Raw genomic sequence first — 48,946 nt, 5'->3', positions numbered from 1 at the left:
CGAGCGCGAGGCGCGCTGCTTCGTGTTCGAGAACTTCGGGATCGCGACGGCAGCCAGGATGCCGATGATCACGACCACGATCAGAAGTTCGATCAGGGTGAAGCCCTTCTTCATGCTGCGTCGCATGGTGCAACTCCATAGTGGGGGACCGGTCACCGAGCGGCACGCTTGCCGACCGGTTCGGGCTCCTCTAAGGCAAACTTATGGCCGCGCCCGCTGCTCTTTGCAAGTCGTTGATTGACAACTACTTAGAAAGTACATCCTGCGGAATGCCGGCTCCGCCGCCACTGCTTTTCGCCACGTTCAGTGCGTTCTGCGATGTGCCGAACTCGTGCATTGCACCGGACGCGGGTGTGTGCCACCACGCCGCGGCGGCTGCCTACCAGCAGACGGGCACGCCATCCGGGGTGCCAGCGGGCATGCCGGCCGGCGCGGCCGCCGTCCCGACGAAGATGCCGCAGCTGCTCCCACCGGCGGCGGTGAGGCTGGCGTTCCACCCGGCGGTGCCGGCGGGGACACCGGTGAGGGCGATGGCCAGCGCCGTGTTGCCGCGACTGAGTGCGAAGCGCATGAGGGCGGTGTCGGCAAGGGCCCCGTAGCGGTCGCTGTCGGCGTAGAACCCTTCCTGGGCGGTGGCCAGGTTGCGCAGGTCGGCGATCCCGGCCGACCGGTTCGCGCGGCGCTTGGTGTTGGTGAACTTCGGGATCGCGATCGCGGCGAGCACGCCGATGATGACGACGACCATGAGCAGTTCGATGAGCGTGAAGCCCGCGCGGCGGCGCGCGGTGACGGGGTGGGCCATGGGCCCCTCCAGGCCTGGGGTGACTGGCGCCCGCGCGGAGTGCGAGGCGCACGGCCCCACTGTCACACCGGCGTCACACAGGCACCTAGGCGAACCGGCGCAAATCGCATCATTCGCGTGCCGCGCCTGCCAGCCGGTGTGCTCACCACCGGTTCGCGTGTCCCCTGGCGCACCAACGCGAACGGCGCCCGCAGGCGCCGTTCCGTCACCACGTCACGCGCCCACCGTCACGCGTCGGTGTCGTAGCGCGCGAGCTTGCGGTAGAGCGTGGATGCGTCGATGCCCAGGGTGGAGGCCGCCCGACTCTTGTTGCCGCCTTCCGACTGCAGCACCCACATGATGTAGGCGCGCTCGATGGCGTCCAGCGTGGGGTTCACGATCGCACGCTCCGCCACCAGCGGCTCCACGCGCCGCGCCGTCACGCGCTCCGGCAACGCCTCGACCCCGATGCTGTCACCGGTGCTCAGGATCACGGCGCGCTCCATCGCGTTCTCCAGCTCGCGCACGTTGCCGGGCCAGTCGTATGCCTGCATGGCATCGAGCGCCTCGTCGGTGAGGCGGAGCGGCACGTCGGTGCGCGTGCCGGCCACCCGCGACAGGAACTTCGTGGCCAGCACCGGGATGTCGTCGCGGCGCTCGCGCAGCGGCGGGAGGTGGATCGCGATCACGTTCAGGCGATAGAACAGGTCACCACGGAAGCTGCCGCGCTTGATCTCCTCCTCGAGGTCGCGGTTGGTGGCCGCGATCATGCGCACGTCGATCGGCTGCGACTCGGTGCCGCCGACGGGAATCACCTCGCGCTGCTGCAGCACGCGCAGGAGCTTGACCTGCGTGGCCGGCGTGGTCTCGCCGATCTCGTCGAGGAAGAAGGTGCCGCGGTTCGCCGCCGTGAACAGGCCGGCGCGGTCCTTCACGGCGCCGGTGAACGCCCCCTTCACGTGCCCGAAGAGCTCACTCTCCAGCAGCGACTCGGGGAGCGCGCCGCAGTTGATCGAGAGGAAGCTGTTGTCGCTGCGCGGCGAGAGGTCGTGCAGGTAGCGCGCGATGACTTCCTTGCCGGTGCCCGACTCGCCGGTGATCAGCACCGTGGAATCGGTGGGGGCCACGGTCTCCACCATCTCCAGCACCTTGAGCCAGCTCCGGCTGTTGCCGGTGGGCTTCTGGCCGGCGCTGCTCCGGTCGCGCCGCTGGATCTCCTGCTTCAGCGTCACGTTCTCGAGCTTGAGCTGCCGGTGCTCCGCCGCCCGCCGCAGGATCGCCACCAGCTCGTCGTTCCGGAACGGCTTCTGGATGTAGTAGAACGCCCCTTCGTTCACGGCCTGGATGGCGCTCTGCATGGACGCCTGGGCCGTCATCAGCACCACCGGGAGCTGCGGATCCTTCGCCTTCACCGCCGCCAGCACCTCGATCCCCGAGACGGTGGGCATGCGGATGTCGCTGAGCACGATGTCGGGGCTGCCCGATTCCAGGGCATCGAGGCCCGCCTTCCCACCCAGCGCGGTGATGGGGGTGAACCCCTCGTTCTTGAGCAGGATGCGGAGCGTCTCGAGGATGCCGGCCTCGTCGTCGACGACCAGGACGGTGGGCGAGGTTCGGTGGGTCACGCGGGCGCTCCGGGATCGGACTGGGTGCGGGGCAGGATGATCGTGAATCGGGTACCGCTGCCGGGTGACGAATCAACCAGCACGACGCCACGGTGCGCCTCGATGGCGCGGTGCACGACCGGAAGGCCGAGTCCGCTTCCGCGCGGCTTGGTGGTGAAGAACGGGGTGAAGATCTTCTCCCGCACTTCGTCCGTCATGCCCGGACCGTCGTCCTCGATCATGAGGCGCAGCGCGCCCCCGTCGGGCAGCACGCCCCCCGGCACAGTGTCGACCGTCGCCGCCTGCAGCACCACCCGCACGGTGCCGGCGCCGTCGACGGCCTGTGCCGCATTCAGCACGAGGTTGAAGATCGCCCGGTGCAGCAGGTCGGAGTCGCCATCCATGCGCTGCTCGTCGGCGTCCGACTCGAACACGAGCTGCGTGCGCACGCTCCGGTCGGGATGGGCCGCGACGAGGTTCACGATGTCGCGCACGAGCGCCGCGAGGTCCACCGGCTCGACCTGCGTGACGCGGACCCGTGCGAAGTCCAGGAACTCGGTGAGCAGGCGTGCCAGCCGGTCGCTCTCGCGCACCACCAGCCGCGTCAGCGCGCCGGTGTCCTCGTCCGCACTCGGCATGCGCCCGAGCTGCTCCACCGCGCTCCGGATCGAGGCAAGGGGATTCTTGATCTCGTGCGCCAGGCTCGCCGCCAGCTCGGACACCGCCTCGAGCTGGCCGGCGCGCAGGTGCAGGTCCTCGAGCTTCTTCTGGTCGGAGATGTCGCTGAAGATCGCCGTGGCACTCCCGGCATCCTCACCATCGTCGCGTCGCAGGAAGGTGACGGTGATGCCGAGCAGCAGCTCCCGTTCCTCCCCCTGCACCACCGCCTCGGCGCGCGAGGTGCGGGTCCGGGTGCGGATCGCGCGCTCGAGGGCGAGGAGCAGGCCGGGCGCCGCACGGTCGAGCTCGTCACGCGCCGGCCGGCCCACGAAGGCGAAGAGGTCCACCCCCAGCAACGCACTTGCCGCCTGGTTCGCATACCGCAACCGGCCCCGGCCATCCAGCGTCACCACGCCGCTGCGGATGTTGTCGAGCACGTCGGAGGCCTGCAGCCGCTCGCGCCGCAGCGTCTCCGCCAGCACCTCGGAACCCGACCCCACCTCCCGGAGCCGCGCCGAGACGTAACCCGTGCCCACCGCCACCGTGGCGAAGTTCGCCATCTGCAGCCACGCCGTGGGATCGAGGATGAAGTCGCGGGTGACGACGATGTCGGTGAAGTAGAAGGCGCAGACCAGCAGGGCCGCGATCAGCCCGCCGCTGCGGGGGATCAGCAGCGCGGAGTAGGCGATCACCAGGATGTAGAGGGCCGCGAACTGCGACTCGCTGCCGTTGGTCACGTGGACCAGCGCCGTGATCAGGGCGATGTCGGTGACGGCCTGCGCCAGCAGGAACCCGCGACTGGCCGGCGCGCGGTACATTTCGACCGCAATGAGCGAGATCCCCGTCACCGCGAACGCCATGATGGCTGCGGCCTGCACCAGAGTCACCGCCGTCGGGGTCTGCCCCACGGCCAGCTGGGGCAGTGCCACGATCAGCGCCACCGCCAGCACGGTCCGGATGGCGTACACCCAGAGCAGCGCGCGCCGCGGATCGAGGATGGCGCGCAGCCGCGTGATCGGCGTCAGGGCCTGCGCGGTGATGCGGTGCGGGGTCTCGCGGTGCGGGGTGTCCATGCGTGACGACAATGTGTCACCGGCATCACCGGCGCGGGGAGTGGCGGCATGAACCTGCCCGAGGCGGGCGTGGGCCTGCGACTGCTGGCGGTGCTGGTCCTCGTGCTCCTGAACGCGTTCTTCGTGGCCGCGGAATTCGCGCTGGTGGGGTCGCGGCGCAGCCGCATCGACCAGCTCGCGGCGGAGGGGGAGCGCGGCGCCAGGGCGGTGCAGGAAGCACTGTCGGAGCTGGACCGCTACATCTCCGGCACGCAGCTCGGGATCACGCTCGCGTCGCTGGCGCTGGGCTGGATCGGCGAGCCGGCACTGGCCACCCTGGTGGACGCCGGGCTGGCGAAGCTGGGGATCCATGCGCATGCCGGCGTGGCGCACACCACCGCCGGCGTGGCGACGGCGTTCCTCGTCATCACGTTCCTCCACATCGTGCTCGGCGAGCTGGCCCCGAAGTCGATCGCGCTGGTGGCGCCGGAGCGCGTGAGCATGTATCTGGCGCGCCCGCTGATGCTCTTCTCGCGGGTGATGAGCCCCTTCATCACGCTGCTGAACTCGGTCGCCAACGCGCTCCTGCGCCTGCTGGGGGTGGACCCGGCCGGCGGCGGGCACCACAGCATGCACAGCGCCGAGGAACTCCGCCTGCTGGTGATGCAGGCCGGCGCGCAGGGCACGCTGAACGAGACCGACAGCATGATGCTGGCCGGCGTCTTCGACTTCCACGAGAAGAAGGCGCGCGACGTGATGCGCCCGCGCACGGAGGTGGCGGCGATCCCGCTCGACTCCACCGAGGCCGAGGTCTGGGCCATCCTGCGCAGCGAGCGCTACTCGCGCTACCCGGTGATCGGCGACTCGCTCGACGACATCGTGGGCGTCTTCCTGGCGAAGGACCTGTGGCTGCACCAGGGCAGCTTCACGCTGCAGCAGTTCGTGCGCGCCCCGCTCTTCATTCCCGATTCGCGGCCGGCCGAACGGGTGCTCGACGACCTGCGCAAGACGCGCGCGCACATGGCGGTGGTGCTGGACGAGTACGGCGGAACGGCCGGCATCATCACCATGGAGGACCTGGTAGAGGAGGTGGTGGGTGACATCGCCGACGAGTACGACGCCGCCGCCCGTGAGGCGCTGGAGACGGACGGTGTGCTGGAGCTGGCGGGGTCCCTCTCGCTGATCGACGTGCGCTCGGACTACAAGGTCGCCGTGCCGGACGGCGACTGGACGACGCTTGGCGGGTACGTGTTCAACGCCCTCGGCCGGCTGCCGCGGGTGGGTGACCGGGTGACGATCACCGGCGCCGAGCTGGAGGTGGTGGCGATGGACGGCCGGCGCGTGGCCGCGGTGCGGGTGAACCGGACCCCGGCCGCAGGACGGTGAGACACGTCGCTCCCCCCGCGGCCGCCCTCCCTGTGCAGCCGCCCGCTCGCCGCCGTTATTTCGGCATGCGCCTCGCGACGATCGTCCTGCTCTCCGCCGCCGTCGCGTGTGCCCGCGACGAGCGCCTGGGCGACACGCGCGACGTCGCCGACAGCACACCGCGCACCTCGACCGTCGCGCGCTGGCCGCGTGACACCGGCGCGGTCCGTGCGCTGGCGCCGCCGGGCCTGCCGGCGTCGCAGTTCCCGGCCCCGCGCCGGCCGATCTCGAGCATCGTCTCCCCGCAATGGAGCGACGAGGCCGCCCGCGACGCCGCCCACGAAGCCGACACCGTGATGGCGCTGCTGGGCATGCGGCCGGGCATGGTCGTGGCCGACATCGGCGCCGGCAGCGGCTACTACGTGGCACGCATGGCGCGCCGGGTGGGGCCGCAGGGCCTCGTCTACGGGCAGGACATCATGCCGCGTTACCTGCGCTACCTGCGCGAGCGGGTGGACCGCGACGAGCTCACCAACGTCAGGCTGGCCCTCGGCGACCCGCACGACCCGCGGCTGCCACGCGCCGCGCTCGACTTCGTGACGATGATCCACATGTACCACGAGATCGAGCAGCCGTTCGGGCTGCTCGCGAACCTGGTGCCGTCGCTGAAGCCGGGAGCGCGCATCGCGATCCTCGACATGAACCGGCGCACCGACCAGCATGGCACGCCCCCCGCCCTGCTGCGCTGCGAGATGGAGGCGGTGGGGTACCGCCAGCAGGGCTTCCATGACCTGGGCGTGGATGGCTACGTGGCCATCTTCTCGGCGCCGGCCACCGTGAACCTCCCCCAGCTGGCCACCGCGGTGCGCCAGTGTGACGCCGTGGCCGAACGTGGCACGTAGCGACGACGAGGCACCACGCGACGTGCTGGTGGTGAACGCGCACGTGCACATCCCGCGCGCGGAGCTCGAGGTGCGGGCGTCACGCAGCGGCGGGCCCGGCGGGCAGCACGTGAACACCAGCTCCACGAAGATCGAGCTGCGGTGGCAGCCCGGCACTTCCGTCGCGCTGACCGACGCGCAGCGCGAGCGCCTGGCGGTGCAGCTCGTCTCGAAGCTGGACACCGAGGGCTGGCTGCGCCTGACGGCCAGCGAATACCGCAGCCAGCTGCAGAACCGCGAGGCCGCCGAGGCCCGGCTGGTGGCGATGGTCAGGGCGGCGCTGGTGGTGCCCAAGGCCCGGCGCGCCACCAAGCCGACGTTCACGTCGAAGGTGAAGCGGCTGGAGTCGAAGTCGCAGCGCAGCGAGGTGAAGCAGCAGCGCAAGCGGATCCGGCACGACGACTAGTCGCCCGTCAGCGGCCGAACGAGACCCCGATCGAGTAGGTCCACATGTCCACGTCGCTCTCGCGGACCAGCGGCGTGGTCAGCGTGCCGTCACCGAAGCTGTCTCGCGTGAGGTAGCGCGCCCGCCCGTTGAAGTGCCGCTGCGCGCCGACGTCGATGAGGACCATGCCGGCCACGGCGATGCGCACCCCGGCCCCCGCCGTCCGCGTGAACAGGTTGTCGCGCAGGTTCGTGGTCGAGAAGACGTTCTCGTTGCTGTTGTCCCGTCCATCGGCACTCGACTGCGTCCAGAAGCTGGTGAGGCCGGCGAGGGCGTTCACGTAGGGCCGGATGGGCCCCGACGGGAGTTGCAGCTCAGGCCCCGCGACGCCGGTGAAAATGTTGTTCGACGTGGTGATGTCGATCACGATCCGGCAGCCAGTGCCGAAGCACTCGCGCGTCTTGGCGCGGCCATACGTCACGAACTGCAGGTCGCCGCGGAGCGCCAGCGCCTTCTGGTGGCCGGGGAACCACCGGCCGTCGCCCCCGATGCCCCACCCGCTGTTCACGTAGCGCTTGAACTCGCCGGCAGGCTGGGCGTTCACGCCACGGATGCCGAAGCCAGCCTGTTCGGGCATCTGACGTGACTGCTGCGCGGCCAGTGGCACGGTCGGCAGGAGGACGAGGAGCAGGCTCGGCGCCAGCGCACGGCGCAGGCGAACGATGTCGGGACCGGTCATGGGAGTGCCCTCACGGGAGAGAACGCGACACACCAGAAGGTACGCCTCCCGAGCGCCACTGTTTCACCACCCCCAGTCCTGCCGGGTCAGCGCAGCTCAGGCAGCCGCCCCGGCTCACCCGCCGCCACCGCCAGCGCGGCCCGCGCCGCGAGGTACTTGGCCTGCAGCGCGACGTACTTCAGCTCCTCGTCCAGCACCTGCCGCTCGCGGGTGTTCAGCAGGAAGAGCGTGCTCTCGCCGGCCTCGAAGCGCACACGCTCGCCGGCGCTGAGGATGCGGTAGAGGCGCACGGCATCGCGCTGCAGGGCCAGCTGCGCATCGAACTGCGCAAGATCGTTGATGGCGGTGCGCACCAGCAGCACCACCTCGCGCCGGATCTCGCGCACGTCGAGCTCGGCGCGGTCGAACTTGGCGTCGGTGCTGGCGAACTTGCCCCGTTCCTTGAAGAAGAGCAGCGGCGACGAGAGGTTGAGCGCGCCCTTGAAGTTCCCGTCGCGGACGAGCGCCTCCCGCGGCTCGAAGCTCCCGCCACTGCGGCGCAGTGCGTAGAGGTCGGCGCTCGCCAGCGGGATCATCGCCTGCCGCGCGAGCGCCCGCTCGGCGCTGGCCTGGTCGGCCTTGCCCTCGGCCTTCAGCACGTCGGGGTGACGCGCCAGCACACGCGAGAGCAGCGCTGGCACCGCCGCAGAATCGAGCGTCACCCGGCCCAGCCCCGCAGCACTCGGCACCGTGCCCGGCGGGAGGTCGGCGGGCTGGGTGCGTTCGTCCCACAGATACGAGGTGAGGTCCAGCGTGGCCGCGAAGTACGCCTGCTCGGCGCCCGCGAGCTGCGCCCGCCGCCGGTTCAGCTCCGCCGCCGCCTCGATGCTGTCGATGCCCGCCGCGTCACCGGCGCGCACGCGGCGGGTGATCGCCACGAACCGCGTGTCGGCGAGCTGCACCCCCTCCCGCACCACCTGCAGCTGCAGCGCCGACGAATACCACTCGGCATACGACTTCGCGGCCGAGAAGAGCAGCTTCGCCGTGAGGCCGGTCCGCTCCGCCTCGGCCACGTCGCGCAGGGCACGGGCCACGCGCAAGGCGGTGCGCCGCTCGTCGGTCAGGATGCGCTGGCCGAGCGGGATCGAGAAGCCGGCGGAGAAGAGCCCGTTGGTCGGCGTGGTGAGCTGGGGATTGATGTAGCGCCCCGACGCCCGCTCGTACCCCAGCTTGAAGTCCGCACCGAACGGCGTCGGGACCTTGAGTGCGATGTCCGCGTAGTTGTAGTAGAGCGTCTGCGAGCCCGGTGTGGCTCCCTCGAACCGCTTCGCCTGCCACGACGCCTCGACCTTCGGCTCGAAGCTGCCGAAGGCCGCCGTCACGTCGGCGCTCGCCCCCTCCGCGATCAGGCGCGCCTGGCGCACGACCGGATGGTTGCGGCGCACGGCGTCGAAGAAGGCATCGAACGTCAGCGGCGTGCCGGCGAGCATGCGCACACTGTCGGTCACCACCGGCAACCCGCGCCGCGGCGCCGGCTGCGCGCCGGCCACCACCGACGCGCAGGCCAGCAACGTCACGGCGCGCCGCAGTGCTGTCACTTCGTCCCCGATTTCGCACCGCCGAACGCATCGTCGCTCGGCTGGCGCAGCGACGGCGGGAACCCGTTCACACGACGCCACAGTTCGAAGCCCACCCGCACCTGGTCGAGCATCGCCCAGCCCAGCACCCCCGAGCCCAGTCGGAGCTGCCGCGGCCAGGCCTCCTCGGTGGAATCGGGCACCACCAGCACGCGGAACTGGCCGGCGGCATCGGGCACCCGGTCGATCACCGCCACCGTGCCGCCAAAGGTGCCCACGCTCACGCTCGGCCAGCCGGCGAACTGCAGCGCCGGCCAGCCATCGAACTGCAGGCGCACCTTGCGGCCCACGCTGAGCAGCGGCACGTCCATCGGCTTCACCAGCAGCGCCACCGCCTGCTGCGCCGCCGCCGGCATGATCGTCACCACCGTCTCCCCTTCCTTCAGCTGCTCGCCGATGCCCGCGCGCGCGGCGCGCACGATGGTGCCGGCCTGCGGCGCGCGGACCACGTAGAACCCGTTGCGGATCTCGAGGTTGCGCACGTTCTGCCGCAGTTTCGCCACGTCCGCCGAGCCCTCGCCCACCTCGGCCATCGTCGCGGCGGCCTCGGAGCGCGCCTTCGCGATCTTCTCGCCATAGTCCACTGCCACGCCATCCAGCTCGATCTGCGCGGCCTGCAGCGCCTGGCGCTTCTCCTGCAGCTTCGCCACCGCGTTCTGGTACTTGACGCGCGCGTTCTCCACGTCGGTGAGGCGCACCAGCTCCTGGTCGAGCAGGGCCTGCTGGCGCTGCCACTGGGCCAGCGCAGTGGCGGAGTCGATCACCGCGGCCCGCACGTCGGCCTCGTACTGCGCCACCTTGGTGCGCGCCTTCTGCTCACCCAGGCGCAGGTTCCGCTCCAGCAGCCCGATCTGCAGCTCGAGCTGGCGCACCTTCTCCCGCTTCGACGTCACGGCCGACGACTTGCCGGTGAGCTGCTCGTTGTAGCGGTCGATGGTCTGCGGGTCGAGGTAGTCGTCCTTCACCTCGGTGATGCGCAGCAGCGGGTCCCCCGCCTTCACCACCTGCCCCTCCTGCACGTACCACTCGACGATCCGTCCCCCGATGGTCGACGGCACCACCTGCGGGCGATCCGCCGGCGAGAAGGCCGTGACCTCACCCTTGCCCTCGACGAACTGCTGCCAGGGCAGGAACATCGACGCGACGAACACGACGAGCGTGCCGATCACGATGCGGTAGAAGAGCCGGTGCGACGCGGGCGTGACGAGGAGCTTCGCCGACTCGAGGTGCTCGTGGTCGCTGAGGATGTCGCGCGGCACCTCGGCCGGCGCGGCGCGGCGGGATGGTGTGGTGGCCATGCTCAGCGCCCCTGCGCAGGGAACCCCTGCGCCTGTGTCCGGCCGAGCGTGTGCCCCAGCTCCGCCCACGTGCCCTGTTCGCGGATGCGCCCGCCCTCCATCACCAGGATCAGGTCACACGCCACCAGGAACTCCGGGTCGTGCGAGACCGCCACCACCGTGTGCGGCACCGCCCGGTCGGTGAGCAGCCGGATCAGGCGCGTGCGGTACTCCTCGTCCAGGTTCTGGAAGAAGTCGTCCAGCAGCAGCAGCCGCGGCGCACCGACGATGCCCTGTGCCACCAGCAGCTTGCTCGCCACCGCGGCCGAGAGGTTGGTGCCGCCGTTGGTGATGCGCGTCTGCACGCCATTCGGCATGCCCTGCACCACCTCGTCCACGTCCACGTCGCGCAGCGCCTTCAGCACGGCGGCGCGGTCCACGAAGCGCCGGCCGACGCTGATGTTCTCCTCGATGGTGCCGTCGAACAGGTCGGTGGTGGAGAGCACCTGGCCGATCTGCTCCCGGAGCGCCGCGCGGTTCATGCTGCGCAGCGTCACGCCGTCATAGGTGAGCGTGCCGTCGAAGCGGTCGTGCAGCGCCCCGAGCAGACGCAGCAGCGTGGTCTGCCCGCTGCCGTCCACGCCGGTGACGGCGATCCGCTCGCCGGGCCGGATGTCGAGGTTGATGTCCGAGAGCGTGGGCGACGACTGGTCGGGGTACGTGAACGTCAGCCCGCGGGCCTGGATCGCCAGTCCGGCCGTGGACGCGGCGATCTGCAGTCCGTGGATCTCCTCTACCGGCAGGTCCATCACGTGGCCGACCTTGTCCACCGAGGTGAGCACGTCGTAGATCGTGGCCAGCGACCGCACCAGCTTCTCCACGCCGGCGAGCACGGTCACGATCACCAGCTCCGCCGCCACGAACTGGCCCAGCGTGAGTGAGCGGCCCACCACCAGCGTTGTGCCGAGGATCAGCAGCGCGCCGGTGAGCAGCGTCTTGAAGACGATCATGCTCATCGACTGCGTGATCAGTACCTTGAAGTGCTTCCGCCGGTACTTGAGGTAGTTGGCCACGTGCTCGTCCATGTTCTCCATGGGCAGCGTGGAGCGCGTGGCGAACTTGAAGGCCGAGATGGAGCGGGCCATCGCCTGCAGCCACTCCAGCACGTTGTACTTGAACTTCGACTCCATGATGCTCGTCTCGAGCCCGCGCGGGAACGTGAGCCGGAAGATCACGTAGACGCCGAGGATCAGGACCACCGCGAAGATGATGAAGCTCGGGTTGTAGAACGAGAGCAGCCCCACCCCGAACAGCACCTGGAGGGTGGCCGTCGGCACGTCCAGCAGCAGCTTCGCCAGCGCCTTCTGGATCAGCACCGCCTCGAAGAAGCGGTTCATCTGCAGCGGCAGGTTGGCCTTCTGCGCCGCCTCGAAGCGCACGCGCGGCACCAGGTACGCGAACTCGAAGGCGAGGCGCGCGAAGATCCGCTGCTGGATGTTCTCGACCACCGACTCCTGCAGCAGCTGGATCGCGCCCGTCACCAGCGTGCCGACGATGGCGAAGATGATGAGCAGCACCACCGGCTGCAGCACCAGGCCACCCTGCACCAGCTGCGTGAGCCCCTGCACCGCCAGCGGCACCGTGAGGCTGAAGAGGCCGACGAGCACCGCGTAGAGGTAGATCAGCTCGATGTCGCGCCGCTCCGAGTGCAGGAGCTGGCGCAGGCGCTGGAACGGCGTGAGGTGCTCGTGCGGGGTGTCGTGGATCAGGCCGTCACCGCGATCGCTCAGCACCGGGGTGAGCCGCACCGGGACCAGGGCGGCCACCACCCGCGACGAGAGGCGCGCCCACGCCGACTCCAGGGACAGCGTGCTCTCGGCGCCGGCACCTCGTGCCGTCACCGGCACGATCGTGAGTGCGCGCCCTGTCGAGGCCACCACCACCAGCGCCTCGAGTGCGTCCTCGCCACGTTCCGGCAGCAGCACCACCGGCACCGCACCATCGCGCACCAGTTGCTCGAACTCCGCGCGGCCCAGTGTGCGCCGCAGGTAGCTCAGCTCACCCTGCTTGCCGATCGCCTCGATCGCATTGGCGAGCTCGGACACGGTCGCGACACGTGGCGGCGTGCCGATGAAGCCCGGATCCCAGCGCCGCGGCTCGATCTCGAGCGCGAGGGTGCGGGCCACGAGTTCATTCACGGCGCGGCTGATCACGAATGGCATGACACGTCTGATGCGGGGTCTGAGTGGTGCGCACCTGAAATGTCACTGCACCGGATCGCTACATCAACGCGCCAGCATGTGGTGGCACGTGATGTTACGGTCTGCCTGCATTCAGCGGCGGTCGCGCACCCTGTCGATGGCGCGACGCTCCTTCTTGCTTGGCTTTCCTTCCTGGTGCGCGAACATCGTCGCGGCGGCGCGGTACTGCTCCGACAGGTGCGCCCGGGCGGCGATGCTCCCGGGTGTCTCCTCATACAACCCCTGGGCGATCGCGGCGGATCCCCGGCGCGCGCTCACGTCGCGCACCAGCACGATATGGAGGTACGGCCCCAGACGCACGGCGACCTCGTCGCCCGCTTGGATCAGTCGCGCCCGTTTTGGCCGCTCGTCGTTCACCGACACCTTGCCGCCGTCGACCGCCTCGGCTGCCAGCGCCCGGGTCTTGAAGAAGCGCGCAGCCCAGAGCCACTTGTCGAGGCGCACGCGCCCCGGCGGAGTCGCCTCGTCGTCGCCGTCGTCGTCCCTTGCAGCACCACGGGCCATCAGCACACCTCCGGAGTCGGGAGCACTGACGCGTTCCTAGCGGGCCGGCAGCGGCGCCACCCGACGGCGCAGCAGCGGCCGCTGTGCCGGCAGTGCGGCCCCGCGCGCCCGCGCCGCCGCGGTGGCATATGCAACGTCCGACGGTGGATCACCCTTCGGCCAGTCCCCCGCCTTCCCCGGATGGTCCTGGCGCGGCTGGCGCAGCATCCACGCCGCGATGTCGGCCGCCAGCTGCGGCTCCAGGGTGCCGGGGCGGTCCTGCGGCATGTTCCAGCGCAGGAAGGTGGCCAGCACGTTCTGGCGCGCGAGGCCGGCACCGATCGAGTAGCTCCGCGCGCCCGCCACCGCCGGCGCCACGCCACCCCGTCCGGTGGCGCCGTGGCAGCGCGCACAGCTGGCCACGAACCCCGCAGCCCCGCGCACCGTGTCACCCACCAGCCGCACGGTGTCCGGCCGGGCCGGCACCGCCATCGTGCGCAGCGACTCGAAGTACGCCACCATGTCGCCCATCGCGCGCGAATCCTCCGGCAGCATCCGCCCCGCCAGGCTGCGCGCAATGCACTCGTTCACCCGCTGCGCGATTGTCTCCACGCTGCCGCGCCGCGACCGGTACTTCGGAAAGCGCGACGTGGCACCGATCCACGACATCGCCGTGCCGCGGGTGCCATCGTCCAGGTGACAGCTGGTGCACCGCAACGCATTGCCGCCGTTGCGCGGCAGGCTGTCGTTGAAGTGCTGCAGCAGCGCCAGGCCACGGCGCGCGTCGGGCACCGGGGGGCTGGACGGCGGCGACGGCAGGCGCACGGCACGCACGACGGCGCCGGCGGCGACGGTCACGGTGAGCAGGGCGAGGGGACGCAGGAGGTGCACACCACAACATACGTCACGCCCCCGGACGCCAGTACGAGCCGCCGCTACCGCGTCGCGGCCAGCCAGTCGCGCGTCACCACCACGTCCGCCTGCGTCAGCCCGTGTGCAGCCGGCTCCCAGTGCAGCGTGACCGCCGCGCCCGATGCCTGCAACATCGCCGCCAGCCGCTCGGCGTTGGCAGGCGGGATGATCGGGTCGAACCGCCCCTCCGCGAGCAGCACCGGCGTGCCGGCCAGGGCGGGCAGCACGGCCGGCTCCAGCGGCACCATGCTCCGCAGCAACGCGGCAGCCGCCAGCGCCCCCGGATGCAGCAGCAGCATCGCGGCCGCGATGTTCGCCCCATTCGAGAATCCGAGCGCCACCACGCCGCGCGCATCGAAGCCGTAGTGCGCCGCCGCCACCGGCACGTAGGCCGCCAGGTCCGCGGCACGTCGCGTCACGTCAGCCTCGTCGAACACCCCTTCCGACAGCCGCCGGAAGAACCGCGGCATGCCTCCTTCCAGCACCTGCCCGCGCACGCCCAGCAGCCGCGCACCCGGCGCGACCATGCCGCCGAGTTGCAGCAGGTCGCGCTCGTCGCCGCCGGTGCCGTGCAGCAGCAGGATCGTGCGCGTCTCCGCACTCTCCGGCGCTGGCGGCACATGCACGTGCACGAAGTCCGTCACGGCCGTGACGTCACTCATCGCTCCACCGCGCCGGGTCGGTGCAGCACCGGCAGGCGCTCGCGCAGCGCGTCACGCAGGTGCTCGTGCTGGGTCGGAAGCTGCAGCACCTCACCCAGGCGCGAGACATCCTCGTCCACCGCGAAGCCGGGGCTGTCGGTGGCCAGCTCGAACAGCACGTGCCCCAGCTCGCGGAAGTACATCGAGCGGAAGTAGGTGCGGTCGATCTGCTCGGTGATCGGCAGGAACGCCGCCATCACCTGCGTGCGGCTCGCGAACTCGGTGTCGTCATCCGCGGCGCGGAAGGCGACGTGGTGCACCGTCCCCGCGCCACCGGTGCCGCCGGGCCCCGTGGGCAGGGCCCGCACGTCGAGCAGCGCGCCGGGTTCCGCGTCACCCACCGCAAACCGCACGACATCGCCGTCGCGCGCCAGCTCGCGATAGCCGAGCGCCGACGTGAGCACGCCGGCCGTCGGCGCCAGCTGGTGCACCCAGAGTGTCACCGCGTGCATGCCGCGGATGCTCATCGCCGCGGGCACACCCTCGGCATCGTCCCACCCAGGCTGCGTCGCCGCGGCGTCGGTGGCGACGAGTGCGAGCGGCAGGCCGTCGTGATCGGTGAAGGTCAGCACGCTCTCGTGGCCGAACCGCCGCACCGGGCCGGTGAACGGCACCTGCCGTGCGGTGAGGCGCTGGATCCAGAACGCCAGCGCCCCGGTGGGAATCGCGAGCTGCGTCTCCGCCACCTGCCCGGCACCCACGCGCCCGCGACGCGCGCCCGGCCACGGGAAGAACGTGAGGATGCTGCCGGGACGGCCCGTGGCATCGCCGTAGTACAGGTGGTAGGTGCCAGGGTCGTCGAAGTTCACGGTCTGCTTCACGAAGCGCAGCCCGAGCGTGCCGGCGTAGAAGTCCAGGTTCCGCTGCGGGTCGCTGGCGATGGCCGTGAGGTGATGCAGGCCGGTGGTGCGATGCATGTGACACTCCTCCGTGTGGCGCGACATGGGCGCCGGTGAAACGAGCGCGGGGCGGCGAGACCTGTCGCCGCCCCGCACCCACGACCGGCCCGACGACAGGTCAGGCGTAGCGTACGATCCGCGACAGCGGATGACGGTGGTGCGGGAACCCTTCCTCGGCACCGATGCCGATGGCGACCAGCGCAGGGATGCGCGCGTCGGCCGGGAGGCCGAGCAGCGACTTCACCGCGTCCGGCATGAAGCCGAGCATCGGGCTGGTGCTGTACCCGTGGGCCTGTGCGCTGAGCAGCAGGTATCCGAGGGCGATGTTCGCCTCCGCGTTGCCCCACGCATCGCGATCGGCCGCACTCATGCCGCCGAGGATGCCGCGGACGTCGGCGGCCATCTTGTCACCGGCCGGCCCCTTCATGCCCGGGTGCACCACTTCCTCGATCGTCTCGAGCGCGTCGGTCATGTCGGAGTACAGCACGATCACAGCCGGCGCGGCGCCCACCTGCGGCTGGCCATACGCCGCTTCCTGCAGCTTCGCCTTGGTGGCGGCATCCTCCACCACCACGAAGCGCCACGGCTGCACGTTCCACGGCGACGGCGCGAGACCCGTGACACGGAGGATCTCCTCGAGATCCGCGCGCGGAATCGGCGTCGGCTCGTACTTGCGGATGGACCGGCGGGTCTCGGCGGCCTGCGTGACGGTCAGGACCTGCGGGGATGCGGACGTACTCATGAGTGCACCTGCGTGGAAGTGTTGGACGATGCGGAGGAACCTTCAGGGCTCACCCGCGGCGGCGAGTCGCGCGACGTGGCGGAGAGACCCAGCTTGCGGCACAGCCGGCCCAGCTCCGCCTGTTCAGCCTCATCGAGGCCGGACATGGCGCGCACCAGGCGCTGGACGTGCTGAGGGAAGAACGACGCGAGGCGTGCCTCGCCGGCGGCGGTGAGCGAGATGATCGAGACGCGGCGGTCGCCGGCGTCGCGGTCACGGCGCACCAGGCCATCGCGCTCGAGGTTGTCGAGCACGGTGGTGAGGTTGCTGGCGCTGACGAGCAGCTTCCCGGCCAGCGCGCAATGCGGCATCGGGCCGAGGTGCGAGAGCGCCTCGAGCACACCGAGCTGGCTCGCCGTCACGCCGAACTCGGCCTGCAACGGCGGGAAAAGCTGTGCGTTCACGGCCACGGTCGAACGCATGAGCTTGATATACGCGTCCAGGGCCCGTCGCTCGATGTCGGTGCCGCGGAAGTGAGTCGCCATTTCTTCGATGTCCGTATTTTCTATATCGATTATTTCGATATCAAATGAAATCCGTACGTCGGCCGTCGTCAACCCCCCGCCCGTCCCCCCCTGCGGCGAACACGACATATTCCCGCCAGATGCCGACCGACCCAGACTCCGCGCTCAGCGCCCAACCCGGCCGCACCGCGACGCTGCTTCCGGACGCCGACCACCTGCTGGCGCTCCCGGCAGCGCAGGCTGCCCGACTGGTGCTCCGCGCCGCCGTCACCGCCGCGGACGAGGCTGTCACAGCCGTCACCGCCGCCGAAGCGCCTGACGACGCGCCGACGTCGCTCCACGCGGCCCTCGACCGCCTCCGCGTCCTTCTCGATGCCTGGGAACCGGTCCTGCGCGACACCGTGCCCGCCACCGTCCGCCCGCGCGTCAGCGCGTTCGCGCGGCTGGTCGGGACCGACGCCGCACGGCACGCGCTCCGGACCATGCTAGAGGCGCTCCAGCCCGCCGATGCCGACCCGGCCACCGCCACCCTCGTACCGCCGCCAGCCCACGGTGACGCTCAGGGCACACGCGTGATCCGGGAGCGGTGGGCGCGCATCCACGGCCCGCTGCTGAAGGGCATCGCGACGTGGCACGAGCGTCATCGCATCGACGCGCGCCGGGCGGAAACACCGTTCGCCACGCTGGCGGCCGAGGCGCTGTCGCGCGCCATCGATCGCTTCGAGCGGAAGTGGGCCGCTCTCGTCTCACCCGACGACCTGCCGGCGCTTCACGCGGCGCACTCGGCAGCGCGCTCCCTCGTCCACACCCTCGAGCCGCTGGCGGCGGCCACGCCGGATGGCGCGATCGCACTCGCCGGCGTGACGTCGCTCGCCGCACACCTGGACGACGTGCGCACCGCGTCCGCCCTGCGCCTGCGGCTGGCCGGTGACCGCGACCACAGCGCCGCGCCGGACGACGATCCGCACGCGCTGCTGCAGCGCCACCTCGTCAAGCGCATCGCGGGCCACATCCGCTCACTTGGCGCGTGGACGGTGCCGCGCCATCGCGAGCACGAGATCGCGCGCCTGCGCGGGATCGCCGCCGCGTGGCGCACGGCCGGCACCCCCGCGATGGAGATCGAGCGCAAGTGGCTGCTCTCCGCCCTCCCGCCACGGGCGGCGGAGGAAGTGCCGGTCGTGCTCGCGCAGGGATACCTCGAGGGCACCGCACTGGTGGAGCGCATCCGGTGCCTCACGCGGGGTGATGACGTGCAGTGGCGCCGCACCGTGAAGCTGGGCGCCGGCATGGCACGCATCGAGGTGGAGGAGCCCGTGTCGCCCGCACTCGCCGGGGCGCTCTACGCCCTCACCGAGGGACGACGTGTGACCAAGCGGCGGCACACCGTGCACGACGGCACCGCGGCGTGGGAGATCGATGACTTCACCGACCGCGCGCTCGTGCTGGCCGAGCTCGAGCTGCCGGCCGTGGATGCACCGTTCACGATTCCCGGGTGGCTCGCCCCCTACATCGTGCGCGAGGTGACCGGGGAGTCAGGGTTCACGAACTGGCAGCTCGCGCACTGATCACGCGGCGGTACTCGCCGAAGAGGCCGTTCCACACGTTGCGCCAGGTGCGTTCCGCCGCCCACGCGCGCGCCGCGGTGCGGATCGCCGCGTGCCGCGTGCGGTCTGCCGCCAGCCCTTGCAGCGCCGCACCGATCGCGCCCGGTGCATCGGCTTGCACGATCACGCCGCGCGACTCGCCGACGAGTTCGCGGGTGTTGCCGGCATCCGCCGCCACCACCACCAGCCCCGACGCCATCGCCTCCAGCAGCACGTTGCCGAACGTGTCGGTGACGCTCGGGAAGAGGAACACGTCGCTGGACGCGTAGGCCGTGCTCAGCTCCACCCCCGACAGCCGTCCGGTGAAGATCACGTCCGCCGGCGCTGCCGCCCGCATCTCCGCCTCGTACGGCCCGTCACCGACGCAGACGAACCGGATGTCGCGTGCCGTGCCGTGGAGCGCCTGCATCGCGGCCAGTGCGTGCTCCAGCCCCTTCTCGCGGGCGATGCGACCCACGTAGAGCACCACCATCGCCCCGTCGTCGATGCCGAGGGTCCGTCGCCAGGCGGGTGAGCGGAACGCGGGGTCGAAGCGCTCGCCATCCACGCCCCGTCCCCACACGGCCACGTGGCGGAACCCGTGCGCCTGCACCTCGTCACGGATCGCCTCGGTGGGCGTGAAGGTCCGCGCCGCCGCCGCATGGAACCACCGGAAGTACTTCCACCCCGCCGCGGCCAGCGCCCCGAGGCGGTAGAACTCGGCGTAGGCGCTGAAGCTGGTGTGGTAGCTCGTGACGAGCGGCACGCGCAGCGCACGGGCTGCGGCACGCCCCGCCAGACCCACGCCGAATTCCGTCGCGACGTGCACGATGGTCGGCTGCCACGCCTGCAGCGCCGCACGGGCCGCGAAGGCACGCGGCGCCGAGAGGCGCACCTGCGGATAGGCCCAGAACGGGATGGATGCCCAGCGGATCACGTCCGGGTCCGCTGCCGTGACCTGCGGGTCGTCACTGGTGAAGACGCGCACCTCGGCACCGCGCTCGCGGGCGGCCTGCACCAGCCGCTCCAGCGTGCGCGACACGCCGTTCATCTGCGGCGGGTAGGTGTCGCTGAAGAGCGCGAGCCGCACGCCATCCAGCCGGACCTCCGGCTCCGGTGTCATGCGGCGTCCGCGAGCAGCGACGCGTACGGGCGCGCCGGCCGCGCGGCGAGCCAGCGGTCCAGCTCATCGATGACCGACTGGCGCGTGACCGGGTGCTCCAGGTCCATCGGGTGCAGCGCGATGCGGAAGTGCGGCGCGTCACGCTGCGTGCGCCAGCGCAGCGCGGCCTGCAGCGCCGACCCGCGCGCGCGCAGCGGGGTGCGCCCGCTCCAGCGCAGCACCGGGCTCCGGAGCGTCATGCCGCGCTGCAGCAGGTGCACTGCACCGTCATCCTCCAGCACCTGCAGGCCGTGCGCGCGGCAGGCGGTGTGCGTGCCGACGCGGCAAAGCCACGCCGGCGGCACGAACCCGATCGGCGCGAGGCCGAGATGCTGGAAGAGTTGCAGGCCGCGGCCGATGCGCGCATGCGCAGCGGGGTGGTCGAGCGTGAGGAACTCCCCTTCCCGTGCGGTGCGCCCGAGCGCCACCACCGAATCACGGAGCGTGCGTGGCAGTCCCACCTCGTCGTGCCGTTCACCGTGCAGGAAGACCTCCGCGCCGTCGGCCACCCGCGCGTGGATCCACGACACGTAGGCCGGCGCGTCGGCCAGCGGCCAGGCGCCGTGCCACTGCGGCACGACCAGCAGGGCCGGTGTCGCACCACGCTGTCGGCAGAGCGCCCAGAGCGCCTCCACCTGCGGCGCCCACGCCGGCGTCACGTCGTGAATGGAGAGGAGCACACTCACCGGCGTACCCGCTCGTAGAGCGCGAAGATCCGGTCGAACACAGACGGCCATGCATGCTCCGAGACGGCGAAGGCCCTGGCACGGGCGCCGTGGGCCGGCAGGTCACCGTTGAGGAGCTGGACGGCCTGCTCCGCGAAGTCGGCGGGATCGCCGGGCACGAAGACCGCACCGGCGCCGGAGGACCGCACGTGCTCGCGCACACCGCCGCCGTCCGCCGCGAGCACGGGGGTGCCGCAGGCCATCGCCTCCAGCGGCGACAGGCCGAAGGTCTCGTGCGGGCTGCTCGCGAGGTAGACGCTGGACGCCGCCTGCAGGTCGGCGAGGTGGCCCTGGTCGGCGATGAACGGCAGCCAGTGCACGCCGGTGCCGTCCTTCAGGCGCGCCAGCAGCGCCCCCTTCTCCGGCCCGTCGCCGGCCATCACCAGCGCCGCCCCGGTGCGACGCCGGATCTCGGGCCACGCATCCACCAGCACGTCCAGCTCCTTCTCGTGCGCGAAACGCCCGATGAACGTGAGCAGCGGCCCGTCCGCCGGCAGCTGCCATCGCGCGCGGGTCTCGGCGGCGTTCGCGCGGCGATCGGGCGTGAAGAGCTCGAGGTCGACGCCGAGGGGGATGCGCGTCACGTTCCGCACGCCGGCGGCCTCGAGGTCATCGGCCACGAATCGCGAGGCGGCGATGGTGGCGCTGATCCGTCGGTCCATGCGGCGCGCGTACCACCACGCGGCATCCCGCGCCGCATCACGCCACGCCGGCGCCGGCCGGCGGCTGCCGCCGAGCAGGGCCGGGAAGTGGCTGTGGAAGAAGTTCACCACCGGCACGTCGCGCCGGCCGAGCGCACGGAAGAGCACCCACGGCACCAGTGCTGGGCTCCCCAGCTCGATCACGTCGGGGTGCTCGTGGTCCAGCACGCGGCGCATGCGCGACACCGAGAGCAGCAGGCGATACGGCGCGTTGCGCGGCACCCGCGGGCCGCGGCATTCGTACCAGCGCGCGCCCTCGCGCTCCACGATGCCGTCGGCAGCCCACGGCACCACCAGCGCGTGGCGCAGCGATGGCCGCGCCGCCACGTACCGCTCCTTCTGCAGCAGGTAGGTACGGATGCCGCCGCTGGTGGGTGCGAACCACTCCGTCGTGTCGAGCACCGCCATCGTGGCCGCCGGGCGCCCGACCTGCGGCAGCGGCGCGTGCGCGAGGTCGAGCGCGGTGCGGGCACTGTCGGCAGGCGCCAGCGCCGCGGGACCGGTCACGGGGCGCGCGACGGCGCCGGTTGCGGCGGCGCCGGTTGCGGCGGCGCCGCGGCCGCGGCCCCCGGGTCGGCGGTGGCCGCCGGCACGGCACGCGGGTGGAGCAGCGACAGCACCACGGCGCCGGTCAGCACGCCCACGATCACCACCAGCGAGACCCAGGTCGGCATGTGGTACCACGGGCTGCTGAGCATCTTCGCGCCCACGAACATGAGCACCAGCGACAGCGCCGGCTTGAGCAGCCAGAACTTGTGCACCACGGCGGCGAGCAGGAAGTACAGCGAGCGCAGGCCGAGGATGGCGAAGACGTTCGAGGTGTAGACCACGAACGGGTCGCGGGTGACGCCGAAGACGGCGGGAATGGAATCCACCGCGAACACCAGGTCGGTGGTCTCCACCAGCACCAGCACCACGAACAGCGGCGTGGCCACGGTGCGGATCGCGCCGTCGTGGCCCCACGGGGCCCGCGTGAAGAAGTGGTCGCCGACGAAGTCGTCGCAGACCGGCACCAGCCGGCGCACGAGCTTCAGCACCGGGTTCTTCTCCGGCTCCATCTCGCCGTCCTGCTGCACCAGCATCTTGACACCGGTGAAGACGAGGAACGCGCCGAAGACGTAGATGATCCAGTGGAAGCGGTCGAGCAGCACCGAGCCGGCGCCGATCATGGCCGCGCGCATCACCAGCGCGCCGATGATGCCCCAGAACAGCACCCGGTGCTGCAGCTGGTCCGGCACCGCGAAGTAGCCGAAGAGCAGCAGGAACACGAAGAGGTTGTCGACGCTGAGCGCCAGCTCCACCACGTAGCCGGTGGCGAACTCGATCGCCGTCTGGTGCCCGTCGAGCTGCCAGAGCGTGGCCGCGAATGCGGCGGCGAGCGCCACCCAGACGAGGCTCCAGATGAGCGCCTCGCGCGGCCGCACGGCGTGCGCCTTCTTGTGGAAGATCCCGAGGTCCAGCGCCAGCATCACCGAGACGACGACGGCGAAGGCTGTCCACATCCACGAATGCTGCATCGGCTCCCTGTGAGACGGGCACCGGGCGTGATGCGCGGCGGCCAGTCGTGGAAGATAACGTCGCCGGCCGCGACTGGCGGGTTCAGCGGGCCGGCTTCACCAGCAGGCGCTGGCCGATCCGGATGGTCGTGCTGGTGAGGTTGTTCAGCGCCGCGATGCGCGCCTCGGTGGTGCCGTAGCGGCTGGCCACCGACGCCAGTGCATCACCCGCGGCCACGACGTGCCAGACGGCCTGCCGGCCCACCACATCCTCATACGAGCGCGTGCGCCGCGCGAGTTCCTCCGACGAGGCCTCGGAACGCACGCCGCGTGTCACGTCGGCCAGGATGCTGTCCACGCCGGCCGCATCGGTGGACGCGAACCGGTACGCGCGCCGGTCGTTGAGGATCCTGACGCCGGTGGCGGTGCCGAAGTCCACCCGCTCGCGCACCGCACGCAGCGAGGCGTCGCGCCCCACCTGCAGCACCACGAACTGCTGTGGACCGCGCTCCGGCGTGACCAGCTCCCGCGGCGGGATGCCGACGAAGAGCATGCGGCGATCGGTCAGTGCGAGGATCCCGTAGGTCTCGCGGAATCCATCCCACCACTCGCGCCGGCGCGCCCACGCCGCCGCATGCACTCGCTCGGTGGGCTCGAGCATCACCTGCAGCTCGGTGCGCGCCAGGCGACGCGCCGCCGGCACGTCGGGGCGCAGCGTCACCAGGTAGGCCAGCACGGCCAGCACCACCACCAGCAAGCCGAGGCTCCCGCCGGTGAGTCGCACCAGGACGCGCACCCACCACCGCCGCGCACGCGCCGGCCCGGTCACGAGCCCGATCAGGCTGGTGGCGGCGGTGGCGGCGGGTGCGCGTGGTGGCATGGCTCGCGGCAGTCGGGGAAATCACGGCGGACTGGTTACAGTTTAGCCACCATGCCGAGCCAAGTGTCCTCCACCGCCATGCCGGCGCGCGTGCCCGTCCTCGTGCGCCCCACCGGCACCGACATGCGCGCGCTGATCCAGCTCGCGCTGCCCGTGATGGCAGTGGAGATGGGGATGATGGCCATGCACGTGGTGGACACGCTGTTCGTGGGCCACCTCTCCGCCACGGCGCTCGCGAGTGTCTCGCTGGCGCTGATCTACTACTTCACGGTGGTGGTGGTGGGCATGGGCACGCTGGTCGGCTTCGATGCCCTGGTGAGCCAGGCCGTCGGCGCAGGTGACGAGGCGGGCGTGCGCCGCGCGCTGCAGCGTGCCCTCATCCTCGCCCTCGCCCTCTGCGTGCCCCTCGCACTGGTGCTCTGGCCCACCGAGCCGGTGCTGCGCGCGCTGCACCAGCCGTCGGAGATCGTGCCGGTCGCCACCCGCGTCGTGCACATCTCCATCCTCGGCCTGCCGGGGGCGCTCACCTTCGTGGTGCTGCGGCAGACCATGCAGGCGATGTCACGACTGCGCCCGATCCTGCTCACGGTGCTCTACGCGAACCTGATCAACGCCGGCTGCAACTGGCTGCTCATCCACGGCCGCCTCGGCTTTCCCGCCCTCGGCGTGGACGGGTCGGCCATTGCCAGCGTGGTCGGGCGCACCGCGCTGCCGCTCATCCTGCTCTGGCTCGGGCGTGATGCCCTCTGGCCACTGCTGCGCACGCGGGACCCGGCGGTCACCGAGCGTGCGCCGCTGGTGCGCATGCTGCGCATCGGTGCCCCCGTCGGCGTGCAGTACCTCCTCGAGGTGGGCGTGTTCAATGCGGTGGCGCTGCTGATGGGCGTGCAGGCCACCGCCACGCTCGCGGCGCACCAGGTGGCGATCAACCTCGCGAGCTTCACCTTCATGATGCCGCTCGGGATCGGGGCAGCGGCCTCGGTGCTGGTGGGCCAGGCCATCGGGCGCGGGGATGCCAATGCCGCGCGCCGCGCGGCCGTGGCGGCCGTGACCGCCGGGCTGGTCGCGTCGACGCTCACGACGATCATCTTCCTCACCGTCCCCGCCCTGCTCGCGAGCGCATACGTCACGGAGCCCGGCGTGGTGGCGCTCGCCGCCACGCTGATTCCGCTGGCCGGTGTCTTCCAGCTCTTCGATGGGCTGCAGGCCGTCGCCGGCGGTGCCCTGCGCGGCGCGGCCGACACGCGCGCCGCGATGATCGCGAACATCCTCGGCTTCTGGGCACTCGGGCTGCCCCTGGGGCTCTGGCTCGCCTTCCGCCGCGGCATGGGGCCGGCCGGGCTCTGGTGGGGACTCGTCGCCGGCCTCGCCGCCGTGGCGGCGGTGCTCGTGGTGCGCCTCTGGCGCCGCTTCGGTGGCCCGCTGCTGCGCGTGCACGTCGACCAGTACGGCGGCACGGCCTGACCATGGCGGAACTCAATTTCCATCACCTGCACCTCTTCCGCACCGTCGCCCGCGCCGGCACCCTCGCGCGCGCCGCGGCGGAACTGCGGCTCACCGAGCCCACCCTCAGCACCCAGATCAAGGCGCTGGAGCAGCACTTCGGGCAGCCGCTCTTCACCCGCACCGCACGCCGGCTGCAGCTCACCGATGCCGGCCAGACCGCACTGCGCTACGCCGACGACATCTTCTCCATCAGCGACGAACTCGGGCAGGCGATGGCCGGCTCGCCGGGCGACCGGCCGCGCCGGTTGCTCGTCGGCATTGCCGACGTGGTCCCGAAGATGATCGCCTATCGCCTGATCGAGCCGGCGCTGCGCACCCCGGAGGGGCTCACGCTGAGCTGCACCGAGGACACGCCGGAGCGGCTCGTCGCCGCGCTCTCGGTGCACGCCCTCGACCTGCTGATCACCGACGCGCCGGTCACGCCCGCCAGCAACGTCCGCGCCTTCAACCACCTGCTTGGCGAGAGCGGCACGTCGATCTTCGGCACGCGCGACCTCGCCGCACGCTACCGCGATGGCTTTCCGGGGTCACTGCACGGCGCGCCGTTCCTGCTGCCGCTGCACGCCTCCACCATCCGCCGCGCCCTCGACAGCTTCTTCCACCAGCACGACCTCCGTCCCGTGGTGGCCGGCGAGTTCGCCGACAGCGCCCTGATGAAGACGTTCGGACAGAACGGCTACGGCCTGCTCGCGGCCCCCACCGTGCTCGAGGCCGAGATCGTGCAACAGCACGGGGTGGAGGTCGTGGGCCGCCTCCCCGGGCTGCGCCAGCAGTTCTACGCCATCTCCGCCGAGCGCCGCATGGAGCATCCCGCCGTCACGGCCATCGCACGCGCGGCGCGCTCCCGCCTGTTCGGCTGAGCCGGCAGCCGGTCATGCACCGGCCCGGCCACCGTCTGCGGTGCACGCTCGGCACGGCGTCGATCGCGCGTCGACGGGGCGAACGGCGCACGCCCCAGGTTCGTCACGACACCCTGCACGAAGGCATCGAACGGCACCCGAAGCGGCACCCCGAGCTCCTCGGCCATCCGGTTTCGTGCACCGCAGGTCATGAGCACGGCGGCCTGCAGCTGCTGCGCCAGCTCACCGCGCCCGCTTCGCTGCAGCAGGCTCACCAGCACCAGCAGCAGTGGCACCGGATCCTCGGTGGCACACGGCACCGGCAGGTCGTAGAACGAGGCACCGCGTCCGTACGAGAGCACCGGCCACGGCACCACCGCACCGAGTGACTCGCCGATCATCGCACTCAGTTCGTCGATCGGGATCACGGACGCCACCAGCCAGCGCTCGCGCCCCGACTCCCCGCTGAGCAGCGCGGTGAGCAGCCCGGCCTTCACGATGCGGGGCGGCGTGAGCCCCGCCGTTGCCGCCTGCTGCTGCAGCGCCTCGACGAAGCCCTGTTGGGCGCGCGTGCCGCGCCCCACGGGCAGCACCACCACCAGCTTGCGGGACTCGCTGGTGCAGAGGCGGTACGCCAGGCCGGCCGCATCACGCGCCCGGGTGCGCGCCTGCGCCACATCCGCCTCGCGCGACCGCGCCACGGCCGGGTGGCGCTCCAGCGTGCGGTGCGAGAAGAGCAGCACGTCGCGCTCCCAGCCCTCCGCAGCCGCCGGCGATCCGGGCAGCGTCAGCATCGGGCGCACGTCCACCACCACGTCGGTGCGCCGCTGCAACCCCCGGACCAGCCGCGCCACCGGCGCGAGCGGGTCGCCACCGAAGTTGGCGCTGATCAGCACCCCCTGCTGGAGCAGGCTGTTCACTGCCTCGCCCGGCAATCCGATCCGCCCGACCTGGCCCGCGCGCGCCAGTGAGGCGGGGATGGTGCGGCTGGTCAGCGGCACCCCGAGCGAGTGCGCGAGCCGCTCGACACTGGCCAGCAGCGGCGGCAGGTGCGTGTCGGCAAAGAGCGCGGCGACCGTGATGACGGGGGTCGCCGGCCGGACCTGCGCCGGCTGCTGGGCTGGGATGGGGCGCACCAGCGGCGTGCCAGCGGCCTGGCGCATCCCGATGGCCGCCGCCGCGGCAGAGGCGCTGGAGGCGGGGAATGCGGTGGAGCGGGACGAAGAGGGCATGGGTGCGATCGCGCGACGAGTCAGTGGCAGCCGGCGGACGTGACGCATCGCCGGACGGTCAATCCCAGCCTAGCTGTCACGCCCGACAGGCACAATTTCAATCGCTCGCGTATTTGCTTCGATTTTCTCTAAGTCAACTCCACAAGAGAGGGCGCCGCGCGGGCGCCCCGTTCCTGCCCTCAGAAGTGGTAGCCGGTCCCACCAGACTCCGGGGCCAGCACCCGCTCCACCAGGGGCGCCACGGCGTCGTAGCTGGCCAGCAACCGCCCCTCCTCGAACCAGCGCACCAGGTTCGCCGGCTCGCCGCGCACCATCGCCAGGTCCAGCCGTTCGGCGATGTACACACATTCCGCGGGCAGGCTCGGTTCCAGCGGCTCGGCGCGGCGATGGTGGTTGGCCACCACGTGGACTGCCGCCTTGCCGAGCCCCCAGCGCAGCGCCGCGGCGCCACCCAGCACTTCGTGCAGCTCACCGAGCACGCGCGGCATGACCTGCGCCGTCATCTTCACCTCGCGTCGCAGTTCGGCGCGCAACGTGCCGAGGCGGTCGAACAGCACCAGCTTGCCCACGTCGTGCAGCAGCGCGAGCGTGAACGCCTCGTCGGGCACCACGCCGAACCCGGGGGCCAGCGTGCGCGCGATCGGGGCCGTGCGCACCATGTGCTCCCACACCTGCTTCACCAGGCCGTCGTAGGCGGTGCCGGTGCGACAGAGTGTCGCCTCGACCATGCTGCTCAGGATCACGCTGCGCAGCCCCTGCGTGCCCACGCGCCGGATGCTCTCCGCCAGTGAGGAGGTGCGCGCGCCGGTCGAATTGGCGGCGGAGTTGGCGAAGCGCAGCAGCGACTGTGCGAGCACCGGGTCCTGCTCCACCAGCTTCACGAGCTGCGAGATCGCCACGTCGCGGCGCAGGAGGTCGAGTGCGCGCTGCGCCGCCGCGGGGGGCTGGCGCACCGTCTTCTCCCCGCTCTTGGAGATGCGCTCGAAGAATGCCGGCGCGTCGCCGCGCAGGTCGATCGGCTCGAGCGAGCCCTCGAGGCGCTCGAGGGCCGTGCGGAGGGCGCGCCGGATGTCGTAGCCGGCCTCCACCTCCTCGTGGATGGAGGGTTCGGTGAGGATCGGGGCGGCCTGCATCACCGGGATGGGCGGCGGCGCGGGGGCGGCGCGCGCCTTCTCGAGCGCCAGGTCGTCGCCCTGCACCACGTCCGGCACGGCGAGCGGCGTGGTCGCGGGCCGGGCAGGCGCCGTGATGGGCGTCTTGTTCGTGAGACGACTCAGGACCTTCGGCAGCATGGGGGGGTGCGACGGAGGAATACCGGGGCCATGGGCGGGCTGCCCGGGCGAGTTCTCCGTTCCAGTCTCGGACGCAGGCCCCGCCGGGATGAGCCACCGTCGCTAGCTTGCCGGCATGACGTCCCCCGCGACCTCCGCACCGGCCGGGTATCTCGGCGCCGTCCTCGAGGCACTGCCGGGCGCCGGGGTGCTGCTCGACTCGGGGGCCGCGCTGGTGGTGGCGAACTCCGCCGCCGGCGCGGCGATGGCGCCCGGCCTCTCGGTCGCGGACGTGGTCGCCCTCGCGCTGCCGGTGCCCCCGACGGTGGCCGCGACCGCGATCGCCGGGATCGGCGCCGTCGTCGACGGCACGCAGCGGTCGTTCGAGCTGGAGCTGCCCGCCAACGGCGGCGACATCGCGACGCTGCTCCGCGCGACGCCTGTGCCTGGCGGCGGCGCGCTGGTGCAGCTCGTCCCGCCGGCCCTCTCGAACGCGGGAAGCGCCGCCGCGCAGGTGCAGGACACCAGCTTCCGCTCGATCTTCACGGCGTCGCTGGATGCCATGGTGATCGCCGATTCGCGCGGCCGCATCGTGGCGAGCAACCCCGCCACGCGCCGCCTGCTGGCGCGCAGCGAGGCCGACGTCGCGGCGATGGAGTTCTCGCAGTTCTTCACCGCCGGCGCGCGCACGGCGACGCCGGCCGAGGCCTGGCAGCGCATGCTGATGGACGGCCAGTGGCGCGGTGAGGGCCGCCTGCTGGTGGGCGAGAGCGTCCGCGTGCTCGACGTGTCCGCCTCGGCGCACATCTCGCCCGGCCGGCACCTCGTCACCATCCGCGACGTGACCGAGTCGCAGCAGATGGAGGCGCAGCTCCGCCAGGCGCAGAAGATGGAGGCGATCGGCATGCTGACGGGTGGCATGGCGCACGACTTCAACAACCTGCTGACGGTGGTGCTGGCCAACGCCGACCTCGTGCTCGAGGCGCTGCCCGAGGGGATGGAGGAGCTGCGCGACGAGGTGATGCAGATGATCCAGGCGGCCACGCGCGGCACCGAGATGGTGCGCAAGCTGCTGGCCTTCAGCCGCCGTGAGTCGCTCGAGCGCCGCCCCGTCTCGCTCGAGGTGGTGCTGGCGGAGACGCAGGCGCTGCTCACCCGCCTGCTGCCGTCGAACATCACGGTGCGGACCGACGCCGCGCCCGAGCTGCCGGGGATCCTGGCCGACCCGGGTGCGGTGCAGCACATGCTCCTCAACCTCGCCACCAATGCGCGCGATGCCATGCCCACCGGCGGCGTGCTGAGCATGCGCGGCGCCTTCGAGCCGCAGCGGGAGCGTCCCGACGGCACCCACGGGCCGATGGTGACGGTGACGGTGGAGGACAGCGGCCGCGGCATGGATGACGAGGTGCTCGCCCACCTGTTCGAGCCGTTCTTCACCACCAAGGCCCCCGGGGAGGGCACCGGTCTGGGCATGGCGATGATCTACGGCCTGGTGCAGCAGCACGAGGGCACGATCGACGTCAAGAGCACACCCGGCCTCGGCACGCGCGTGACGATCGCGCTGCCGCTGGCGGAGCTCACGGTGGCGAACGCCACGCCGCGGTCCTCGCCGATGGTGCGGGAGGGTGCCACCGAGACGATCCTGCTGGTGGAAGACGAGGAGATGGTGCGCCGCGCCGGCCGCCGCATCCTCGAGAAGCACGGCTACCGCGTGATCCAGGCCTCCGACGGCGCCGAGGCGCTGACGCTGCTGCGCGAGCGCGGGAAGGAGATCGCCCTCGTGGTCAGCGACGTGGTGATGCCGCGCATGGGCGGCCGCGAGCTGTACGCCTCGCTGCGGGACGAGGGGTACACGATGCCGTTCCTGTTCACCAGCGGCTACACCGACCGCATGTCGAGTGACACCGTCGCCCTGGACCCGTCAGTGCCGGTGCTGACCAAGCCGTGGACCTGGTCGGAGCTCACGGCTTCCGTGCGCGCTGCCATCGAGGAAGGCTTCACGCCGCGCTGAGTCCCGGTCGCGGGGTTCCACGCCGGTCAGCGTCGTCAACAAGGTTCACGCGGAAAACGCGGAAAGCGCGGAAAGCGCCCACTACCGCAGTGCCAGCCCTGTGACGACTGGACCGGACGAAAAAATGCTGTAGGAACTGCGCGCGCGCTCACGCAGTTCCTGCAGCGTTTTGCTCCCCTGTGAGCCGTCACGGGGGTGGCGTCGGTGTAGTGGGCGCTTTCCGCGTCTTCCGCGTTTTCCGCGTGAACCTTTTCAACGATGCCCCGAGCTTCGCTGAAGCCCGGGGCATCCGGTACCGCGACATCAGTTCGGCGGGCGACCGCCACCGCCACCACCGCCACCGGGACCACCGAAGCCCTGCGGCGTGGTGATGCGGGTGGGGACGCGCTTCCAGGTCTCCTCGCCGAGGATGGCCTTGGCGCCGTTGGTGCCGGCGAAGCGGAGGCGGGTGCCGCGCTCGAAGAACGGGCGCAGGCGCACGCCGAAGAGCACCGCGGGATCGGGGTTGCCCCCTTCCTTCTCGATCACCGCGCGGGCCTGCGCGATGAGCGTGTCGACCTGCACCTGGATCGAGTCGGAGAGCACCTTGAGCTGGGCGACCTGCGCGTCGGTCAGGCCCACCGAGTCACGCGCCTCGATGATCTGCAGCGGGATGTTCGGGAAGAACCGGCCGACACCGTTCGCCATCGCCTCGCCGGTGAGGCGCGTGCCCGGGGCTCCGCCGAAGGCGGCCCGCAGGCGGTCGCGCGTCTGGTCGGGGCCGAGGGTGTAGCGGATGTTGAAGCCGACCTGGAACGGCAGGCGGATGCCGGTCTGGTTGCCGCGCACCGCGCCGAAGCGCTCGTTGACCTCGTAGCGGTAGCGGAGCGTGGTGGCGTCGAAGCCGCGCACGAAGAGCAGCGTGTTGTCGGGCTGCGTGAACGAGCCCCAGCCGCGCAGGTTGTTCGCGCCGTGCAGCACCTGGTCGATGCCGCCGATCAGGTTGGCCGTCACCAGCGAGAAGGTCAGGCGCCGGTCGAGCTTGAAGTAGGTGGGGCGCCAGTTGAGCTGGAGGTCGAAGCCGGGCTGCCAGGGTCCGGTGCACGAGTTGCGCGCCGAGAGCTGGCCGAGCTGCGACCGCAGGCACTGGCTGGCGGTGTTGCCCTTCGAGTCGAGCAGCTTGGTGATGCCGGCCGCGAGGTCCGCATCAGGGGCGGTCGCGGGATCGTAGATGAACGCGCGGTCGTTGCGCGCGCCGTCGCCGTTGATGTCCGCGCTCACCAGTGGCGTGAACGGCGCCCCCGACGTGAGGCGGCCGATGGCCGTGATCTCGAAGCTCGACGTGATCGGGTAGGTGACGGTGCTGATCAGGTTGTGGCGGCGGTTGAAGGCGCTGGCCGCCCACTCCGGCGTGTTCGGGTTGCCGGCCGTGGTGGCCGAGGCGAAGCCGCCACCGGCGCCACCGAAGCCGAAGCCGGTCTGGCTCCGGGCATCCGAGTAGGTGTAGCTGCTGTTGATGATCGCGCCCTTGCTGGTGAAGCCACCGAACGACACGGTGGCCTGCCACTGCTCGGTCCTGTTGCGCGAGTTCACGTCGTACACCGAGCCGAAGCGGGTGTCGATGCGCGAGAGCTGCACCGGCACGGCGCCGGTGGTGCTGATGATCGCGGCCGCTGGCACGAACACCGGGCGGTTGCCTTCCGAGGCGAGCGTGAACTGCGGCGTGGTGTTCAGGTTCAGGTCGCGGTAGCCCGTCTGCGCCTCGCCGCGCGAGCCGCTCAGGTCCACGTTCAGGCTCATGCGGCCGAAGATGCGCTTGGAGGCGCCGATCGAGCCGCGCCACGCGCGGGGATTGCTGTAGTCGCCATCGAAGGTGGTGACGTTGCGTGCGGTGGTGAGCTGCGACGGCGGGCCACCGGCCAGGCACTGCGTGGGCACGGTGGACGGGGTGGCGAAGTAGCCGGTCCAGTCCGGGATCGGCACGCCGGCGCCGACGCAGAAGATGGCCTGCTCACCGGTGCTCAGGCCGGTCGCGGTCTGCGCGCCCGAGAAGAGCTGCGTGTTGGGGGCATCGCGGAAGCGACCCACGCCGCCGCGCACGGTGAGCTGGCCGTTGCCGAACGGGTTGCCGCCGTTGGCGTTCTCGGGCTGGCGGCGCGACCAGCTGAAGCCCACCCGCGGCAGGAACGCCGCGTCACTCGGGATCAGGTCGGTCTTGCGGCCGAAGGCCGAGTCCACGGCCAGGTTGCGCGCCGGCGCGCCGCTGAACGACGACGCCTCGAACCGCGTGCCGAACACCAGCTGGAGGCCGTCGCGCGGACGCCAGGTGTCACCGATGTAGATGCCCGAGTTCAGCGTGCTGCCAGTGCGCTCCGGTGACGCCAGCGTGCGGCTGAACGTGGCCGGCGTGTTGCTGGCGAAGTCGGCCAGCGAGTTGAACGTAAAGGTGCCGAACCGGTTGAACGCCTGGTCCTGGGTGTAGCCGGTGCGGTTGACCAGGCCACCGACCTTCACGCGGTGCTTGCCATCGTCCAGCAGCAGCGAGGTCTCGTTGGTGGCCTCGAACACGGTGTTGTCACTCTGCGAGAGCAGCGACGTGCTGCCGCCGAACTGCAGGGTGCTGAAGCCCTGCGTGCCGTCGCTGAGGTCCGAGAGGACCTGCACGCGGCCCAGCGGCAGGGTGACGAAGGGCGAGCCGGTGCGGTTGTCGATCTGCATGCCGGCGCGCAGCTCGTTGACCACGGCCGTGCCGAAGCGCGACGAGAGCACGACCGAGCCGCCGCCGCCGCGGTTCTCGGTGGTGCCGCCGGTCTGCGGCAGCGCCAGCGAGCCGACGCGCGTGGGCGTCTGGTCATTCAGCCGCCAGTCGCCGCGCAGCGTGAGCGTGTGCGCATCGGCCAGCGAGTAGTCCATGCGGCCGAGCACCGTGAGGTTGTCGGCGTTGCGGTTGTCGTCGATCACCCCGCCGGCGCCGGCCACACCGTAGCCGTTGACCAGCGAGAGGAAGCGGCTGACGGAGTCGGGGGCGGCACCGAGGCGCGCGCGGGTCGCATCGTCGGCGGCCAGCAGCGAGGGCAGCAGGTCCGCGCGGCGGCGGCCCTGCAGTGCGCCGAAGAAGAACAGCTTGTCCTTGATGATCGGGAAGCCGACGCCGGCGCCGAACTGGTTCTGGTTGTAGGCGCCACCGAAGGCACCCGACGTCCCGCCCTGCTCCACCGTGAACTCGCGGTAGCGGCCGATGTACGACAGCGACCCCTGCACGACATTGGTGCCGCTGCGGGTGGTCTGCGAGACCTGGCCGCCGGAGAACTGCCCGCGCGCCACGTCATAGGTGTTGGTCACCACCCGCGTGCCGCGGATGGCGTCCTGGGGCACCGCACCGGCCGAGAACGACAGGCCGTCGAGCGTCACGTTGTTGCTGGCGGCCGACTGGCCGGCCACGCTGAAGTTCGCGGCACCGCCGCCACCCGCGGTGTCGGCCGTCGTCAGCACCACGCCGGGTGCCAGCGAGGCGATCGCGGTGGGATCGGAGGCGTCCACCGGGAGGCGTGCCGCCTGCCCGCCATCCACCACCCGCTCGTTCCCGCCGGGCGACGGCGGACCGCCGCCGGGCCCCTGCTGCTGCGGGCGGCGCGTGCCGCGCACCTCCACCCGCGCCAGCGTCTGCGCCGTGCTCTGGCCGAGGGTGATGTTCCGCACGATGCGGTCGTCGTCGCCATTGCGCGTGACCGTGATCGTCGTGGGCTGGAATCCGATGTAGCGCACCGTGAGGCGGTAGGTGCCGCCGCCGTCGGGGAAGAGGATCGTGTACTTGCCCTGCGCGTTGGTGCGCTGGCGGCGGGTCACCTGCGTCTCGGTGGATTGCGCCTCGATCTGCGCATTCTCGACCGGCACTCCGGCGGGCGACTTCACGACGCCAGTGATGATGTCCGTGGAGGCGCCGACCTGCGCCCGCACCACGGCGGGAACGGCGAGGACGGCGGCGAGCGAAAGGACAAGTCGGCGCAGGCGGCGCGCCAGGACGGTACGTGGCGACATGTGTCTTCGAGCGGAGAGATGCGGACCGCACACGAAGGCTGTGCGGCTCCGGACAGGTATCGGCACCCTGCAGGCGCGCCCCCGTCGGAGGGGTGTACGCCGCGCCGGCGCCGAGCGTTGGCACACCGGACGGACCCGGCGGGTCCATGCAGCGCTCCCCGTATACGCGCCGGGGACGGCGGAGGTGTCCGCACGCCGGCACGGGTCGTGATGTCCCAGGGACGCACCACGGCGTGGGACGACCGCAACGGACGTTCCCTGCCGTCGGCGGCGACCAGCAGACTCTCCCGTCGCCGCGTACCGTTCCCGTCACTTCCGCGCCACCGCTTCCACCCGCCACGGGGACAGCACCATGCGTTCGCGTTCGTCCACCCTCACCGTCGCCGTCGCGACGGGCGCCGTCCTCGCGCTGCACTCGACCGCCGGAGCGCAGGCCACCGCCGCCCCGCCGCCGGCGGTCCGCTACGACCGTGCCGAGCAGCTGCTCACCTGGAACAGCACGCGCCTCATCACCGGGGACGAGGTCCAGCCGCAGTGGCTGAAGGACGGCGCCCGGTTCTGGTACCGCAACAAGGTGCGGCAGGGCGCGGAGTTCGTGCTGGTGGACCCGGTGCGGGGCGCACGCGAGCTCCTGTTCGACAACGCGAAACTGGCGGCGGCCATCAGCGTCGCCGCCGACACCGCCATCGATCCCACGAAACTGCCGTTCCGCACCTTCCGCTTCGCGAAGGACGGCGACGACGAGCGCACCATCGAGTTCCGCTTCGGCAAGCGCCGCGTGAGCTGCGACATCGGCGCCTACCGCTGCCTGAGCGCCGACACGCTGCCGAGCGAGGTGCCGTACGTGCTCAGCCCCGACCGGAAGTGGGAGGCGTTCGTGCGCGGCTACGACGTGTTCGTGCGTCCCCGTGGCGTGGCGGCCGATTCGGTGCGCCTGACGACCGACGGCGCGCCGGGCTGGAGCTACGGCCTTGGCGACCCGACGCCGCAGCAGCGCCTGGCACCGCGCCCCGCCCCGCGACGGCCGCAACTGCGCTGGGCCCCCAATTCACGCCACCTGATCGTCTCCCGGCAGGATGCGCGCGGCGTGGCCACCATGCCCTACATCAGCTACACCTCGCAGCGCCCGCGCGCCTTCTCCCAGCCGTATGCCTTGCCGGGTGATTCGGTGATCCCGAAGCCGGGCTTCGCGATCCTCGACCGGGAGGCGCGGACCAACGTGCGCGTGCAGCTCGACCCGGCACCTGCCCAGGCCTCGTGGAACATCTCGCCGCGGGACTCGGTGTGGAACGCCACCAGCACCCGCGTCTACCTCACGACGCTCTCGCGTGCGGCCAAGGTCGCGACGGTGGTGGAGGTGGACGCAGCGACCGGCGCCGTGAAGCGGCTGGCCGCCGATTCGGCGAAGACCTTCGTCGAGATCGGCAACCCGGTGGACCCGAGCCCCACCTGGGTCACCGAGGACGGCGAGACGCTGCTCTGGTCGGAGCGCGATGGCTGGGGGCACCTCTACCGCTACGCGGCCGACGGCACGCTGAAGAACCGCCTCACCGAGGGGCCCTGGCAGGTCGGCACCATCGTCGCGGTGGACGAGAAGGCGAAGCGCGTCTGGTTCACCGGTCGCGGGCGCGAGACGGATGCCTTCCTGTACTACGCGCAGCTCTACGCGGTGAACTTCGACGGCACCGGCCTCACGCGCCTCACCGGCGAGGACGCTGACCACCGCATCGCGGTGAGCCCGAACGGCCGCTGGATCGTGGACACCTACTCGCGTGTGGAGACGCCACCGCAGACGGTGCTGCGCGATGCACTCTCGGGTCGCATCGTGAAGCGGCTGGAGGCCGCCGACGCCTCGCAGCTCGCGGCCGTGGGGTTCCGCGGCGCCCGTGTCTTCACGGCCAAGGCCCGCGACGGCGTGACGGATCTCTACGGCGTGATGTACGTGCCGTCGACCCTCGACACCACGCGCCGCTACCCGATCATCAGCCATATCTATCCCGGCCCGCAGGTGGGCTCGGTGGGCGGTTGGACCTACAAGGCCGCCGGTGAGCCGGCCGCGATTGCCGAACTGGGCTTCATCGTGGTGCAGATCGACCACCTCGGCACGCCGCTCCGCAGCAAGGCGTTCCACGACAGCTACTACGGCAACTTCGGCGACAACGGGCTCCCCGATCACATCGCGGTCCTGAAGCAGCTCGCGAGCCGGTTCGGCTACATCGACATCGACCGGGTGGGAATCTTCGGCCACTCCGGCGGCGGGTTCGCGAGCACCGATGCCATGCTCCGCTACCCGGACTTCTTCAAGGTGGCGGTGAGCGGCGCCGGCAACCACGACAACCGCAGCTACAACATCTACTGGGCCGAGAAGTACCAGGGACTGATGCGCCGCGACACGCTGCGGCGCACGGACAACTTCGCCGAGTCGGCCAATGCCGCGATGGCGGCGAACCTGAAGGGCCACCTGCTGCTGATGCACGGCGACATGGATGACAACGTGCATCCCGCGATGACCATCCAGCTGGTGGACGCGCTCATCAAGGCGAACCGGTCGTTCGACCTGATCATCGCGCCGAACCGGCCGCACTCGCTGAACGAGCCGTACTTCATCAGGCGCCGCTGGGACTACTTCGTGCAGCACCTGTTGGGTGTCACGCCGCCGTCGAACTATCTCATCGTCCGGCCGGCGGACGCGACCGGCACGGATGGGAACACGCCCGGCACCGAGGACGACGGGGCGATTCCACCGGGCTGATCCACGAGGGTGCAGGCTCGACACCGCCGCGCGTGCGCCGTTACGCTCCCGTCCGGCACACCCTCTCGGGTGACTCTGAGTCACGGGCACTGCCGTGACTCAGACCCCTTTTCGGGGGAAGAACGTCGTCGCGTGTCATCGAATCCACCGCCGCGTTGCATTCCCGTGCACCCTACGCGACATGAGAGTGTCATAATGTGCCAATCCGGCGAGGGGTGCATATTCACGGCTCCTCACGTGAATGCCTCGCGCGGGGTCCATTTCAGGGACCGCTGTTTTGCACCTGTTCGCCGCCGTCACCTCTCTCGCGATCGCAGGCGCACCGGCGCGTGCCGGCGGGACGATTCCTGCCCTCCAGGCCACCAGCATTGCAGCCGGAGAGGCCCTGGCTGTCGCGCGGCCCTGGTACACGGACTGGTGGTGGCTGCCACTCGTGCTCGCTGTGGCGCTCGTCGTCTCCGGCGGGGTGATCGCCGTGGTGCGCCGGCGGAACGCCTCGCTGCTGGACCGCGCGCGCGCCGCCGAGGCGTCGGCGCAGGGCGTGCTGGTCAGCGAGGAGCGGTTCCGCCGGCTCTTCGATCGTGGTGCAGACCCGCAGCTCCTTTCCGACGGCGTCCGGATCGTGGCGGCGAACCCCGCCGCGACGGCCCTCCTCGCCGAGGGGGATGCCGATCGCCTCGTCGGGCTCACCACCGTGCAGGTCACCAGTGACAGTGGGCCCTCCGGCACCGACGACGACATGTCGTACGAGACGGAAGTGCAGACCGTCGACGGCGAGGCCATTCCCGTCGCCCTCCGGCGCACCCGCATCCCGCTCGATGCCGGCCTCCTGCTGCACTACCAGTTCCGCGACCTGCGCGACACCCGCCGGCTGGAGGCGGAGCGGCGCGAGCTCGAGGCGCAGCTCCTCGCGAGCCAGCGCCTCGAGGCGCTCGGCACGCTGGCCGGTGGCGTGGCCCACGACTTCAACAACCTGCTCACCGTCATCCGCGCCAACTCCGAGATCGCGCAGTTCTCGATGGCACAGCGCGACTTCCCCGGGGTGGCGGAGTCGCTGCACGCCGTCATCCAGGCCAGTGACCGTGCCCGCGACATCGTCAAGCAGATCCTGCTCTTCTCGCGCCGCTCCGTGCCCACCCACGACCACATCAACCTCGCGGCGCTGATCACCGACACCCAGACCCTGCTCCGCGCGACCATCCCGTCCACCGTGCAGCTCCTGGTGGAGGTCCGGAACGCCGAGGCGTGGATCAGCGGCGATGCGACGCAGATGCAGCAGCTGCTGCTGAACCTGTGCAGCAATGCGGAGCATGCGATGCGACGCACCGATGGCGGCATGCTGCGCGTCAAGGTGGACGTGATCTCGCTCGACGAGGCCGCCAATGCCGGCCGGCATCCGCAGCTGCGCCCGGGACGGTACGTGCGCCTGATGGTGCACGACACCGGCAGCGGCATGAACGACGATGTGCGCCAGCGCATCTTCGAGCCGTTCTTCACCACCAAGCCGATCGGCGAGGGCACCGGGCTCGGGCTCGCCGTGCTGCACGGGATCGTGATGTCGCACCACGGCTCGGTGCACGTGGAGTCGGTGGAGGGCGAGGGCACCGACTTCGAGCTGCTGTTCGCGCTCGTGCCGGCGCCGCACGAGGCGCCGGCCGGCGTCGCGCTGCCGTCACCGGCCTACACGACGCCGGTGCCCAGCGCCGCGGCCGCGGCGCTGGCGGGTGATGCGCCGCTGATCCTCCTGGTGGACGACGAGCCGGGGATCCTGCGGGCGGCCGAACGTGGCATCATGAGTGCGGGGATGCGCGTGATCACCGCCGGCAGCGGCGGCGCGGCGCTGCAGCTGCTCGGCGATCATCACGACGTCGCGCTGATGATCACCGACCAGACCATGCCCGAGATGACCGGCCTGACGCTGGCCGAGCGGGCGAAGACCCTCCGGCCGTCGATGCCGATCATCCTCAGCACCGGCTACACCGGGCGCGTGACCCCCGATCGCCTGCGCGAGGCGCACATCGAGACGGTGCTCGACAAGCCGTACACGCTCACCCAGCTCACCGACGCCATCCGGGGCACGCTGCAGTCCAGCCGGCGCCGCCGGACCGCGCAACGGGCCTGACCGGGACTATCTTGCCCTGATCTGCCGCGGCACGGGGTCGCGGCGGATCCGGTTCCTCTCCCAGTCCCGATCCCTGTGGCCGTTCCGACCTTCACCTCGCTCTCGCTCGACGCGGCCCTCATGACCGCGGTCAAGGAGCTGGGATTCACGCGTCCCACGCCGATCCAGACCGACTCGATCCCGCCGGCACGCGATGGCCGGGATGTGCTGGCCTGCGCGCAGACGGGCAGCGGCAAGACCGCCGCGTTCCTGCTGCCGATCCTGCACCGCATGCTCGCGGGGAAGCGCGGCACGACGCGGGCGCTGATCGTGGTGCCGACGCGTGAACTGGCCCTGCAGGTGCTGGAGACGGCGCAGGCCCTGTCGGTGCACACCCCGCTCACCAGCGCCGCCATCTACGGTGGCGTGGGCATGGGTCCGCAGGAGCACGCGTTCCGGACCAAGGTGGACCTCATGGTCGCCACCCCGGGACGGCTGCTGGACCACATGACCAAGCCGTATGCCTCGCTGGCCGGTGTGCAGCACCTGGTGCTGGACGAAGCCGATCGCATGCTCGACATGGGCTTCCTCCCGGACATCAAGCGCATCCTTGGCCACCTGCCGGTGAAGAAGCAGGTCCTGCTGTTCAGCGCCACCATGCCCGACGCCATCATCCGGCTGTCGAAGGAGCTGCTGAAGGACGCCGCCCAGATCAACCTCGAGCGGAAGTCGGCGCCGGCCAGCGGCATCACGCAGGCCCTCTACCCGGTGTCGCAGGACCTGAAGCCGCTGCTGTTCGTGAAGCTGCTGGAGCGCGGTGACATGAAGGAGGCGCTGGTGTTCACCCGCACCAAGCACCGCGCCAACCGCCTCTTCGAGCTGCTCGAGAAACATGGCGTGAAGGCCGCTCGCATCCACGGCAACCGCTCGCAGGCCGCCCGCGTCGCGGCACTCGACGGCTTCAAGAACGGCAGTATCCGCGTGCTGGTCGCCACCGACGTCGCCGCCCGCGGCATCGACGTGGCCGACCTGGGGCACGTGGTGAATTTCGACGTGCCGGCCCAGCCCGAGGACTACATCCACCGCGTGGGCCGCACGGGGCGCGCCGAGGCCACCGGTGATGCGTTCACCTTCGTCTCGCCCGAGGAGGAGAACGACGTCCGCGCGATCGAGAAGGCGGTGGGACGCCGCCTGCCGCGCGTGACGCTGCCCGACTTCGACTACGCCGCCAAGACGGCACAGCAGTTCGAGGTGCCGATCGCGGAGCGCATCAAGGAGATCCGCGCCCGGAAGGCGGCCGACCGCCAGCGCGCGGCCGAAAAGGCCGCCCGCAAGGTGGGAGGCGCCGCCCCCGCGCCGCGTGCCGCGGCTGGTGCGCGCGGGTCGGGCGCCAGCGCCGGCAGCAGCCGGCCGGCGCCGTCAGCTCGACCGGCGGGTGAGGGCGCGCGACCGTCGCGCCCCGCCGCCGACGGCACCGCACCGCGCCGACGCCGGCGGGGTGGCGGTGGTGGACGCGGCACCGGCGGCGGATCGCCGTACCGCGAATAGTCACCAGCCGCCCTTTCACCCCGGCCGCTCCTCACGCGAGGGCGCCCACGCCCCCGCGGGCGCAGAGAGATCCCGATGCGACACACACGGATGGCACTGCTGGCCCTGGTCTTCGCCGCCGTCGCGCCACTGGCGCAGGCCCAGGTGGTGGACACCATCGCCGAGCCGCACGATGCGGTGAAGCGCGCACTCGTCTCCGAACTCGTCCAGGTGGCGAACTTCCGCCAGCAGGTGGTGCGCACCATGCGCGAGACGGCCAGGCTGCAGGCCGCCACGATGCCCGCGCCGCCGGGGTTCTGGGACCGCGTGATCGCACGCGCCGAGCAGGATGTCGACACGCTCATCGCGCCGCTGGTGGAGGACTACGCGCGCTACTTCAGCAACGACGACCTGCGCGCCCTGATCGTCTTCTACAAGACGCCGGCCGGCCAGCGTTCGGTGCTGGTGGCGCCGATCATGGGGGCCAACTCGTCCGTTGCCGGTTCACGCTGGGGCCAGCGCGTGGGCATGGAGGTCGGCGCGGAACTGCTGAACGACGGCGCGCAGAAGGGCAAGCCGTCCACCAAGCCCGTGAAGCCCTGAGACCAGCGGGACACGCGCGCGTCGCACGTGTCCCGTCACTCGCCACGCTGCTACTTCAGCAGCGTGGCCAGCTTCACCAGCGAGTCGGGGGCCAGCGCACCCTGCAGCTCGTACGATCTCCCGTCGCGCTGCCAGCGCACGGTGCTGCGCCCGTTGCTGGTGGACACCACGAACTCCGCCGACTCCGATCGCGCCCCCTGCGGCTTCGACGCGGACGGCGCCTGCATGATCTGCAACAGCAACGGTGTGCCCGCCGGTGACACGTAGCGCCGGCGGATGATGGCGGGCTGCGAGGCTTCCTCGGTGGCCGTGTAGCCGGGAATCGCCACCGCCTTCGCCGCGGCAACGCTGGCATTGGCCGCGGTGGCCTGCACCGGCGCCGACATCTTTCGCGCCTGTGACTCCGGCGCTGGCGCGGCCGCGTCCTGCGACGCCACCACACGGCCCTGGCCCGCCTGCGCACGCTGCGACGGCACCGCCTCACCGACCACGGGCTCCGCATGCGCTTCGGCCACGCGCGCCCGTCGCTCGGCGGCCTGGTCCGTACGACCGGCCGCCTGCTGCGCCTGCTCCATCGCCACCTGGCGCGATGCCTCCGGCAGCGCCGCGAGCGCAGGCGTCGGCACGGCCAGCACCGGCGCCGCGGCAGGTGCGGCGTTCCCGGCGCCCGCAGCGACCGCGTCGCGCTCCACCACCTGCTCGGCTTCCGCCCGGGGGCCACCGCGCGTGGCCAGCCGGGACGCCGGCATCGGCACCGCCGACGGATCGGACGGCCCCGACGGCGCCTCCACCAGGCTGGGCGTCGCGACCGCGGCGCCGGTCCGCTTCGGCGCGGGAGGCGCGGATTCCGCCACCGCGCTGACGGCGGCGTCCTTCTGCCGGCCGACCTGGTAACTCACCCCCGCCACCAGCATCACGCTGGCGGCGATCGCCACGCGACGCAGCGTGACCATCCGCGCCCGCAGCGGCGTGACGGCCGTCACAGACGGTGCCGGCACCGACGCCGGTGCCACCACGCGCACCCGCGCCGCGGGCTCCGCGTCCAGCGCACCGAGCAGCGTCATGACCTGGCGTGCCATCGCCGTCGCCTCGGCGAAGCGCCGCGCACAGTCGCCGCACGACGCCAGGTGCGCCTGCACGGCGTCCCGCTCCTCCGGTGGCAGCGCATCGTCCACCAGCGCGTGCAGTGTTCCCTCATCCACGTGCGACATGTGCTCCTCCCTCTCCCTGCGTGTACACGTCGAGCAGGCGCTTCCGTGCCCGCGCGAGTGTCGTGCCGATCGCTCCACGCGCCAGCCCGGTGGCCTGCGCGATCTCGTCGTAGTCGAATCCCTCGGCCTGCAGCAGCAGTACGTCGCGATCCCGTTCGGAGAGCTCCGCGAGGGCGGCGCGCACGCGCAGCCGTGTCTCCTCGCGTTCGTACGCCTCGTCCGGCTGTTCGTACGGCGCGACATGATCCTCGTCGCGCACCAGCACCAGCCGCCGCTCGCGCGTGGCGGCATTGCGGCCTTCCTCACGCAACAGGTTCAGCGCCACGGCGAACAGCCACGGCCGTGGGTTGGTGGGCGGTGCGGCCACCGCCCGCGCGAACGTCTCCTGCGCCAGTTCCTCGGCGCGGCCACGGTCGCCCGTGCGGCGCGTGAGCATCCGCACGAGCGACTCGTGGTAGTCGCGGAAGAGTCCACCGAGATCGAGGCCCATGGTCGGTCGGAAAGGTCAGGCGCCGCGGAAGTCCTTCGCCAGCTGCGACACCTCGGCCGCGGCGAGCGTCGCCTGGCCGGTGCGCTGCAGCCGGATGCTCACCCGCTGGCCCGCCACCAGGACGTCGTCGCCCAGTTGCGAGGCGTCCCGCAGTTCGGGCAGCAGGCGCAGCAGGGCAAAGTACGCTGGCGAGAAGGCTTCCACGTTCACCACCCGCTGGCTGCGCTGCGTCATGTCGGTCCACTGGCTGCCCTGCTGCTCGAATCGGCGGCTGCCGACGATCCGCTGCCGCGTGCCACCACCCGCCACCCGCGCCTCGGGTTCGAGGCGGGCCTGCGCGCGCTCGCTGGCCTTGCGGGCCTCGCCCACGCTGCCGGCCCCTGCCATGTCGGCGCTGGTCTGCGCCTGCTCGAACGCCGCCCGGCCCGTCTGGGCCACCGCCGGCGCCGAGGCCATCGGGGCATTCGCCACGTTGGTGGCCCGTCCGTCACGGTCCGTCCGGCGCGGCATGCCCGGGCCACCCGAGGCCACCACCGGCTCCTGCACCAGGTACGCCGTGTACTCCGTCACGATGCCGTGGCGCAGCGCCAGCGACTTGATCTCCTCGATGCGTGCCGGCGTGGAACCCTCGAGACGCATGGTGCGGGTGAGGGCGCCGATGCGGCGCGCGGCCCAGAGCGTGCCCACGTATTCGTGGTCCGTGTCTGACTGCGCGAACGTCACCGGCGTGGACACGCGCACCTTCTCCCCGTCGCGCATGCCCTCGATCACGAGCGGGCCGCTCCCGCTGCCCTCGTACCGTCCCAGCACCACCAGTTCCTGGCCGGCGAACAGGTCGGGCAGGCGCACCGGCTCCATCGAGACGATGCGAGCGGGTGACGACACCACGCGCAGGTCCACCAGCGCCGGAGCGCGCAGCTTGCGCGCGAGGCTGCCCACCGTCTCCTCCACGCTGCCCTCGGGCGGCACGAACCCTGCCGACCCGCGGCCGTCCTGCGCCATCCGCTCGAGCAGGTAGGTGTTGACGTCGGTGCCGATGCCGATCGTGAAGATCCGCATGCGCGCCGATTCCTGGCTCGCCAGGGCCGCCAGGCGCTCGGGCTGCGTCTCCCCCACGCTCGGCACACCGTCGGTGAGGAAGACGAGCACGTCGAGGTTGCCGTCGCGGGTGCTGCCGCCCTGCCGGCGCATCGCCTCGCGCAGCGCCCCCTCGATGTTCGTGCCGCCATCGGCCACCAGCGAGTTCGTCCAGTTCCGCGCGGCCTCGAGGGCCTGTGCGTCGGCGGTCACGAACCCGTCGCGGAACGGGCGCACGGCACTCGAGAAGGCGACCAGCCGGAAGCGATCCCGCGTGCCGAGCGTGCCGAGCACCTGGTGGATCGCGGCTTTCGCCTGTTCGAGCTTGGGCCCGCTCATCGAGCCCGACACATCCACCACCAGCGTCAGGTCACGGCCGATCGCCTGCTGCGCCGCCATCTCCGGCGGCGTGACGTAGAGCAGGAAGTAGCCCTGCTCTCCCGCGGGCGCATGGGTCACCACGCTCAGGCCGGCGGCCGTCGATTGCAGTGGCAGGAAGAGCTCGATGTCACCGCGTGCGCCGTCGGTGATGCGCACGTCGCGATCGTTCTCGCCGCTCACGGCGACGGTGTGCGTGGGCGAGAACGGCCGGCCGAATCGCGCCGGTTCGCGCAGTGTGACGCGGATGTCGGGTCGCACCGAGCCACGCTCCTCGGGGCCCAGTGCGTAGCGCCAGCGCAGGGCGTCACCTTCCTTGTCGAGGAGCTGCGTGAAGCGCAGCACCACCTTGCGTGTCTCACCGGGCTGGATCGGGAACACCTGCGCCCGGAGGAGCTGGTGGCCAGCGAGGGTGATCAGCGCCGGATCACGGCGCCGTCGCACGATCTCCTCGTAGATCCCCTTCGCGCGGGAGGCGTCCATCAGCTCGCCGCGCATCTCGGTCTCGCCCATCCAGAGTGAGAGCGACTGGAACACCGCCTCACCGGCCAGCGGGTAGTGGTAGGTGCCCTCCGCCATGCCGCCGCCGTTGTTGCGGAACTGTTCCTCCACCTCGATGCGCGCCACGCGGCCCTCGATGGTGGCGCGGATGGCGGTGGACACGCGCGTGACGTTCCAGTCACGGGGACGGATCGGTCCCGGCTGCGGGCGTGCCTCGATCCAGCCCTGGGCGGCGGCGGGGCGCGGGGCGAGAACGGCAGCAGCGGCGGCAAGTGCGACCAGCAGTGAACGGCGGAACGGGGTGCGTCGTGACATGGCAGTGCCTCGGGTGTCGGGTCCGGTGGGAGATGCCCGACCGCGAAACCCGTGCACACCAGTGGCGCCGCGTCAGTGGCAGCAGGCCGGTCCCGACGCATCGGGGGCCACCACACGTCGCGTGTGGTGGCCCCCGATGGCGTCCTCGCTTCGCCGTGCTGCGACTATGGGCGCGGCGTGGCCGTCCGCATGGCGGTCGCCCGGGCGCTGCGCGTGAGTTCCGAGGTGGCGCTGCGCTGCGTGTTCGACTGCAGCGACGCATCCGGGCCCGTGGGAAGGTTCACGTCGGGCAGGATGACCACGGCCGTCGGTGCGGTCGGCACCACGGTGGGCGCCTCGGCTTCCTTCGGCTTCTCGTCCTTCTTCCGCGACGGGCGCTCGACGTAGACCACGCGGGTCTGCACCGGTGCCGGTGACACCGGTGCGGCCGCCGGCGTGCGCTGTGCAGCAGCAGCCGCTGTCACCTGCTTCGCGGCCGCACTGGCCGCAGCGGCCGCAGCGGCAGACACCGACGACCGGAAGTAGCTCACGCCACCGATGGCGAGCACCGCCATCACTGCCACGCCGCCGGCGAGCATCCCGAACGACTTCGACGACGGTGCCGGCGCGTGCGCGGGCTCGGCGTGCGGGAACTCCGGGAGCGGGACCGACGCACTCGTCGGCACCGACTGTGACACGTATTCGATCTCCGAATCGGACAGCGGCACGGCCCGCGGCGTCGTCGGTTCGACGACCGGCGATGCCGCCGGTGAGCGGTGTGTCTTGAACCGCGTGGGCGTCGAGGAGAAGGTGACGACCAGTTCCGGCGTCGGCGGGGTGACGGGCACCTCGGACGGCGCCTTCGGCTTCGCGATGTAGGCGGCGCGATCGGGCGTCGGCGCGAAGGCGGCGGGTGCGGGCGGGTTGATGATCGACACACCGCCGAGCGGCGTGGGCATGAAGATCGACGGCTCGATGATCAGCGAAGATTCGGGCGCCACGGTCTCGGCGGCGATGATCACAGCGGGCACCGGGTCCGGCGCGGCGGCGGCCGCAGCGGCGCGCACGGGCGCCGCCGGTGCACCTGCCTGCTGGGCCGCTGCGCTGGGCGCAGGAGCAGCGGCAACGGGCTTCGGCGCCGGCGCCGATGGCACGACCGCTGGCGCGGCGGCCGAGGCCACCCCGCGTGCGAGGTCGGACTCCGTCCGGAACTTCGTGATGGCGTCCACCAGGCTGGGGGAGACGGGCACCTGCGACGACGCCGTCGAGGGACCGAGTTCCACCTCCAGCGCGTGCGATGTGTTCGGCACGCGGGGCGCCGGTCGCGGCGCGGGCGGCGCCAGCGGGGCATCGATGCCGTAGGCCGACGCGAGTGACGCACCACCCGAGGCACCGGCGAGCACGGGCGCAGCCGCCGCGGCCACCATCCCGGCGCGTGCCTCCTGCTCCGATGTCTTCGGCGACGAGCTGCCGAGCATCATCGCGACGTAGTGTCGCGAGCACTCGGCACACGAGCCAAGGTGATCATCGATCTCGCGTCGACGGTGCAGGTCGAGGCGTCCGGCGACGAGCGCCTTGAGTTCGAACAGTTCTGGGTGCACGTGAGTCTCCCATCGTCGAGAGGCACACCGCATCCATGCCCGCCGGAATGGGGGCATGGTCACGATACGGCCGGGCGGTCCCACACCGCCGTGTCAGTACGACGACGGCGCCGCGGAACGGCAACAGGGTCCAGCGGATTCCTGCCTTCAGGATCGGCGGTGCGGGCAGGAAGCTGAAGCCTTGCCTGCATTCGCGTCCGCGGGCGTGCCGGTGGGGCCGGTCACGCCCGCGATGCCGTCAGAAGGCGTCCGCCTCCAGGGCCATCACCGGTGCGGCACCCGCCATGATCCGGGCGAAGAGGCCATGCGCCTCCGGCAGCACCTTGGTGAAATAGAAGCGCGCCGTGTGGATCTTGGTCTCGAGGAACAGGCGGTCCCCGTCCGCGGCGGGGAGCCGGGTGTACGCGGCCTCCGCCATGCGCAGCCACATGTCGCCCAGCGCCACCAGGCCGAAGAGGCGCAGGTAGTCGCTGCTTGCCGCCCCCGCCTCGTCCGGGTTGCCAAGCGCCTTCATCGCCACGAACTGCGTGGCCTGCTGCAGGCGTGCGAAGATCTTCGACAGCGGCTCGGCGAACTCGCGGAGCTGCGGATCCGCGACCGTGCGCTGGAGCCGTTCGGACAGCGGGTGGAAGAAGAAGCGCAGGAAGCGCCCCCCCTCGGCGGGCAGCTTGCGCCCCACCAGGTCCAGCGCCTGGATGCCGTTGGCGCCCTCGTAGATCTGCGCGATGCGGGCGTCGCGCACGAACTGCTCCATCCCGTACTCCCGGATGTAGCCGTGGCCGCCGTAGATCTGCATCGCCATGTTCGCGCACTCGGAGCCCATGTCGGTGAAGTACGCCTTCACGATCGGCGTCATCAGGGCGACGAAGTCGTCGGCGTCCTTGCGCACCGCCGGATCGGGGTGCTTCTCGTGCAGGTCGATGTGCGTGCCGACCCAGAGCGAGAGGGCGCGCGCCCCCTCGTTGAAGGCGCGGATGGTCATGAGCATCCGGCGCACGTCGGGGTGCACGATCAGCGGGTCGGCGGGCCCGGCCGGGTTCTTCGGCCCGGTGAGCGAGCGGCCCTGCAGGCGGTCCTTCGCATAGCTCACCGCGTTCTGGTACGCGACCTCGCTGATGCCGAGCCCCTGCATGCCGACGGCCAGGCGCGCCGCGTTCATCATCGTGAACATCCCGCGCATGCCCTTGTTCGTCTCACCCACCAGCCAGCCGATCGAGTCATCGAAGGCCAGCACACAGGTCGGCGATGCCTTGATGCCCATCTTGTGCTCGATGCTCACACAGCGCACGCCGTTCGCGTCGCCGGGCGTGCCATCGGCGACCAGCAGGAACTTCGGCACGATGAACAGGCTGATGCCCTTGATGCCAGGCGGTGCGTCGGGCAGGCGCGCCAGCACCAGGTGCACGATGTTCGACGTGAGGTCGTGGTCACCGGCGGAGATGAAGATCTTGTTCCCCGTGATCGCATAGCTGCCGTCCTCGCGCGGAACGGCCTTCGTCGTGAGCAGGCCGAGATCGGTGCCGCAATGCGCCTCGGTGAGGCACATGGTGCCGGCCCATTCACCGGTCACCAGCTTTGGCAGCCACGTGGTCTTGAGCGCGTCGGTGCCGTGCATCAGCAGCGCGTGATAGGCGCCGTGGCTGAGGCCGGGGAACATCCCGAAGCTGAGGTTCGAGGCGCACATCATCTCTTCCACCGCGAAGCGCAGCGTCTGCGGGAACCCCTGTCCGCCGAACGCCTCGTCCGCCGAGAGCGCGGGCCATCCCGCCGCCACGTACTGCCTGTACGCGTCGATGAAACCCTTCGGTGTGGTGACCGTGCCGTCCTCGATGTGGCAGCCTTCCGAGTCACCACTCTGGTTGAGCGGCTGCAGTACCTCCTCGCAGAACTGCGCTGCCCCTTCCAGCACCGACATCGCCGTCCCGGCGTCGAAGTCGGCATACCCGGGCAGTGTCACCAGTCGCGAATAGTCGATCACGTCGTTCAGGACGAACTTCATGTCGTCCAGGGGAGCCTTGTATGTGGGCATGTCCGGTGGTCCTCAGTTCCGCAGCGGCTTGCCGGTGG

General features: G+C 71.3%; 39 protein-coding genes (1 of these 39 only partly in view). 11 read left to right on the top strand and 28 right to left on the bottom strand.

What is annotated here, in order from left to right; genetic code table 11:
• From IT355_17355 to IT355_17340, 4 genes are all read right to left on the bottom strand, one after another.
• On the bottom strand, positions 1-114 hold a 114-nt coding region (locus tag IT355_17355), incomplete at its 3' end, for a prepilin-type N-terminal cleavage/methylation domain-containing protein (protein ID MCC7055044.1).
• Between the two features lie 265 nt (positions 115-379).
• On the bottom strand, positions 380-802 hold the full coding sequence (locus IT355_17350) for a prepilin-type N-terminal cleavage/methylation domain-containing protein (protein MCC7055043.1): 423 nt from the start codon (positions 800-802) through the stop codon (positions 380-382).
• Positions 803-1,029: 227 nt separating this feature from the next.
• Positions 1,030-2,406: a sigma-54-dependent Fis family transcriptional regulator gene (locus IT355_17345; GenBank protein ID MCC7055042.1), complete on the bottom strand. Its 1,377-nt coding sequence runs from the start codon at positions 2,404-2,406 to the stop codon at positions 1,030-1,032.
• Positions 2,403-4,118 (bottom strand): PAS domain-containing protein, encoded by a 1,716-nt coding sequence (locus tag IT355_17340; protein MCC7055041.1) that lies wholly within the window; start codon positions 4,116-4,118, stop codon positions 2,403-2,405. The genes IT355_17345 and IT355_17340 overlap by 4 nt, the downstream gene beginning before the upstream one ends.
• Positions 4,119-4,166: 48 nt before the next feature.
• Between IT355_17340 and IT355_17335 the strand changes: the two genes are divergently transcribed.
• The 3 genes from IT355_17335 (at position 4,167) to arfB (ending at position 6,809) form a co-directional block, all read left to right on the top strand.
• On the top strand, positions 4,167-5,483 hold the full coding sequence (locus IT355_17335; protein ID MCC7055040.1) for an HlyC/CorC family transporter: 1,317 nt from the start codon (positions 4,167-4,169) through the stop codon (positions 5,481-5,483).
• A gap of 65 nt (positions 5,484-5,548) precedes the next feature.
• Entirely contained in the window at positions 5,549-6,364 is an 816-nt protein-coding gene (locus IT355_17330) for a methyltransferase domain-containing protein (protein ID MCC7055039.1), read from the top strand.
• A complete protein-coding gene (gene arfB / locus IT355_17325; GenBank protein ID MCC7055038.1) occupies positions 6,354-6,809 on the top strand; it encodes an aminoacyl-tRNA hydrolase in 456 nt (151 codons plus the stop codon). Before IT355_17330 ends, arfB begins: the two co-directional genes overlap by 11 nt.
• A 7-nt stretch (positions 6,810-6,816) precedes the next feature.
• Here the strand turns inward: arfB and IT355_17320 are convergent, their stop codons facing one another.
• The 10 genes from IT355_17320 to IT355_17275 all read right to left on the bottom strand — a co-directional run bounded on the left by IT355_17320 (position 6,817) and on the right by IT355_17275 (position 17,014).
• Positions 6,817-7,527 (bottom strand): hypothetical protein, encoded by a 711-nt coding sequence (locus IT355_17320; GenBank protein MCC7055037.1) that lies wholly within the window; start codon positions 7,525-7,527, stop codon positions 6,817-6,819.
• An 86-nt stretch (positions 7,528-7,613) separates the two neighbouring features.
• A complete protein-coding gene (locus tag IT355_17315) occupies positions 7,614-9,104 on the bottom strand; it encodes a TolC family protein (GenBank protein MCC7055036.1) in 1,491 nt (496 codons plus the stop codon).
• Positions 9,101-10,441: an HlyD family efflux transporter periplasmic adaptor subunit gene (locus IT355_17310; GenBank protein ID MCC7055035.1), complete on the bottom strand. Its 1,341-nt coding sequence runs from the start codon at positions 10,439-10,441 to the stop codon at positions 9,101-9,103. Before IT355_17310 ends, IT355_17315 begins: the two co-directional genes overlap by 4 nt.
• 2 nt (positions 10,442-10,443) lie before the next feature.
• Entirely contained in the window at positions 10,444-12,642 is a 2,199-nt protein-coding gene (locus IT355_17305; protein MCC7055034.1) for an ATP-binding cassette domain-containing protein, read from the bottom strand.
• Positions 12,643-12,753: 111 nt separating this feature from the next.
• Positions 12,754-13,191 (bottom strand): hypothetical protein, encoded by a 438-nt coding sequence (locus IT355_17300; GenBank protein ID MCC7055033.1) that lies wholly within the window; start codon positions 13,189-13,191, stop codon positions 12,754-12,756.
• A 30-nt stretch (positions 13,192-13,221) separates the two neighbouring features.
• A complete protein-coding gene (locus tag IT355_17295) occupies positions 13,222-14,055 on the bottom strand; it encodes a c-type cytochrome (protein ID MCC7055032.1) in 834 nt (277 codons plus the stop codon).
• A 44-nt stretch (positions 14,056-14,099) separates the two neighbouring features.
• Positions 14,100-14,738 carry an alpha/beta hydrolase gene (locus tag IT355_17290; protein ID MCC7055031.1) on the bottom strand — a complete coding sequence of 213 codons (639 nt, stop codon included), beginning with the start codon at positions 14,736-14,738 and terminating at the stop codon, positions 14,100-14,102.
• Positions 14,735-15,694, bottom strand: a complete 960-nt coding sequence (locus IT355_17285; GenBank protein ID MCC7055030.1) for a ring-cleaving dioxygenase — start codon at positions 15,692-15,694, stop codon at positions 14,735-14,737. Before IT355_17285 ends, IT355_17290 begins: the two co-directional genes overlap by 4 nt.
• 100 nt (positions 15,695-15,794) lie before the next feature.
• The gene (locus tag IT355_17280) at positions 15,795-16,418 is read right to left on the bottom strand and encodes a nitroreductase family protein (GenBank protein MCC7055029.1); all 624 of its coding nucleotides are present in this window, start codon (positions 16,416-16,418) and stop codon (positions 15,795-15,797) included.
• Positions 16,415-17,014 carry a MarR family transcriptional regulator gene (locus IT355_17275; protein ID MCC7055028.1) on the bottom strand — a complete coding sequence of 200 codons (600 nt, stop codon included), beginning with the start codon at positions 17,012-17,014 and terminating at the stop codon, positions 16,415-16,417. Before IT355_17275 ends, IT355_17280 begins: the two co-directional genes overlap by 4 nt.
• A 47-nt stretch (positions 17,015-17,061) precedes the next feature.
• Here IT355_17275 and IT355_17270 point away from each other — a divergent pair, with 47 nt between their 5' ends.
• Positions 17,062-18,486 (top strand): hypothetical protein, encoded by a 1,425-nt coding sequence (locus tag IT355_17270; GenBank protein MCC7055027.1) that lies wholly within the window; start codon positions 17,062-17,064, stop codon positions 18,484-18,486.
• Here the strand turns inward: IT355_17270 and IT355_17265 are convergent.
• The 5 genes from IT355_17265 to IT355_17245 all read right to left on the bottom strand — a co-directional run bounded on the left by IT355_17265 (position 18,461) and on the right by IT355_17245 (position 23,468).
• The gene (locus IT355_17265; GenBank protein MCC7055026.1) at positions 18,461-19,627 is read right to left on the bottom strand and encodes a glycosyltransferase family 1 protein; all 1,167 of its coding nucleotides are present in this window, start codon (positions 19,625-19,627) and stop codon (positions 18,461-18,463) included. The two genes, IT355_17270 and IT355_17265, sit on opposite strands and share 26 nt — an antisense overlap.
• The gene (locus IT355_17260) at positions 19,624-20,346 is read right to left on the bottom strand and encodes a polysaccharide deacetylase family protein (protein ID MCC7055025.1); all 723 of its coding nucleotides are present in this window, start codon (positions 20,344-20,346) and stop codon (positions 19,624-19,626) included. Before IT355_17260 ends, IT355_17265 begins: the two co-directional genes overlap by 4 nt.
• A gap of 2 nt (positions 20,347-20,348) precedes the next feature.
• Positions 20,349-21,599 carry a glycosyltransferase gene (locus IT355_17255; protein MCC7055024.1) on the bottom strand — a complete coding sequence of 417 codons (1,251 nt, stop codon included), beginning with the start codon at positions 21,597-21,599 and terminating at the stop codon, positions 20,349-20,351.
• On the bottom strand, positions 21,596-22,609 hold the full coding sequence (locus IT355_17250) for a TerC family protein (GenBank protein MCC7055023.1): 1,014 nt from the start codon (positions 22,607-22,609) through the stop codon (positions 21,596-21,598). The genes IT355_17255 and IT355_17250 overlap by 4 nt, the downstream gene beginning before the upstream one ends.
• Positions 22,610-22,691: 82 nt before the next feature.
• Positions 22,692-23,468, bottom strand: a complete 777-nt coding sequence (locus IT355_17245; protein ID MCC7055022.1) for a LysM peptidoglycan-binding domain-containing protein — start codon at positions 23,466-23,468, stop codon at positions 22,692-22,694.
• A 51-nt stretch (positions 23,469-23,519) separates the two neighbouring features.
• On the opposite strand from IT355_17245, the gene IT355_17240 reads away from it, so the two are divergent.
• A complete protein-coding gene (locus tag IT355_17240; GenBank protein MCC7055021.1) occupies positions 23,520-24,932 on the top strand; it encodes an MATE family efflux transporter in 1,413 nt (470 codons plus the stop codon).
• A gap of 2 nt (positions 24,933-24,934) precedes the next feature.
• Complete coding sequence (locus IT355_17235; GenBank protein ID MCC7055020.1) at positions 24,935-25,834, top strand: LysR family transcriptional regulator; 900 nt, start codon at positions 24,935-24,937, stop codon at positions 25,832-25,834.
• On the opposite strand, the gene IT355_17230 is transcribed toward IT355_17235, so the two are convergent.
• The gene (locus tag IT355_17230; protein ID MCC7055019.1) at positions 25,750-27,045 is read right to left on the bottom strand and encodes a hypothetical protein; all 1,296 of its coding nucleotides are present in this window, start codon (positions 27,043-27,045) and stop codon (positions 25,750-25,752) included. The genes IT355_17235 and IT355_17230 overlap by 85 nt on opposite strands.
• A gap of 179 nt (positions 27,046-27,224) precedes the next feature.
• Positions 27,225-28,337, bottom strand: a complete 1,113-nt coding sequence (locus IT355_17225; GenBank protein ID MCC7055018.1) for an HDOD domain-containing protein — start codon at positions 28,335-28,337, stop codon at positions 27,225-27,227.
• A gap of 115 nt (positions 28,338-28,452) precedes the next feature.
• On the opposite strand from IT355_17225, the gene IT355_17220 reads away from it, so the two are divergent.
• Positions 28,453-30,327 (top strand): response regulator, encoded by a 1,875-nt coding sequence (locus IT355_17220; protein ID MCC7055017.1) that lies wholly within the window; start codon positions 28,453-28,455, stop codon positions 30,325-30,327.
• Positions 30,328-30,630: 303 nt separating this feature from the next.
• On the opposite strand, the gene IT355_17215 is transcribed toward IT355_17220, so the two are convergent.
• A complete protein-coding gene (locus IT355_17215; protein ID MCC7055016.1) occupies positions 30,631-34,344 on the bottom strand; it encodes a TonB-dependent receptor in 3,714 nt (1,237 codons plus the stop codon).
• 352 nt (positions 34,345-34,696) lie between these two features.
• Here IT355_17215 and IT355_17210 point away from each other — a divergent pair, with 352 nt between their 5' ends.
• The 4 genes from IT355_17210 (at position 34,697) to IT355_17195 (ending at position 41,327) form a co-directional block, all read left to right on the top strand.
• On the top strand, positions 34,697-37,096 hold the full coding sequence (locus IT355_17210) for a DPP IV N-terminal domain-containing protein (protein MCC7055015.1): 2,400 nt from the start codon (positions 34,697-34,699) through the stop codon (positions 37,094-37,096).
• A 277-nt stretch (positions 37,097-37,373) separates the two neighbouring features.
• Positions 37,374-39,218, top strand: a complete 1,845-nt coding sequence (locus tag IT355_17205) for a response regulator (GenBank protein MCC7055014.1) — start codon at positions 37,374-37,376, stop codon at positions 39,216-39,218.
• A 120-nt stretch (positions 39,219-39,338) separates the two neighbouring features.
• Positions 39,339-40,745 carry a DEAD/DEAH box helicase gene (locus tag IT355_17200; GenBank protein MCC7055013.1) on the top strand — a complete coding sequence of 469 codons (1,407 nt, stop codon included), beginning with the start codon at positions 39,339-39,341 and terminating at the stop codon, positions 40,743-40,745.
• Between the two features lie 75 nt (positions 40,746-40,820).
• Positions 40,821-41,327, top strand: coding sequence for a DUF2059 domain-containing protein (locus tag IT355_17195; GenBank protein ID MCC7055012.1), 507 nt, complete (start codon positions 40,821-40,823; stop codon positions 41,325-41,327).
• A 50-nt stretch (positions 41,328-41,377) separates the two neighbouring features.
• Here the strand turns inward: IT355_17195 and IT355_17190 are convergent, their stop codons facing one another.
• The 6 genes from IT355_17190 to IT355_17165 all read right to left on the bottom strand — a co-directional run.
• Complete coding sequence (locus IT355_17190) at positions 41,378-42,538, bottom strand: zf-HC2 domain-containing protein (protein MCC7055011.1); 1,161 nt, start codon at positions 42,536-42,538, stop codon at positions 41,378-41,380.
• Positions 42,522-43,028 (bottom strand): sigma-70 family RNA polymerase sigma factor, encoded by a 507-nt coding sequence (locus tag IT355_17185; GenBank protein MCC7055010.1) that lies wholly within the window; start codon positions 43,026-43,028, stop codon positions 42,522-42,524. The genes IT355_17190 and IT355_17185 overlap by 17 nt, the downstream gene beginning before the upstream one ends.
• A gap of 15 nt (positions 43,029-43,043) precedes the next feature.
• Positions 43,044-45,299: a VWA domain-containing protein gene (locus IT355_17180; GenBank protein MCC7055009.1), complete on the bottom strand. Its 2,256-nt coding sequence runs from the start codon at positions 45,297-45,299 to the stop codon at positions 43,044-43,046.
• 164 nt (positions 45,300-45,463) lie between these two features.
• Positions 45,464-46,879, bottom strand: coding sequence for a hypothetical protein (locus tag IT355_17175; GenBank protein MCC7055008.1), 1,416 nt, complete (start codon positions 46,877-46,879; stop codon positions 45,464-45,466).
• A gap of 238 nt (positions 46,880-47,117) precedes the next feature.
• Positions 47,118-48,908 (bottom strand): acyl-CoA dehydrogenase C-terminal domain-containing protein, encoded by a 1,791-nt coding sequence (locus IT355_17170; GenBank protein ID MCC7055007.1) that lies wholly within the window; start codon positions 48,906-48,908, stop codon positions 47,118-47,120.
• 12 nt (positions 48,909-48,920) lie between these two features.
• Positions 48,921-48,946, bottom strand: partial view of a 3-hydroxyacyl-CoA dehydrogenase/enoyl-CoA hydratase family protein gene (locus IT355_17165; GenBank protein MCC7055006.1) — the 3' portion only. It continues 2,320 nt past the right edge of the window; only the last 26 of its 2,346 coding nucleotides appear in the window; the start codon falls outside the window, past its right edge; its stop codon occupies positions 48,921-48,923.

The sequence above is a fragment of the Gemmatimonadaceae bacterium genome, assembly GCA_020851035.1.
Taxonomy (GTDB): Bacteria; Gemmatimonadota; Gemmatimonadetes; order Gemmatimonadales; family Gemmatimonadaceae; genus JACMLX01.
The sequence above is the reverse complement of the archived record's forward strand: the minus strand, read 5'-3'. Positions and strand labels throughout refer to the sequence as shown.

Excerpts from the sequence above, each read along its gene's own strand:
- IT355_17270 (MCC7055027.1), top strand. The coding sequence starts at position 17,062 with ATGCCGACCGACCCAGACTCCGCGCTCAGCGCCCAACCCGGCCGCACC.
- IT355_17340 (MCC7055041.1), bottom strand. The coding sequence starts at position 4,118 with ATGGACACCCCGCACCGCGAGACCCCGCACCGCATCACCGCGCAGGCC.
- IT355_17310 (MCC7055035.1), bottom strand. The coding sequence starts at position 10,441 with ATGGCCACCACACCATCCCGCCGCGCCGCGCCGGCCGAGGTGCCGCGC.
- IT355_17245 (MCC7055022.1), bottom strand. The coding sequence starts at position 23,468 with ATGCCACCACGCGCACCCGCCGCCACCGCCGCCACCAGCCTGATCGGG.
- IT355_17190 (MCC7055011.1), bottom strand. The coding sequence starts at position 42,538 with ATGTCGCACGTGGATGAGGGAACACTGCACGCGCTGGTGGACGATGCG.
- IT355_17210 (MCC7055015.1), top strand. The coding sequence starts at position 34,697 with ATGCGTTCGCGTTCGTCCACCCTCACCGTCGCCGTCGCGACGGGCGCC.
- IT355_17250 (MCC7055023.1), bottom strand. The coding sequence starts at position 22,609 with ATGCAGCATTCGTGGATGTGGACAGCCTTCGCCGTCGTCGTCTCGGTG.
- IT355_17280 (MCC7055029.1), bottom strand. The coding sequence starts at position 16,418 with ATGAGTACGTCCGCATCCCCGCAGGTCCTGACCGTCACGCAGGCCGCC.
- IT355_17240 (MCC7055021.1), top strand. The coding sequence starts at position 23,520 with ATGCCGAGCCAAGTGTCCTCCACCGCCATGCCGGCGCGCGTGCCCGTC.
- IT355_17170 (MCC7055007.1), bottom strand. The coding sequence starts at position 48,908 with ATGCCCACATACAAGGCTCCCCTGGACGACATGAAGTTCGTCCTGAAC.
- IT355_17290 (MCC7055031.1), bottom strand. The coding sequence starts at position 14,738 with ATGAGTGACGTCACGGCCGTGACGGACTTCGTGCACGTGCATGTGCCG.
- IT355_17225 (MCC7055018.1), bottom strand. The coding sequence starts at position 28,337 with ATGCTGCCGAAGGTCCTGAGTCGTCTCACGAACAAGACGCCCATCACG.
- IT355_17335 (MCC7055040.1), top strand. The coding sequence starts at position 4,167 with ATGAACCTGCCCGAGGCGGGCGTGGGCCTGCGACTGCTGGCGGTGCTG.
- IT355_17215 (MCC7055016.1), bottom strand. The coding sequence starts at position 34,344 with ATGTCGCCACGTACCGTCCTGGCGCGCCGCCTGCGCCGACTTGTCCTT.
- IT355_17185 (MCC7055010.1), bottom strand. The coding sequence starts at position 43,028 with ATGGGCCTCGATCTCGGTGGACTCTTCCGCGACTACCACGAGTCGCTC.
- IT355_17285 (MCC7055030.1), bottom strand. The coding sequence starts at position 15,694 with ATGCATCGCACCACCGGCCTGCATCACCTCACGGCCATCGCCAGCGAC.
- IT355_17320 (MCC7055037.1), bottom strand. The coding sequence starts at position 7,527 with ATGACCGGTCCCGACATCGTTCGCCTGCGCCGTGCGCTGGCGCCGAGC.
- IT355_17200 (MCC7055013.1), top strand. The coding sequence starts at position 39,339 with ATGACCGCGGTCAAGGAGCTGGGATTCACGCGTCCCACGCCGATCCAG.
- IT355_17350 (MCC7055043.1), bottom strand. The coding sequence starts at position 802 with ATGGCCCACCCCGTCACCGCGCGCCGCCGCGCGGGCTTCACGCTCATC.
- IT355_17265 (MCC7055026.1), bottom strand. The coding sequence starts at position 19,627 with ATGACACCGGAGCCGGAGGTCCGGCTGGATGGCGTGCGGCTCGCGCTC.
- IT355_17195 (MCC7055012.1), top strand. The coding sequence starts at position 40,821 with ATGCGACACACACGGATGGCACTGCTGGCCCTGGTCTTCGCCGCCGTC.
- IT355_17235 (MCC7055020.1), top strand. The coding sequence starts at position 24,935 with ATGGCGGAACTCAATTTCCATCACCTGCACCTCTTCCGCACCGTCGCC.
- IT355_17305 (MCC7055034.1), bottom strand. The coding sequence starts at position 12,642 with ATGCCATTCGTGATCAGCCGCGCCGTGAATGAACTCGTGGCCCGCACC.
- IT355_17330 (MCC7055039.1), top strand. The coding sequence starts at position 5,549 with ATGCGCCTCGCGACGATCGTCCTGCTCTCCGCCGCCGTCGCGTGTGCC.
- IT355_17230 (MCC7055019.1), bottom strand. The coding sequence starts at position 27,045 with ATGCCCTCTTCGTCCCGCTCCACCGCATTCCCCGCCTCCAGCGCCTCT.
- IT355_17220 (MCC7055017.1), top strand. The coding sequence starts at position 28,453 with ATGACGTCCCCCGCGACCTCCGCACCGGCCGGGTATCTCGGCGCCGTC.
- IT355_17180 (MCC7055009.1), bottom strand. The coding sequence starts at position 45,299 with ATGTCACGACGCACCCCGTTCCGCCGTTCACTGCTGGTCGCACTTGCC.